Genomic DNA, 55,093 nt, shown 5'->3' with positions numbered 1-55,093 from the left:
CACACCCTGCAGGCGCAGCGTGCCGTGGATGGTGGCGTCGGTGAGCTGGAAGTTGCCCGCGATCTTCGAGCGGCGGGCCGAAAACACGTCGCGGCCGGGGTGGCGGAACATCGAGTTCCAGGCCAGGAAGTTGCCGCCGACGGTGACGTCGGCCAGGCGCAGCTGCCCCGCCGGGACGCGCAGGCTCGTCGCCTCGATGTCGCCGCCGATCTCGGTGCCGTCGAGGTGCAGGGCACGGTCGTAGTACGGCACCGTCTTGCCGCGCTCGACCCGGATCTCGGCGCCGGCCAGCCGCAGCGAGCCGCCGATCCGGGCGTTCACCATGCGCAGCGTGCCCAGCGCCTGCAGGCCGTCCGACAGCTCCACGTTGCCGTCGACGCGCATCCGGTCGGCGACCAGCGCCGGCCGGGGGTCGATGTACGGGTCGTTGGACTTCCACGCGTCGACGGCGATCGGGCCGTGCTGGGACACCGTCAGCTTGGCCTCGCGCAGCGAGATGTCGCTGTCCACGGTGGCGCTCGGCAGGTACATGATCCCGGTGGCGGAGAACCGCTTGCGCTGGCTGGCCGGCCCGTAGTTGTCGACTTCGCACAGCAGGCTGCCGCCGATGTGCAGGCCGTTGCCGTTGAGCGCGAAGCCGTCCGGGTTGTTCAGCGTGGCGCCCGAGAAGTTCACGTTACCGCCGGTCCGCACGCCGGGGAGCCGGACTTCGCCGTTCGCGACCATCCGGTAGGCCAGCAGCGCGCCGGTCAGCACGAGCCGGTCGGCCTGGATGGCCTTGCCGTGCGGGTGGGAGATGACGGTGCGGGTGAGCACCATCGAGCCCTCGATCACCGCGTCGGTCAGGTTGACCGCGGCGTTCGGCATGCCGCGTTCGCGGTCGTCGCCGCGCTGCACGGTCGTCTCTTCGATCTCCCGCCGGTCGCCGTCGACCTGCACGACGCTGCGGATCAGCCGGACGTCGTTGCGGCTGCGCATGTTGCGGGCCTTGAGCCCGGGCAGCCAGCACTTGCGGAACACGAGCCCGAGCAGGTTCGCCTCGCGCACGTCCGGCGGCTGCTCGAACCGGCAGCGCTCGAACCGGAACAGGTACTTCAGGTCCGCGGCGCGCAGGTCCAGCGTCCCGGTGATGTAGGCGTCCTCGACGTAGACGATCGGGGCGTTCGTGGCCTGACGCCGCCAGCGCATCAGGCCCGCGTTGCCGGGTTTCAGCAGTTCGGAGGCCTTGACCTCGTAGCGGCGGTCCGGGATGCCCGCGAAGGGGTCGAGCGGCGGCAGCGCACTTTCGGTCGACATGCGGGCTCCCCCTCCCTCACCCCGCCATCAAGGTAGCGAAGAAACGGCGGAAACGGTGCCGGAACACCGTTTCCGCCGCCCAGATCTATCAGGCGTTGGGGTTCAGCACCCGGGCGAGGAACGACTTGGTCCGCTCCTCGCGCGGGCTCCCGATGACCTGCTCGGGCGGTCCCGCCTCGACGACGACCCCGCCGTCCATGAACAGGACCTTGTCGGCCACCTCGCGCGCGAACTGCATCTCGTGCGTGACGACGACCATGGTCATGCCGTCCTTGGCGAGCTGCTTCATCACGCCCAGGACGTCGCCGACGAGCTCCGGGTCCAGCGCGGACGTCGGCTCGTCGAACAGCATCAGCTTCGGCTGCATCGCCAGCGCCCGGGCGATCGCGACGCGCTGCTGCTGCCCGCCGGACAGCTGCGCGGGGTAGTTCTTCGCCTTGTCGGCGAGGCCAACGCGGTCCAGCAGCTCCAGCGCGCGCTCCCGCACCTGGGCCTTCGGCTCGCGCCGGACCTGGATCGGCGCCTCCATGATGTTTTCGAGCGCCGTCATGTGCGGGAACAGGTTGAAGCGCTGGAACACCATGCCGATGTCCTTGCGCTGGAACGCGACCTCGTTCTCGCGCAGCTCGTGCAGCTTGTCGCCGCGCTGCTTGTAGCCGACGAGCACGCCGTCGACGTAGAGCCGGCCGGCGTCGATCTTTTCGAGGTGGTTGATGCAGCGCAGCAGCGTCGACTTGCCCGAGCCGGACGGCCCGATCAGGCAGAGCACTTCCCGCTCGTGCACCTCGAGGTCGATGCCCTTGAGGACGTCGACGCTGCCGAAGCTCTTGTGGATCTTCTGCGCGGAAACCACGGGGGTCATGTGACGTTCCCTCCACCCCGGCCGAACAACCGGGCGCCCAGTCCGGTCCGCGGGGTGACGGCCCGCGAGGTACCCCGGGCGAAGTACTTCTCGATCTGGATCTGGATGGCGGTCAGGATCGACGTCATGAACAGGTACCAGATCACCGCGGTGAGCAGCAGCGGGATCGTCTTGAAGTTCTGCGCGTAGATGGTCTGGACCGCGACCATCAGCTCGTAGTAGCCGATCGCGACCACCAGTGACGTGGTCTTCAGCATCGCGATCGTCTCGTTCCCGGTTGGCGGCACGATCACCCGCATCGCCTGCGGCAGCACGATGCGCCGCAACGTGGTCGTCCGCTTCATACCCAGCGCGGACGCCGCCTCCAGCTGACCGCTGTCGATCGACTGGATCCCGCCGCGCACGATCTCCGCCATGTACGCGGCCTCGTTGAGCCCGAGGCCGAGCAGCGACGCCGTGAACTGGTTGATCAGCGTGTTCGTGTCCCACGAAACGAACTCGGGCCCGAAGGGGATCCCGAGACCGAGCCGCGGGTAGGCGAACGCGAGGAAGTTCCAGAACACCAGCTGCGTGATCAGCGGGGTGCCGCGGAACAGCCAGATGTAGATGCCGGCGGCGCCCTTGGTCAGCGGGTTCGGCGACAGCCGCATGACCGCCAGCAGGACCCCGCCCACGATGCCGATGAGCATCGAGATCACCGTCAGGATCAGGGTGTTCTGCAGACCGCGCAGCACGCGGTCGTTGAACATGTAGTCCCAGACGGTGGGCCAGCCGAAGTTGTCGTTCGTGACGATGCTGCGAACGACGATGAAGGCGACGAAGAGGACGACCACCCCGGCCACCCAGCGCCCGTAGTGGCGCACCGGGACGGCCTTGATGGGCTTGGTGTCGACGGCCTCCCGCTCATCGGGAGGCGCGTCGGAAGAACTGGACACTCGCTGAGCCCTCTCTGCCCGGCTCAGGAAGCCGCCGGGTTGAGTTCCGACTTGGTGACCGCGCCGGCCCCGGACAGACCCCACTTGTCGAGGATCTTCTTGTAGGTGCCGTCGTCGATCAGGGCCTGGACCGCGGCCTGGACCGCCTTGCCGTAGTCGCCGCTGTCCTTCTTCAGGATGATGCCGTAGGGCGCCGTGTCGTACGGCTCACCGACGACCTCCAGCTGCCCGTTCGTCTGCTTGACCGCGTAGTCGACGACCGGGGAGTCGGCCAGCTCGCCCTGCACGCGCTTCGCGGTGAGCGCGAGGTTCACGTCAGTCTGGGCCTGCAGCTGGGTGACGTCGATCGCCGGCTTGCCGGCCGAAGTGCACTTCTGCGACCGGGTCTGCAGGTCGTCGACCTGCGTGGTGCCCTTCTGCACGCCCATCTTCTTGCCGCACAGGTCGTCGACGTTCAGCTTGTCGGGGTTGCCCTTCAGCACGCCGAGCGACGTCCCCGCCTTGTAGTAGCTGACCATGTCGACGATCTGGAGCCGTTCGGCGTTGACGCTGAACGACGACATCGCGAGCTCGTACTTGCCGGCCTGGATGCCCGGGATGATCCCGTCGAAGGCGGCGTTCTGGAACTCCATCTTCAGGCCGAGCTTCTGGCCGATCGCGGTGCCGAGGTCCACGTCGAAGCCGGTGACCTTGCCGCTCTCGTCCTGGAATTCGTTCGGCGGGTAACTCTGGTCCTGGCCGACCAGGATCTTGCCGTCCGTCTTGACCGCATCCGGGACCATGGCCGCCAGCTTGTCGTCCTTGGCGACCGCGCCCAAGTCACCGCCGGCGCCCGGGGCGGCGGCTGAGCTGCTGGGCTTGACGTCGCCCGCGCCACTCCCTCCCGCTCCGCACGCCACGGTCAAGCCGACCAGGGCGAACGCAGGCAGCAGGGCGATCGCCTTGAGCTGGGTTCCTCGGGCCACGTCGTCACTCCTCGTAGTTCTCAGTTCGTGAGAGCACGCATATTGCCACTCATCCATACCAAAGCACAGCACTGTGAAGTTACGGCGATGTTTACGACGGCGCGCGTCGCACCGCGGGTATCGCGCCCACCCCGTGGCGTGAGTAAGGATGTCGACCATGAACGCCACCCCGCCGCGGCTGCCCCCCTCCGGTCGACGCGCGAGGACGGCGGCGACCAGCCGGATCACCCGTCCGGGAGACCGGTTCGAGGGATACCTCTCGCCGGCGCGGCCGCACGCCGGCGCGTACGACGAGATGTTCGCCGCCGACGGCACGGTCCGCGGCCCGTACCGGGCGCTGTACGAGTCGATCGCGGCTCTCGACGCGCACGACCTCAACTCGCGGTCGCTCGCGCTGGACCGGGCGATGGTCGACCAGGGCATCACGTTCTCGCTGTCCGGGCAGGAGCGGCCGTTCCCGCTGGACCTGGTGCCGCGGGTGATCCAGGCGGCGGAGTGGACGAAGCTCGAGCGCGGCGTCGCCCAGCGCGTCCGCGCGCTCGAGGCGTTCCTCGCCGACATCTACGGCGACCGCCTGATCCTGCGCGAGGGCGTGCTGCCGCGGAGGCTGATCACCTCGTGCGAACACTTCCAGCGGGAGGCGTTCGGCATCACCCCGCCCAACGGCGTGCGCATCCACGTGTCCGGTGTGGACCTCGTGCGTGACGAAGAGGGCACGTTCCGCGTGCTGGAGGACAACCTCCGCAACCCGTCCGGGGTGTCGTACGTGATGGAAAACCGGCGCACGATGGCGCGGGTGTTCCCCGACCTGTTCGCCCAGCACCGCGTGCGACCGGTCGGCGACTACGCGTCGCACCTGCTCCGGGCCCTGCGCGCGGCGGCCGCGGCGAACGTGGCCGACCCGACGGTCGTCGTGCTCACCCCCGGCATCCACAACTCGGCGTACTTCGAGCACTCGCTGCTGGCCCGGCTGATGGGCGTCGAGCTCGTCGAGGGCCGGGACATGTTCTGCCGCGACAACGTCGTCTACCTGCGGACCACCGAGGGGGAGCGCCAGGTCGACGTCGTCTACCGGCGGATCGACGACGAGTTCCTCGATCCGGTGCACTACCGGCCGGACTCCGTGCTCGGCGTCGCCGGCATCCAGAACGCGGCCCGCGCGGGCAACGTCGTCGTGGCGAACGCGATCGGCAACGGCGTCGGCGACGACAAGCTCGTCTACACCTACGTGCCGGAGATGGTGAAGTACTACCTGAACGAGAAGCCGCTGCTGCCCAATGTGGACACCTTCCGCTGCTGGCTGCCGGACGAGTTCGACCACGTCATGGCCCACATGGACGAGCTGGTCGTGAAGCCGGTCGAGGGCTCCGGCGGCTACGGGATCGTGTTCGGCCCGGAGGCGACCAAGAAGGAGCTGGACACGCTGCGGCGCAAGGTGCGCGCGCACCGGCGCGGCTGGATCGCGCAGCCGGTGGTCCAGCTCTCGACCGTGCCGGCCAAGGTGGCCGACCGGCTCGCGCCACGGCACGTCGACCTGCGGCCGTTCGCCGTCAACGACGGCAAGGACATCTTCGTGCTCCCCGGCGGCCTGACCCGGGTGGCACTGCCGGAGGGCAGCCTGGTCGTCAACTCTTCGCAGGGCGGTGGCTCGAAGGACACCTGGGTGTTGGCGTCCCGCGCGTCCACGGCCGAACGCGAGCTGGAGCAGCCCGCACTCGGGGCGATGTCCACTGTGGATGGACTGGTCACCGAGCAGGGGCCGGAGCTCACGACGTCCCAGCAGCAACAGCAGCAACAGCAGAGCTAGGGAGGTTCGAAGTGCTGGCACGCAACGCGGAGTCGCTGTACTGGATCGGCCGGTACGTCGAACGCGCCGACGACACCTCCCGGATCCTCAACGTCTCGGTCCACCAGCTGCTGGAAGACGCGACCGTCGACCCGGACCACGCGAGCCGCCAGCTCCTGGCCGTGCTGGGCATTGACCCGGCGAGCACGGAGTCCCTGGACGTGTGGAAGCTGACCGAGCTGGTGGCGTACGGGAAGGACAACCCCGCGTCGATCGTCGGCTCGATCAATTCGGCGCGCGAGAACACCCGCGGCGCCCGTGAAGTCGTCTCGACCGAGCTGTGGGAATGTCTGAACGCGACCTGGAACGCGGTGCCCGACCGGCAGCGCTACGCCCGGCGCGCCGGGCCGCACGCGTTCCTGTCCTTCGTCGAGGAGCGTGCGGCGATGTTCGCCGGGCTGGCCGACTCGACGATGAGCCGGGACGACGGCTGGCTGTTCATGGTGCTCGGCCGCTCGATCGAACGCGCCGACATGGTGGTGCGGCTGCTGCTGTCCCGGGTCGCGGACCGCGCGTCCTCGCCGGGCTGGATCACCGTGCTGCGCTCGGCCGGCGCGCAGGACACCTACCTGCGCACCTACCGGGGCGCGCTGGACGCCGGCCGCGTCGTGCAGTTCCTGTTGCGAGACACGCTGTTCCCGCGCTCGGTGTTCCACGCGCTGCGGCAGGCCGAGGAGTGCCTGCAGCGGCTCGACCCGGGCGGCGGCGCGCGCACCAACGAGAAGTCCGAGGCCCTGCGCGAGCTCGGCCGGGCCCGCAGCGAGCTGGAGTTCCTCCGCCCGTCGGAGCTGCTCACCGACCTGCCCCGGCGGCTCGGTGCGTTGCAGACGTCCATCAAGGAGATCGGCGAAGCGGTGTCGATGCAGTACTTCAGCACGTCGCCGTGGGTGGCGTGGAGCGGCGCGGAGGTTTCGCTGTGACGTGGCAGCTGCGGGTGGCGCACCGGACCGGGTACCGGTACGCGACACCGGCGACGCAGTCGTACAACGAGGCCCGGCTGACCCCGCGCTCGGACCGCCGCCAGACGACGGTGGCGACCCGGATCGAGACGGCCCCGGCCACCCGCGCCTACCGGTACACGGACTACTGGGGCACGGTCGTGACGTCGTTCGACCTGCACGCGCCGCACACGGAGTTCACGGTGCTGGCGACCTCGGTGGTCGAGACGGCGGACGAAGCGGAACCGATCCGGACGGCGGCGTGGAAGGACTTGCGCTCGGAGACCGTCATCGACCACCGCACCGAGTACCTGACCCCGACCGACTACACCCCGCGCGACCTCGCCCTAGCGCGCGAAGCCCGCGCGCTGCGCCGCGGCCTAGACCCGGCAGACGCGGTGCTGGCGGTGTGCGAGTGGGTGAACAAGCAGCTCAAGTACCAGCCGGGCACCACGGGCGTCCACTCGACCGCGACGGACGCCTGGCAGGCCCGCGAAGGCGTGTGCCAGGACTTCGCGCACGTGACGCTGGTGATGCTGCGGGCGATCGGCGTCCCCGCCCGGTACGTGTCGGGCTACCTGCACACGAAACCGGACGCGAAGCTCGGCGAGGTGGTCGAAGGCGAGTCCCACGCGTGGGTCGACGTCTGGACCGGCGGGTGGTGGGCGTACGACCCGACGAACGCGATCCCGGTCGGGCCGCGGCACGTGTGGGTGGCCATGGGCCGGGACTACGCCGATGTGGCGCCGTTGAAGGGCATCTTCACCGGCGGTGGTCAATCCACTTTGGACGTCTCGGTCCAGCTGACCCGGCTCGCCTAGAGCAGGAGGGTCCCGCCCGCCGCTTCGGCGACGTCCGCGCCGAGGGCCGACGCCGGGGTGTGCGCGCCGGGTTTGCCCTCGCCGCGGGCCAGGCGGGCTGCCGTCTCGGCCACGACCGCCGCCGTGAAGTCCATGGCTTCGTCCGCGCGGAGCCAGCCCTCGCGGGTGGTTCCGCCGGGCCAGGTGACGACCGCGTGCCCCCACGTGTGCGTGCGGGGGCGGGGTGCCGGCTTCGTGCGGGCGGCCGCGAGGCGCCGGACCGCGAAGCGGCGCACGGCCGGGATCGACACCACCCGTCCGAGCAGCGGGACCAGGGCCCGGACCACCGGGGCGGTCGGGGCGAGCCCGGAGAAGACCGTGACGTCCGGCGTGCCGCTCGCGCGCTGGGCGGCGATCAGCTCGCCCGAGTCGACGCCCGCCACCTTCGCCGACTCGCCGTCCGGCAGGACGAGGGTGCGCGGCTTCGCGCCTCTGGCCGTGACCGCGGTCAGGGCGTCGACGATGCTGGCGGCCAGCGCGACCCCCACGGTCCCGCCCTCCGACGCGACGGAGGCCAGCGCGTCGACCTCCACGCTGCTCGGCGTGTCACGCCCCTCGCACAGCTTCGCGACGACGGCCTCGGTCGCCAGGACACCGAACCCGGCGCCGGTCACGAAGGTGCTGCCGCCGGCCAGGGCCTCTTCGTGCAGGTCGAGCAGCCGCCGGACCGCGATCGGGTCCGCGGCCATGTCGACGTAGTGGCCGCCGGGCAGGCAGGCCCGGGCGATCGTCGCCGCCGTGGTGGCGTACTCGCCGATCGTGTTGATCACGACCGCCGGTCGCTGCCGCCGGATTTCGGCGGCCACGGCGTCGACGCCGTCGGCGACGACGTACTTCGCGCCGGTCGCCGCCAGGCGTTCCTGGTTGCGTCCCACCAGCACGACCGGCACGTCCCGGCGCTCGAGTTCGGCGGTGATGGCCCGGCCGGTGCGGCCCGAAGCGCCGAGTACCCAGATCTCCATGTCGACTCCCGTGATGTCTCAGTGTGTCGTCACTGACCCTAGCACGTGATGACACACTGAGACGTCAGCTAGGCTGAGGCGTGGCCAGATGGGATCCCGGGACCGCGGACCGGCTGCGGAAAGCCGCGCTGGAGCTGTTCGCCGAGCACGGGTACGACGCCGTGACGATCACGCAGATCGCCGAGCGCGCCGGGATCACGCGCCGCTCCTACTTCCGCTACTTCCCCGACAAGCGCGAAGTCCTCTTCGCCGGCGCGGAGCAGCTGCCGCCCGCGGTCGCCGAAGCCGTCCTCGCCGCCGAAGAGGCGGAGTCGCCGCTTCGCACGGCCCTCGCCGCGCTGGCCGAGGTCGGTACGCGGGTCACGCAGTTCGTCGACCCGTCGCCGGAACGCCGGGCCGTGATCGCTTCGAGCGCCGAACTCCGCGAACGCGAGCGGAGCAAGGGCGCGGCGATCACGGCCGCGATCCAGGACGCCCTGGAACGCCGGGGAACACGCTCTGAGCTGGCGAAACCGGCGGCGCAGGTCGCGGCGATCGTCTTCGGCGACGCCTTCGACCGCTGGATCGACGAAGGCGGGCGGCAGGAGTTCCCGGCCTACCTGCGGACGGCCGCCGCGACCTTGCGCGAGGCCTGCGGTTAGCCGCGGGCGTGGGCGTCCAGGATGTGCGCGACGGCCTCGGTGACCTGCTGCGCGTAATCCAGGTGCAGCCATTCGTCCGGCACGTGGATGTTCGAGTCGGCTCCGCACGCGCCGGTGACCAGGAACTGCGCGTCCGGGTACTTCCGCGAGAGCAGGCCCATGAACGGGATCGAGCCGCCCATGCCGGTCGCGCGGTGGGGACGGCCGAAGACCTCGTCGCTGACCGTGCGCAGGGCCGTCGTCAGCCACGGCGACTCGGTCGGCGCGTTCCAGCCGCTCTCCGCCTGCGTAGAGCCGAGCGTGACCTTCGCGCCGTACGGGACGTCCGTGGTCAGGACGCGCTTCACGGCTTCGAGCGCCTTCTCGGCGTCGGCCGTCGGCGGCAGGCGGAAGCTCAGCGTCAGCGTGGTGCTCTCGCGCAGGACGTTCCCGGCGTCGGCGGGCTTCGGGAAGCCGTCGGCGCCGATCACCGACAGCGTCGGGCGCCACGCGTTGTTGAGCATCAGCTCCAGCGCGTCCTCGGTGATCACGCGCCCGCCTTCGACCAGCGGGAACGCCTTCGTCAGCGCCTCCGGGAAGTCCTGCGAGACGGCCTTGAGCTCCGCGAGCCGGTTCGCCGGGACGTCGACCTTGAGCTCGTCCAGCAGCAGCTCGCCGGTCGCGCTGTCCTCGAGGCGTTCGATCAGGTGCCGCAGGATCCGGAACGAGCTCGCGACGACACCGCTCGCGATGCCGGAGTGCTGCGCCGCACCCAGCAGCTGCACCGTGACGTCGAGGTGCACCATCCCGCGCAGGCTCGTGACCAGCCACAACCGCTCGTAGTCGCTGCCGCCGGCGTCGAGGCAGACCACCAGCGAGACGGTGCCGATGCGGTCGGCCAGGTGCTCGACGTAGGCGGGCAGGTCCGGGCTGCCGGACTCCTCGCCGGTCTCCAGGAGCAGCACGACGCGGGCGTGTTCGCCGCCGGCCGCGTGCACCGCCTCGATCGCCGTCGTCGCCGAGTAGCCGGAATAGCCGTCGTCGACGGACCCGCGGCCGTACAGCCGGCCGTCGCGGATCACCGGGGTCCACGGGTCGAGGCCCTCGGACCAGCCGCCCACCGGGGGCTGCTTGTCGAGGTGGCCGTACATCAGGACGGTGCCCTTGTCCGCCGCGCCCGGGGTCGCCGGGACGTCGACGAGCAACAGCGGGGTCCGGTCTTCGAGCTGGACGACCTCCAGCGTCGCGCCGGGCAGATCGCGCGCGGCGATCCACTCGCGGACGTGCTCGACGGCGGCGGCGAGGTGGCCGCTCTTCGCCCATTCGGCGTCGAAGGCCGGGGACAAGGCGGGGATCGCCACCAGCCCGGACAGACTCGGGATGACGTCGTTGGTCCACGACGTCACGACGGATTCACGCACGGATTTCTGCTCCACGTGGCCCATCGTGCCACGGGGGCGAGAGCGTGCGGCACATCACAACGTCGTCCCCGGCTCGGGTGATCACGCGATCACCCGAGCACGCCACGCCTGGTGAGCACGGCGACCGGCACCCGACTCTCGTAGGTCCGATGCTCGGGCTTCCTAGCGTTTCCCCTGTTCAGGGGCCCTTTCTCAGCAACAAATCAGTATCCGTGACTCACCAAAGCGTGGACCTTCGTGCCAGGATGTCGGCGAGAACCGTCAACGCCGACGGTGACCGAGCGCTTCGGACCCGATGCGCTGGTCCCCGCCGGTGCAGTCGCTGTGGTCGCCACAAGCGGCCGCCAGAGGCACCGACACCGAGGAGTACAGCGCATGCCGTCCGAACAGTGGACGCACCCGGAGCCTGGAGACGGCCCCGCCGCGGTCGCGGCCCAGCCCTCCCCCGAACAGGTGATCGCCGGGTTGCGAGCGACCAGCGAAGGTGGCGCTGAGCTGACTCAGCTGCTCACCCCCGAAGGCGAACGGGTTCCCTCGCCCCAGTTCGACAAGTACGTCGAGGACGTCGACGCCGAAGCACTCCGCGGCCTGTACCGCGACATGGTGCTGGTGCGGCGGGCCGACCGCGAGGCGAACGCGATGCAGCGCCAGGGCCAGCTCGGCATCTGGGTCCCGCTGCTCGGCCAGGAGGCCGCGCAGATCGGCTCCGGCCGCGCCCTCAAGGCGAACGACATGGCGTTCCCCAGCTACCGCGAACACGGCGTCGCGTACGCGCGCGGGGTCGACATGAAGGACCTGCTGGGCATCTTCCGGTGCACCGACCACAGCGGCTGGGACTACCAGGGCCACGGGTTCCACCCGTACACCATCGTGATCGGCAACCAGGTGCTCAACGCCGCCGGTTACGCGATGGGCCAGAAGTTCGAAGGCAAGGTCGGCGACGACGACGGCGAAGCGACGATCTGCTACTTCGGCGACGGTGCCACTTCGCAGGGTGACGTCCACGAAGGATTCGTCTGGGCCGCGGTCTACGACGCGCCGCTGGTGTTCTTCTGCCAGAACAACCAGTGGGCGATCTCCGAGCCGACCGAGCGCCAGTCGCGCCTGCCGCTGTACCAGCGCGCCCGCGGCTACGGCTTCCCCGGCATCCGCGTCGACGGCAACGACGTCCTGGCCTGCCTGGCGGTGTCCCGCTGGGCGCTCGACGAGTGCCGGCACGGCAACGGCCCGGTGCTGATCGAGGCGTTCACCTACCGGATGGACGCGCACACGACGACCGACGACCCCAGCCGCTACCGGCTCTCCGACGAGCTGGAGGAGTGGAAGCTCAAGGACCCGATCGAGCGCGTCCGCGCGTACCTGGCGCGCAACGGCTACGCCGACCACGACTACTTCGACAGCGTCCAGGCCGACGCCGACGCGTTCGCCGCCGACCTGCGCGAGTACACGTTCAACATGCCGGAGCCACCGCCGGAGCGGATCTTCAGCAACGTCTACGCCGAGGGCAACCCGGTGCTGGACGCGCAGCGCGAAGAGTTCCTGGCCTACCTCGACGGCTTCGTATCGGCGGGTGAGCACTGATGTCCGACCTCCAGAAACTCACCATCGGCAAGGCGCTCAACCTCGGCCTGCGCCGCGCGATGGAAGAAGACCCGAAGGTCCTGATCATGGGCGAGGACGTCGGCAAGCTCGGCGGCGTCTTCCGGATCACCGACGGCCTGCAGAAGGACTTCGGCGAGCAGCGCGTGCTGGACACGCCGCTGGCGGAGTCGGGCATCATCGGCACCGCGGTCGGCCTGGCCGTGCGCGGCTTCCGCCCGGTGTGCGAGATCCAGTTCGAGGGCTTCATCTTCCCCGGCTTCGACCAGATCTCCTCGCAGCTGGCGAAGCTGCACTACCGCACCCAGGGCAAGATCAAGATGCCGGTCGTGATCCGGGTGCCGTTCGGCGGCGGGATCGGCGCGGTCGAGCACCACTCGGAGTCGCCGGAGTCGCTGTTCGCGCACATCCCCGGCCTCAAGGTCGTGTCCATCTCCAACGCCGTCGACGCCTACTGGGGCATCCAGCAGGCGATCAAGTCCGACGACCCGGTGCTGTTCTTCGAGCCGAAGCGGCTGTACCACTCGGGTGCGCTGCGGGCCGAAATCGACGTCACCGGCACGCCGGTCCCGTGCTTCTCGTCGCAGGTCGTGCGCGAAGGCACGACGGCGACGGTCGTCGCGTACGGCCCGTCGGTGAAGGTCGCCCTCGACGCGGCCGCCGCGGCCGAGGACGAAGGCAAGTCCCTCGAGGTCATCGACCTGCGCACGCTCTCGCCGCTGGACCTCGGCCCGGTGTTCGAGTCGGTGCGCAAGACCGGACGGCTGATCGCGCTCTCGGAGGCGCCGTCGGAGTCGTCGCTGACGTCGGAGATCGCCGCACGCGTCCAGCAGGAGTGCTTCTACTCGCTGGAGGCGCCCGTCCTCCGGGTGACCGGGTTCGACACGCCGTACCCGCCGGCCAAGCTCGAGGAGCACTACCTCCCCGACCTGGACCGGGTGCTGCACGCCGTCGACCGCTCGCTCGCCTGGTAAGGGGGACATCCGCGCCATGCCCACGTACAAACAATTCCCCTTGGCCGACACGGCGGAGGGGCTGACCGAAGCCGACATCCTGTCCTGGCACGTGAAGCCGGGCGACACCGTGACGGTGAACCAGATCGTGGTCGAGATCGAGACCGCGAAGGCCGCCGTCGAGCTGCCGATCCCGTGGGCCGGGGTCGTCACGGAGCTGCACGTCGAGCCGGGGCAGACGGTGGAGGTCGGCACGCCGATCCTCACCATCGACGTCGACCCGGGTGGCGCCGCCGCGCCCGTCGCGGCGCCGGCTCCCGCTGCCGCTCCGGCCGAAGAAGAAGAGATGAAGCCGCTGGTCGGCTACGGCTCCAAGGCCGTGGTCACGCAGCGGCGGGCCCGGAAGGGTGCGGAGCCCGCTCCTGTCGCTGCTGTCGTTGCCGCGCCTCCGGCGCCTGCTCCGGTTGCTCCGGTTACTCCGCGCGGCGGGTACGTCCCGCTGGCGAAGCCGCCGGTGCGGAAGCTGGCCAAGGATCTCGGTGTCGACCTGCACGCGCTGACCGGTAGCGCCGACGGTGGCGTGATCACCCGCGAGGACGTCGAGCGGGCGGCCAACGGCTCGGCTCCGGCGGCCGCTGTGTCCACTGTGGAGTCCGGCTACGACCCCACCACCCGCGAGCGGCGCGTGCCGATCAAGGGTGTCCGGAAGATGACCGCGGCGGCGATGGTGCAGAGCGCGTACACCGCTCCGCACGTCACGGAGTTCCTGACCATCGACGTCACGCCGATGATGGAGTTCCGCGAGAAGCTGAAGAAGTCGCGGGAGTTCGCCGGGGTCAAGGTCACGCCGCTGACGTTCGCCGCGAAGGCCGTGTGCCTGGCGGCGAAGCGCACTCCGGACATCAATGCGGTCTGGGACGAGCAGGCGCAGGAGATCGTCTACAAGGACTACGTGCACCTCGGGATCGCCGCGGCGACGCCGCGTGGCCTGATCGTGCCGAAGGTCCGCGACGCCGACTCGATGTCGCTGAAGGAGCTGGCGCAGGCGCTGACGGTCTTGACGGAGGTCGCCCGCGAGGGCAAGACGTCCCCGGCGGACATGGCGAACGGCACGATCACGATCACGAACGTGGGCGTGTTCGGCGTCGACACCGGCACGCCGATCATCAACCCGGGCGAGTCCGCGATCCTGTGCCTCGGCGCGATCAAGGACCAGCCGTGGGTGGTGGACGGCGAGATCAAGGTCCGCAAGGTCCTCCAGCTGTCGCTGAGCTTCGACCACCGCGTGGTCGACGGCCAGCAGGGCTCGGAGTTCCTCGCCGACGTCGGCGCGCTCTTGGCTGACCCCGCGATGGCGATGACGTACTGAGTTTTCGCCGGTGAGGGCCGCCTTCGGGCGGCCCTCACTCTTTTCGGGTCCGCCGCAGGCCCTGCACGGCGTCGCGCAGGAACCGCAGCCGCCCCGAAGCCGGCTCGGGATCGGACGTGGTCGCCGTGATCGACGGTGGCTCGCCCTGCCGGGCGGCGATCTCCCGCAGCAGCCTGGCCACTTCGCGCTCGTAGTCGGCGAGCAGGGCCTGGACCAGCTGCGAACGCACGTCGGGGTCGAACCCGGCGTACTGCGCGAACGCCGCTTCCTTGTACCGCTGGGCCGAAGTGCGGAAGATTTCGCCGTCCGCCTTGGTGATCAGCCCCGCGGCCTGCATCTCGAGGATCCGCCGCGCGGCCGGCTCCTCGATCTGCGTCCGCACCAGCGCTTCGAGGTCGTGCGGGTGGTCGGTCACCAGTGCCCCCGGTCCCGTCGGTCCTGCACCATCTCGGCTTCGGCCCGCAGTTCGGCGATGGACAGGGCGACCCGCGCCCCCTGCTTCGCGGTGGCTACCTTCTGCTCAGCGTCGGCGACGAGCTCGGCCGCTTTCGCCGCAAGGCTTTTGCCGGTCCGGGCCGGGGAGCTCCCGGTCCTTCGGATGAGTTCGGACATGGTCTCCGTCCCGGTCAGCTTCGGCCCAGCTTGACGATTTCCTTGCGCAGTTCTTCCCGCAGCGCCTGGTCCAGCAGCTGCTTCACCTCCGGGTCCCAGTGCGGATCCGCCGCGAGCTGCAGCAGGTGCTGGTTGAACCGCTGGGCGGTCACCCTGAGCAGCCTGATGCGGGTGTCCGCCCGCGCTCCCTGCATTTCGATCCGGATCTCGGAGTAGGCCCGGTTGACCGTCAGGACGACCGCACGCGCCAGGGCGATCGTGGGCTGCCCGAGCGCCTGGATCAGGGCACCGACGACCACGTCACCCAGGTCGCCGCCACTGTTCGCGGGCAGGGCGCCGCTGATGTCGCGCACTTCGAACGACAATCGCCCGCCACTTTGTTCGACTTCGAAACCCACCACGCACTCACCTGTTCAGTCGTTCCACCACAACCCGATCGCCGCCAGGACGCCGACGACGAAAACCGTCAAGATCGTCGTCCCGAGTCCCTGCACCAGCGAACTGACCACGACGCTCAGCAGCACTTCCACGACGAAGATGTCGAATTGGCTGTCCGGGTCACCACGCCGAGCCTTCCGCTGCCTGCTCAGCAAGGCGGCCACCGGAAACCCGAGGCCTTGCCTGATTGTTTTCTGGTATCCGGATGCACCCTCCAGCGCGGAAAAAGCCGACAGCAGGACCCACTTCACCAGCGGCAGCAGCAGGAATTTGGCGATACCGAAAGAAAATAACAGCCACCAGAACGCCAACAGGCAGGCTCCCAGGAAAGACCACACGGTGCACCCCTCTCGCGTCCCGGATCCAGCTTAACCGCGCACGAAAGAGAAATCCGTCCAATATGGTCTGAAAAAGAACCGGCCGGACGGTCATACTTGGTATCAGTCACCCCGGCGGGCGGACGCTGCCGAGATAGGCGGAAATTTCCGCGCTCGCCGCCGAACGCTGCCGCACGCCGTACTTGCGCAGGATCTTGCCGACGTGGGACTTCACCGTCGGCAGTTCGATGTGCAGCCGTTCCCGGATCTCGTCGTTCGTGAGGCCCTCGGCCACCAGGCACGCGACCTCCCGCTCACGGCCGCTCAACGACTCGAACCTCTCGGCGGCTTGCCGGTAGGAGTCGAACTCCAGTTCCGCCGTGTCGACCTGGAGCCGTTCGCACTCCCGCACCAGTTCGCGCGCGGCTTCCCGCAGCGGGTGCGCGTCCGCCTCGAGCGCGTCCCGCAGTTCGGCGGCCGCCGACCGCACGACGGAGACCCGTTCGACCACGAGGTCGGCCATCGACCGCGTGAGCACCCGCGTCACCGCCGGCCGTTCGCCGTCGTCGAGCGTCTGCAGGAACCGGCGGTTCTCCTCCTCGGTGGACAACATCCGGGCCAGCACTTCGGCGAGCCATTCCAGTGCAGCCAGTTCGGCGTCCCCGTAACTGTCCGACGTGTAGGCCTGGGCGGAGACAACGCCGATGACTTCGTCGGTCCCCGTCCGGCGCATCGGCACGACGAGCGCGTCCGCCGACCGCCGGCCCCGGTCGCCCCACGGGATGCCCCGGTTCAGCACCGCGCCGCCGTCGTCGCGGTAGCGGTAGGACCGGCGGTGCCGGAACACCCAGCCCGTCGGCCCGTCCGGGTTCAGTTCACGCAGGCCCGGCAGGGCGTAGACCGAACCGTCGTACTGGTAGGCGTAGAGGACGTGCCCGGGATCGCGGAACAACGCGACGTAGAAGGCGTCGACCTTCATCGCCGAGGCCACCACCTCGCGGAGGTGGTCGTAGAGGGCGTGGTGCCCCCGGACGGCGAGCGCGGAGAGCGACTTCTGCCCGTCTCGCAGGAGCTGGACCAGGTGTTCGTCGAATGGGTACCCGCGCGTCACCGACACTCTCCTCGGGTTGGTTGCGTCTCTAAGTCGAGGGGACGAGCAGGCGCGTTACGAATGCTCACCGATGGTGACCAGCACGTCCCGGCGGTTACTCGCTTGACGGAGTGAGCACTCACTCCGCACACTGGAGGCATGACACCAGCACCCGAAACCCGGCGGAGAGCGCCGGGCATGAGCGTCGAAGCCCGGCGCGCCATGATCGTGCACGCGGTGCTGCCGCTCCTGATGGAGCACGGCACCGGAGTGACCACCAGCCAGATCGCCCGCGCGGCCGGCATCGGCGAGGGCACGATCTTCCGCGCGTTCAAGGACAAGGACGAGCTCTTCGACGCCTGCACCGAGGAGGCGCTGAAGCCCGACCACGTGCTCGACGCGATCGCCGACATCCCCATCGACCAGCCGCTCGAAGACCGGCTCGTCGAGGCCGCCGACGCGCTCGGCGCGCACCTCGAGCGGATGGGCGCGCTGATGGGCGCCCTGCACGCGTCCGGCCGGCACAAGCAGCGCGACCCCGAGCAGCGCCTCAAGGACCGGCGCGGCACGTGGAAGGGCGGCCGCGCCGAGTCGATGGCCGCCATGCGCGGCGCGATCACCGAGCTGTTCGAGCCTGAGAAGGACCGGCTGCGGCTGACCCCCGAGCAGCTGGCCGCGCTGTTCCTCACCCTGTTGTTCGGCGGCCGGCGGATGGCGCCGGCCGAAGACCCCGCCACCACGCGCCAGGTGGTCGACGTCTTCCTGCACGGCGCCGTGGAGGCTCAATGATTCCGGGCGGTGGGGGCGGCATGGAGTTCATGCTGGCGCGGCGAGGAAGACGGCGGCACGCGACGACCGTCCCGGAAAGCGGGCTGACCGGACCGGTCGAGATCCCCGAACCCGAACCGGAAGACCAGCCGAAGGACCTTCGCTCGCGGCTCAAGCGCGCGAAGACGTCCGTCGCGGGCACGGTTCGCGGCCTGCCGAAGGTCGTGAAGCTGACGTGGCAGGCGAGTCCCGTCCTGACGATCCTCCTGGCGCTGATCACGCTGCTGTCCGGGCTCCTGCCGACCGTGACCGCGTACATCGCGAAGCTGCTGCTCGACGCCGTCGTCGCGGCGATCCAGGGCAAGGGGACCACGGCCGACATCGTGAACGTCGCGCTGTTCCAGTTCGGTGTGCTCGCCGCGACCGCGATCAGCAGCGCGCTGACGTCGATCGCGCAGTCGCTGCTGCAGGAACGCATGACGCTGACCATCCGCCACCAGGTGATGGCGCACGCGAGCGAACTGCACCTCGCGTACTTCGAGGGGTCCACGTCGTACGACATGCTGCGCCAGGCCGCGCAGGAGGCCCCGACGCGGCCGCTGTCGATGATGAACTCCGCACTGGGCCTCGTGCGGACGCTGATCACGTTCGGCAGCATGATCGCACTGCTCGTTTCGATCAGCCCGCTGCTGGCCCTGGTGGCGCTGGTGGCGCCGATCCCGGCGTTCATCTCGCAGTCCAAGTACGGCTCGCGCGCGTTCTGGTTGACGTTCCTGATGTCGCCGATCAAGCGGCGGATGGACTACCTGTCGTCGCTGGTCACCACGGACACCTACGCCAAGGAGACGAAGCTGTTCGGGCTCGGCCCGTACTTCGTCGACCGGTTCCGCCGGCTCGGCGTCGTCTCGTACGAGCGGCAGCGGAAGCTGACGATCAACCGCAACCTCAGTTCGACGTCCTGGGGACTGCTGAGCACGTTCGCGGGCTCGGCGATCGCGCTGTACATCGCCCTGGAGGCGGTCGGCGGCCGGCTGACGCTGGGCGACCTGGCGCTGTACACGGCGGCGGCGACGTCCGTGCAGACGTCGGTGTCCGGGCTGTTCACGGCCTTTTCGGGGATGTACGAGAACAATCTGTACCTGGACACGCTCTACCGGTTCCTGGACACGAAACCGGAGATCACGGCGCCCTCTACGCCGCGCCCCTTCCCGTCCGAAGTGGACGGACACATCGAGTTCGACTCGGTCACCTTCGCCTACCCCGGTTCGGACGAGCCGGCGCTGGAGGACGTGAGCTTCGAGATCCGCCCGGGCGAGACGGTGGCGGTGGTGGGCCGCAACGGCGCGGGCAAGTCGACGCTGTTCAAGCTCCTCTGCCGGCTGTACGACCCGACGGACGGCCGCATCCTGCTCGACGGCGTCGACATCCGCGAATACGACCCGGACGAGCTGCGCCAGCGGATCAGCGCGATGTTCCAGGACTACGTGACGTACCAGGGAACGGCGGCGGAGAACATCGGCTTGGGCGACCTTTCGCGGCTGGAAGATCGTCCGCACATCGAGGACTCGGCCCGCCGCGCGGGCGCAGACGAACGCATCGAGCGGCTGCCTTCCGGCTACGACAGCCCGTTGGGGAGGTGGTTCGACCAGGGTGTTTCGTTGTCTGGTGGGGAGTGGCAGAAGATCGCGCTGGCACGGGCGTTCCAGCGCGAGGCGCCGCTGTTGATCCTCGACGAGCCGACGTCGGCGTTGGACGCCCAAGCCGAGCACGACCTGTTCGCACGCCTGCGTGAGCTGTCCGAAGGCCGGACGACGCTCTACATCTCGCACCGGTTCTCGACGGTTCGCCAAGCCGAGCGGATTCTGCTGCTGGACCACGGGAAGGTCGCGGAGTACGGCACGCACGAAGAGCTGATGGCGGCGAAGGCGGGGTACGCGGATTTGTTCACCCTGCAGGCCCAGGCGTACCTCGACGAGGTGCCGAGCTAAGGGACGAGCACGACCTTGCCGGCGCCTTCGCGGCTCTCGACGCGCGCGTGCGCGGCGGCGACGTCGGCGAGGGGGAAGGTGCGGTCGAGCACGGGGGTCAGCGTGCCGTCCGCGACGAGGCCGAGCGCCTCGGCGCGGACGGCCGCGACCCGCTTCCCGTAGGCGTCCGGTCCGCCGAAGCCGATCAGGGTGATCCCGCGCGCGACGAGGCCGGCCACGGGGAACGTCGGGAGTTCGCCGCTGAGCAGGCCGTAGGCGAGGATCCGGCCGTGCGGCGCGAGTTTCGCGAGGAGCTCGGCGGCGCGCGGGCCGCCGATCGACTCGAAGACGACGTCGATGCCGTCGGGCAGCTTCTGCCGCCAGTCCGGGTCGTCGTGGTCGATGTCGGCTTTCCCCTTGCCGGCGGTTTTGACCACGTGGGCACCCTTTTGCCCGGCCAGCTGGGCCAGGTAGCCGCCGATCGCGCCGGACGCGGCCTCGACCAGCACGGTCTCACCTGCTTTGACGTCCGCGGCGTTCATCAAAGCGAGCGTCACGGAGGCCGGAACGGCAGCGGCGACCGCCTGCTCGGGCGTGATGGTGTCGGGCACGAGCGTGTACTGACTCGCGGCGACGACTTCGGCGTACGCACCACCGGTGAAGGACACGGTGACGACCCTCTTGCCGTGCAGGCTCGGATCGTCGGCCTCGACCACGATCCCGGCGGCCTCGTGCCCGAAGACCCCCGGCGCCGGCCCGGCCGGGATCAGCCCGGACCGCAGCTGCGTCTCGTAGAACGGCACCCCGATCGCCTCGGTCCGCACCAGCACTTCGCCGGATTTCCGCGCCGGTTCGGGCCGGTCCTCGACTTTGAGCACGTCCGGGCCACCCGTGCCGTACTGAACCACCGCGCGCATCTGCACCCCTAACTGGACCAACGGTCAACTTACGGTCGCCTACTATATGGACCGACGGTCAACTTGTCGAGGGAGTGGTGATGGAGCGCGCCGACGCGGCCCGCAACCGCCGGGCGATCCTCCGCGCGGCGGAGGAGTTGCTGGCGTCCCACGACCTCGCCGAGGTCTCGATGGACCGCGTCGCCGCGGCGGCCGGCGTCGGCAAGGGAACGGTGTTCCACCGGTTCGGAAACCGCGAAGGCCTGATGCGCGCGCTGGTGGAGTCCCGGGTCCAGGCGCTGTCCGACGCGGTTTCGTCGGGCCCGCCCCCACTGGGCCCGGGCGCCCCCGCGGCGGAGCGCCTGGCGGCGTTCTTCGACGCGGTGGTCGGGCTGGCCACCCGCAACGTGAAGGTGATGGCGGCGTTCGAACAGGCCTCGACGGACCGCCTGAGCAGCCCGATCTACGTGTCGTGGCACGCACACGTGGCAGGCCTGATCGCTTCGGCGGCCCCTTCGCTGGACGCGGACTTGACGGCGCACTTGCTGCTGGGCTCGCTGCACAGCGACCTGATGCTGCGGTTTTTGCGGACGGGCGAGACGGACCGCCTGGCGGAGGGCTTGCGGTCGATGGTCGCGGCGCTGCTGCGCTGATCAGGCGGGGCCGGGAGCAAATCGGACAGGTCGTTCGTTGTACGAGGTATGGCTGTCGCGTTCGTGCTTTACGTCTTCGCTGAGATCGCCGCGATCTGGGCGGTGGGTTCGGCCGTCGGCGTCCTGGGCACGCTGGGCCTCCTGCTGGCCGGCGCGTTCCTGGGCTCCTGGCTGGCCCGCCGCGAGGGCGGTAAGGCGATGAGGGCATTCACGTCGGCGGCCCGCTCGGGGCGCCCGGCGGAGAAGGAACTCACCGACGGGATGCTGGTCGGGCTCGGCGGTGTGCTGATCCTGGTGCCTGGTTTCGTGAGCGACGTGCTGGGGCTGCTGCTGATCCTGCCGCCTTCGCGCGCGGTGGCGCGGCGGCTGTGGTTGAAGCGGATGGAGAAGCGAGCGGTGCGGTTCGCGAACCGCCGGCGGGGGCCGGTGATGGTGGTGGACAGCGAGGTCGTGGCTTCTGAGGAGCCGCGGCGGGAGCAGCCGACGGTCATCGAGGGCCGGATCGTCGAGAACTGATCACGAGTGCGCGTCGCGGTGATACTGGAGGAACTTGCTGTCGAGGTTGTGCGAGTCCTGCACGGTCAACACCCCCGCCGGTTTTCCATGGCGAACGATCGTCAGCTCTGAGTCGATGACGATCGCCCCACGGTCGAACTGCACGTGGCAGTTGGGACAAAGGCAGAGCACGTTGGGCGGCAGGTCCGGGCCGCGGTGAAAGCCGCCAAGCGCCTGGATGTGCGCCCCCTCCGAATAGCCCCTGCCATCACCCACCGACAGGCGGACACCGCAGATCTGACAGGTGTGGTCGTACATCTTCTTCACGTACTCCACAACGTCGGTCGAACGAACAGTTCGCTGCGTAACGACCTGCTTGCGTTCAGGCTGGATGTTGCCCAGCGGGGCTTCACCGTGGTGCAGTTCAGCTGACAACAAGACGTCTTGCCGGCCAAAGATGACGTCCACTCCCACGCTCATCTTCACCATGCGGAACCGACAGATCTGGTGTCCGCCCTGACCTGACACCAGTGCGGCATCGTCCACTCGAAACAGACCGTCGTAGCGGTAGCCCGAATCAGGTGCGTGCGGCGACTTCCGGTCTGGGCCGCGGACCACCCGGACCGGAGCACCGGTCAACCAGCTTGTGCGCAGGGCCGCGTTTCCCGGCGCTTCGAAGGTCTGATCAGCGACCTGTCGACCGCGGCTGTCCCGGCCGCCGTGGCCGGTGTAAAGCAACTCATCTCCGTGATCGTCGTCGTCCTCGTAACCGCCCGATGACACGATGGACTCGGCACCCGTCTTGCCGGTCCCCACGATGCCCGCTTGGAGCGCACGGTGGACACCACTCGCCGCCACCTCAGCTCGGCTGGCGAACACTGCGCCTTCCGGATAACCGGGGATTTCGCCAATGCCCGGCGCAAGACCTGCAGCAGACATGATGTTGAGGTCTCGGAAGTCAAAGCCCAACGCGGTCAGCCGAGCTACGACGGTCTGCAGGCCACCGCTGAACTCTCCAGCCGTAAGCGCCTGACCAGTCGCAAATCCGTGGGCTGCGCCCAGGAGTGCCTTCGAGTCGTACTGCTTGCCGCGATAGAACACAACGTACCGCCGCGACGGGCCGAAGCCGTACTTGTCCAGAAACGCATCACGGCCGAGGTCATCGAACTCGGCGATAGCTTTGAGGACATGCTCCTGGTACACGTCGGCGAGGCTCATGGCACCACCCTAAAGGTGGACACCGACAGTTTGGTGTCCCCAACGTGCGACAGCTAGGAACCGCGCCTTCACTCCTCTGCGAAGGCCAAGGTGTCTCGTCGATAGGGCTGGTGGAGGGTGGCGAGGCGGTGCTCGGACCAGAGGTCGTCCCGCTCGTTCACACTCAACTCGCCAGCGCGGCGCATGAGCCAGATCGTTTCCATGCCGGAGAGCACCGCGTCTCCGGTGACTTTGTCCAGCAGGCCAGTGGTCAGGCGGACCAGGTCGTCCTGTTGTTCGGAAATCCGGTCGTGTTTGTAGATGCTGAAGCCGATGGCCAAAGTCGGGGTGATTCCGAAGTCCGTGACCAGCGGCGACCATGGCGCAGGGCTGCGTTCATAGACTCGGACCCACGTGCGAAGTGGGGTTACCGCGCCGTCGCGGGATATCTGTTCGGGCGTGACTGATTCTTCGAAGAGCTCCAACGGGCGGCCGCCGACGTCGAGCAGTGCGCGTGCGACCTGCTCCAGCGACGATGATGTCGCCATTTCGAGATCGTAAGAGATGGCCATTCGAGCTAGTCCACCGTGGGCTTGGGGATGTCGAAGTAGCTTGAGAAGCGCACCGCCGGGGCGTACTCGCCCTTCACCTTCACCCGGCCTGTCACGAACATCGCCGCCACTGCTGCGTTGCCTGTCGCCATCCTGATGAAGTCGTCCACTGACAAGGTGATCGTGGTGTCCGGGGTGCGGGACAAGTCCGTCGAAGAAACGCACACGCCGTCCTCGATTACTGTCTGGAAACGGTCGTAGCCGTCCTCTCCTGTTCCCTCCGAAAAGCGCCAAGAAACCACGAAGTCCACATGACGCGCTCGGGTCGGCGAGAAATGTTCCGACATGCGGCGGAATATCTCGTCCAAGAACACCGAACGCAGCTCCGGGTGGTCCGCGATCGCCTTCAACTGGTCGCGGGATGCGCGGCGGACCACGTCCACCAGGACGTCCGTCGACAAGGAGCTCAACTCTATGCCCGCCCCTACCGAGCCCAGCATGTGCAGGGTTTCCAGGACCTGGGTGAACTGCTCGGGCGTCAAGCGGCCGAGCACCAGCTTCTCCGCGAACGCGTTCACCACGTGGCCACCGCGAAGGGTGCGGGGGCGGCGCCATTTCGCGTTTCGGGGCACGGGCGGACTATACGGGGTGCGGTAAGTCGAAGAAACCGATCAAGCCGGCCGCGAAGGCCAAGTCGCCTTTGACCTTTATCCGGCCCGTGACGAACAACACCGCCGGGGTCGCCTGGTGGGTGATGAGCCGGAAGAAGTCGGCCGGGGCGATGGTGATCGTGACCCGGGGGGTGGCGCGCATCTCGCGGCTCACCGTGCAGGAGCCGTGCGAAATTGCCGTCTCGTAGCGGTCGAAGCCGCCTTCGCCCGCTCCGCCCGACAGGCGCCAGTGGACCACTGCCTGCAGGTCGCGGGCACGATCGGACCTGATGTGCGCGCCCATGCGGGCGAAGATCTCGTCCAGCACGCGCTCTCGCAGCGGCCGGTCGGCGACGACGCTCTCCAGCTGCGCGCGCGACGCCGAAGCCACCAGGGACGCGAAGCGGGCCGGCTCGACCTTGCTCAGGTCGAACGCCGGGGCGCGCTCGGCCAGCCTCAGCAGGGCGTTCAGGAGCCGGCGGAAGTCGTCCTTGCGGAGGTTGCCGGGGTTGAGGTCGAGCTCGTTGACGTCGAGGGCGTGAGCCTCCGGGCCCAGCGGGTCGAGCCGCTCCAGTGCTTCGAGCAGCGCCGGCCCGCGGAGGTCCGCGATCCGATCAGCGCTGGTCATCCCGGCGTTTTCGGCCATGGTCACCCCTCTCCAGTTACCCAGGAGTAATACTACCCACCAGTAGGTAGGCGGGCAAGCGTGCCGAAATCACCCGCGCGTGGCAACGACCGGTACCGTCTCCGGGCAGCAACGAGGAGGTCCAGCGTGTCAGAGGAAGATCAGCGTCCGCCCGAACGGGCCAGGCGGCTGCCGCGTGCGGTGCGCGAGCGGCAGATCCTGGACGCGGCCGTCCAGGTCTTCTCGCGCCACGGCTACCACGCCGCGTCGATGGACGAGATCTCCGACGTCGCCGGGGTCTCGAAGCCGATGATCTACACCTACCTCGGCTCGAAGGAAGACCTCTTCGGCGCGTGCATCCGCCGCGAGGCGACGCGCCTGCTCGAGGCCATCCAGGCCGGCGTGCAGCCCGACCTCCCGCCGGACATGCAACTCTGGCACGGCCTGCGGTCCTTCTACCGCTTCGTCGCCGAGTACCGCGAGTCGTGGACGGTCCTGCACCGCCAGGCGCTGACCGTCGGCGGCGCGTTCGCCGCCGAGGTCACCGACATGCGGATGCGCGCGATCCAGCTGGTCGCCGCGCTCGTGGTGTCCGCCGGCACCCGCAAGGGCGTCGGCGAGCAGGCCGAGTTCTCCGGCGAAGGGCTGGCCGCGTCGCTGGTCGGCGGGGCCGAGTCGCTGGCCGACTGGGCCCTCGACCACCCCGACATCTCCGACGGCGTGCTGGCGTCCTGGATGATGAACCTCGTCTGGCTCGGCTTCAACGACCTCATCGAGGGCGCGGTCTGGAAGCCGTCAGAGTGAGCTGATCGTGCCTTCCAGGTGCGGCTTCGACCCGCTCCACAGCTCGAACGCCCAGCCCTCCGAAGTGGCCCACGACGTGAAGCCCGCCTTGGCCGGCAGGAGCACCGGCTGCTTGAAGCGGACGTCGACCGTGAACGCCTCCGGCAGCCGGCCTTCGAACGCGGCCAGCGCGTGGGCCTTCGTCCACATCCCGTGCGCGATCGCGCGCGGGAAGCCGAACAGGCGGGCCGTCAGCGGGTGCAGGTGGATCGGGTTGCGGTCGCCCGAGACCTCCGCGTAGCGCCGCCCGATGTCGCCCGGGACGCGCCAGATCGCGTCCGGGGTCGGCGGGGCGAGCTGGTCACGCCGCGAAGAAGACCCGGAACCCGAGCCGCGCCGCAGGTAGGTGCTGACGTCGCGCCAAACCAGGTCCTCGCCGGTCCAGGCTTCGCTGACGACGTCGAACTGGCGGCCCTTCTCGTGCGGACGCAGGTTCTCCGCCCGCACGCGCACGGTCAGCGGCTCGCCCACCCGCAGCGCGCGGTGCTGGGTGATCCGGTTGGCCACGTGCACCATGCCGAGCAGCGGGAACGGGAAGCCCGGCTCGGTCATCAGCGCCATCTGGAGCGGGAACGCCAGCATGTGCGGGTACGTCGCCGGCAGCTCGTCGCTCAGCCGGAAGCCGCACACCGTGTTGTACGCGGCGAGGTGCGCCGGGTCGACGACCACGCCCGTGCGGACCAGCTCGGTGTCCGGCAGCGAATCCCCGGACGGCTTGCGCAGGACACCGCCGAGCAGCGCCTTCGGGTACAGCGTGGCCAGGCTCGGCGTGCTGTCGAGTTCGCGGATCGCCACCTCAGGCCCCCAGCAGGGCCTGGCCGCAGACGCGGACCACGTTGCCGTTCACCGCGGCCGACGCCGGGTTCGCGTACCAGGCGATCGTCTCGGCGACGTCGACCGGCAGGCCGCCCTGGCCGAGGCTGGACAGCCGCCGCCCGGCTTCGCGGATGAACAGCGGCACGGCCGCGGTCATCTTGGTCTCGATGAACCCCGGCGCGACGGCGTTGATCGTGCCGCCGTAGGCCGCCAGCTGCGGCGCGCCGACGTTGACCATGCCGATCACGCCCGCCTTCGACGTGGCGTAGTTCGTCTGGCCGACGTTGCCGGCGATGCCCGCGATCGACGAGACGCCGATGATGCGGCCGTTCTCGTTCAGCACGCGATCGGCGAGGAGCTTGTCGTTCACCGCGAGCTGCGACGCCAAGTTCACCGCGATCACCGAGTCCCACGCGCTCTCGCTCATGTTGCCCAGCGTCTTGTCGCGCGTGATGCCCGCGTTGTGCACGACGATGTCGACGCCGCCGTGCCGCTCCTTCAGGTACTCCGCGAGCTTCGCGGGCGCGCTCGGCGAAGTGATGTCGAGCTGCAGCGACGACCCGCCGACCTTGTTCGCCACCTTCGACAGGTCCGCGCCCTGCGCGGGGATGTCGAGCGCGACGACGTGCGCGCCGTCGCGGGCCAGTACCTCGGCGATCGCCGCGCCGATGCCGCGGGACGCACCGGTGACCAGCGCGACCTTGCCGTCCAGCGGCTTTTCCCAGTTCGCGGGCGGAGCCGCCGTCTTGCCCTCGGCACCGATCCGGATCACCTGCGCGTCGACGAACGCGGACTTCGCCGAGAGCAGGAAGCGCAGCGTCGACTCGGTTGCCTCTTCGGCGCCGTCGGCCACGTACACGAGCTGGGCGGTCGCGCCGCGCTTCAGCTCCTTGCCCACCGAACGGATGAACCCTTCGAGCGCGCGCTGGGCGATCCGCTCGCGGCCCTCGACCTGCTCCGGCGGGGTGCCGAGGACGACGACGCGGCCGGACGGGCCGACGCTGCGGATCACCGGGTGGAAGAAGTCGTAGACCTCGCGCAGGCGCGCGGGGTCGGTGACGCCGGTGGCGTCGAAGACCAGCGCCGCGTGCCGGTCGGCGGCGGTGGTGATCACCTCGATGCCCGCGTCGGCCAGCTGGTCGCGCAGGGTCTTCTCCAGCCGTCCGCCGGGCGCGGCACCCAGAAGTGCGGGACCCTCGAGCGCGGGTTGCCCGGGGCGGTACCGGCGCAGCGTGGCGGGGTTGGGCAGGCCGAGCTTCGGCACCACGAACTTCCCCACCGGGGTTTTCGTGAACTGCTGGTACCTGTCAGCCATCGGTTGCCTCCCGTGCAGTCTGCGTCACGTCGCAGTCTAACCTACTCGCTAGTAGGTTACAGTGTGAGGGACACGACCAGAGAGGTGGAAGTCATGCCGCCGAAGAAAACGCCTGCCGTTCGCAAGGTCGCGATCATCGGGGGCAACCGGATCCCCTTCGCGCGGTCCAACGGGCCGTACGCGAAGGCGTCGAACCAGGACATGTTCACCGCCGCCCTCGACGGTCTGGTGAGCCGCTTCTCGCTGCAGGGCGAGGTGATCGGCGAGGTCGCCGCCGGCGCCGTGCTCAAGCACTCGAAGGACTTCAACCTGGCCCGTGAGAGCGTGCTGGGCAGCAAGCTTTCGCCCGCGACGCCCGCGTCCGACGTCCAGATGGCGTGCGGCACCGGCCTGCAGGCCATCGTCAACGTCGCCAACAAGATCGCGCTCGGCCAGCTCGACTCGGCCATCGCCGGCGGCGTCGACACCACGAGCGACGCCCCGCTCGCCGTCAACGAGGACCTGCGCCAGATCCTCATCCAGCTCAACGCGGCCAAGACGCTCGGCGACCGCCTCAAGCTCGTCGCGAAGATCCGTCCCGGCCACATCGTCCCGGCGATCCCGCGCAACGAGGAGCCGCGCACCGGGCTGTCGATGGGTAAGCACGCCGCGCTGACGGCGAAGGTCTGGGAGATCACCCGCGAGGCCCAGGACGAACTGGCCGCGAGCAGCCACCAGAAGCTCGCCGCCGCCTACGACCGCGGGTTCTTCGACGACCTCGTGACGCCGTTCCTCAAGCTCGCGCGCGACCAGAACCTGCGCCCGGACTCGACCGCGGAGAAGCTCGCCAAGCTCAAGCCGGCCTTCGGCGGCCCGGACGGCACGATGACGGCGGGCAACTCGACGCCGCTGACCGACGGCGCGTCGACGGTCCTGCTCGCCACCGACGAGTGGGCGAAGGCGCACAAGCTGCCGGTGCTGGCCTACCTGACCTTCTCACAGACCGCGGCCGTCGACTACGTCCACGGCGACGAGGGCCTGCTCATGGCGCCCGCCTACGCGGTGCCGCGGATGCTCGCGCGCGCCGGACTTTCGTTGCAGGACTTCGACTTCTACGAGATCCACGAGGCGTTCGCGTCGCAGGTGCTGGCCACGCTCAAGGCGTGGGAGGACCCGGCGTTCGCCAAGGAGAAGCTGGACCTGGACGCGCCGCTCGGCGCGATCGACCGGGCGAAGCTGAACGTCAACGGCTCGTCGCTGGCGGCCGGGCACCCGTTCGCCGCGACCGGCGGCCGGATCGTCGCGACGCTGGCGAAGCTGCTGCACGAGAAGGGGTCCGGCCGCGGCCTGATCTCCATCTGCGCCGCCGGCGGCCAGGGCGTCACCGCGATCCTGGAGAAGTAGCCGCACGAAAAAGGGCCGCCCCTCGCGAGGGGCGGCCCTTTTCGCGTCAGTTGGGGAGCGCCTTCTGCGCCCGCTTCGCGAGCTTGTTCGCGCGCTTCTCGGCCTTGCGGCTCAGCTTCCCGGCCGCGACGCCGACATCCTTCGCGGCGTGGCGCGCCCGCCAAGCCGCCGACGGCTTCCCGTGCGTGTCGCTGACCGCGAGCAGCAGGCCACCGGCCAGGCTCGCGTTCTTGAAGAACTGGATCTGCTGCTGCTGGCGCTCGCCCGGGTCCTTGATGGTCCAGAAGCTGTGCGTCGAGAGCGTCGTCGGCACCAGGCTGCCGAGCAGCAGCCCGGCCGCCAGCCGCGGCGCCTTGCCGGCCGCGAACGCGAGACCGGCGCCGATCTTCACCGCGGCGTCGATCCGGACGAGCGTCACCGGGTCCCGGGGGACCTGCGCCGGGACGACGTCGCCGTACTTTTCGAACGCGCTGTTGAGGAACGGTTCCGCCGCCTTGGCGTGGCCCTCGGCCTGCCTCAGCGCATTGATCCCGCCCGTCACGAAGATCGTGGCGAGCAGGGGACGAGCCACTCGACGGAGTATCACGGTCATAGCCTTCCTCGTACGGGCCGCTGCCTGGTCGAACCTACTCCGTGGATGCCCGCTCGGCCCGTGCTCGAATCCTCATCGGGCTTTCTGCGGTTTTATAGTCCTGACGCTAGAAAGCCTTAGAAGGCTTTAGCGGTTGACTTTGACGTTGCGTCAACTTCTATCGTCGGAGTCATGGAGTGGTCGATCCAGGACATCGCCCGCTCGGCCGGGACCACGAGCCGGACGCTGCGCCACTACGGCGCGGTCGGCCTGCTCGAGCCCAGCCGGATCGGCGGCAACGGCTACCGCTACTACGACGAGCAGGCGCTCGTCCGGCTGCAGCGGATCCTGCTGCTGCGCGAGCTCGGCCTCGGGCTGCCGGCCATCGCCGAGGTGCTCGACGGGCAGCGAGACAGCGCCGCGGCGCTCGAAACCCACCTGGAGCTGCTCGAACAGGAGCAGCGGCGGATCGGACGGCAGATCGATTCGGTCCGCACGACCCTCCGGAAACTGAAGGGAGGTGAACGACTGATGGCAGAAGAAGTCTTCGACGGCTTCGACCACACGAAGTACGAGAAGGAAGTGACTTCGCGCTGGGGCGCTGACGCGTACCGGCGCGGTGACCAGTGGTGGAGTTCGTTGTCGGCCGAGGAGAAGCAGGCCCACCAGCAGGAGCAGCTCGACATCGCGGCGGCGTTCGGCGCGGCGCGGGCTGCGGGTTCGACGCCGGGTTCCGACGAGGTCCAGGCGATCACGCGGCGGCTGCACGAGTGGCTGCGACCGGCGGTCTCGACCGTGTCGAAGGGCTACTTCGCGGGCCTGGGACAGCTGTACGTCGACGACTCGCGCTACGGGCTCGAAGGCGCGACGGCGGAATTCGTCCGGGACGCGATGAAGATCTACGCGGAACGGAACCTCGGTGACTAGTGGCGCGTCGTAAGAGGCGCACTGGGGGTAGGGACGAGCAGGGCTGCAGACCTGTTCGTCTCTATGTACTCGGCCGCAGCAGCGTGCGCCGGGTGGTGTCGAGGTGGCGCACCACCTCGTAGGCGGCCCGGGTGCCCACCTCCGGCGGCTCCTCGTCGTCTTCGAGCACGGACCAGCCGCCCTCGTACCGGACGAGGTACGAGCCGGCGCAGACGTCGCTCACCTCCGCGGTGAGGACCGTGCCCTCCGGGTGGCGCGCCTTGCGCGCTCGCCACTGCTCGTCCGACACGCCGTTGTCGAGGGGCCCCGACCGGAACTCCGGATCCAGCGGCCACAACCGAACCTGCCCCGGCCGGCGGGCCAGCACCTCGAAGGTCGTCGTCGTGCCGACCGCGGGCCACGACTCCGGCCGCCTCGGCAGGGTCAGCACGTCGACGAAGCCTTGCCGCTCGCCGGCGAGGGCCACGAACAGGCCGATGGCGCCGGGCCGCGGAATCGCGGAGACCGTGCCGGTCACCACGGCACCCACCTCGAAGCCGGTCACCTCGCCACCCAAGCACAGCCTGGGCCGACCGGTCGAACCTCGGCGACACGCCTAGCCGTCTATGGCGGAATATCGGGCTCACCCTAGAAACGCCGATAACTTGGCAGAGTGGACCCCATCCGCAACCCCTTCGCGCCGGGCGCCGGGCAGCGGCCGCCCGAGCTGGCCGGGCGCGAGCGTGAGCTCAAAGCCTTCGAAGTGGTGCTGGAGCGGGTGGCGCGGGGGAGACCCGAACGCAGTCTCGTGCTCACCGGGCTGCGCGGGGTCGGCAAGACCGTGCTCCTCGGGGAGCTGCGGGCGATGGCCGTGCGGCACAAGTGGGGCGCGGGCAAGATCGAGGCCCGGCCGGACGCCGAGCTGCGGCGGCCGCTGTCGGCCGCGCTGCACCGGGCCATCCGGGACCTCGCCGTGCGGCACCGGGCGCCGGACCGGGTCGAAGAGGTGCTCGGCGTGCTGAAGGCGTTCGCGCTGCGGGCCAACAAGGCCGACGCCAAGCTGCGCGACCGGTGGCAGCCGGGCATCGACGTGCCCGCCGCGCAGGGGCGGGCCGACTCCGGGGACATCGAGATCGACCTCGTCGAGCTGTTCACCGACGTCGCCGAGCTGGCCGCCGACGTCGGCACCGGCGTCGCGCTGCTCATCGACGAGATCCAGGACCTGCAGCCGGACGACGTCTCGGCGTTGTGCGCGGCCTGCCACGAGCTGTCCCAGTCCGGCGCGCCCCTGGTGGTCGTCGGGGCCGGGTTGCCGCACGTGCCCGCGGTGCTCTCGGCGTCGAAGTCCTACTCCGAGCGGCTCTTCCGGTACGCGCGGATCGACCGGCTCAACCGCGAGGACGCCGACTTCGCCGTGATGGCGCCGATCGAGCGCGAGGACGCCGGCATCGAGCCCGAAGCTCTCGACGCGCTGTTCGACGCGTCCGGCGGCTACCCCTACTTCATCCAGGCCTACGGCAAGGCGGCCTGGGACGCGGCGCCGTCCGACCCGATCACCGTCAAGGACGTCCAGGTCGCGGCGCCCGAGGCGGAGTCGGAGCTGGCGGTCGGCTTCTTCGGGTCGCGCTACGAGCGCGCGACGCCGGCCGAGCGGGAGTACCTGCAGGCGATGGCCTCGCTGACCCAGGGCCGCGACGAGCCCGCCGGCACCGCCGACGTCGCCGTGTTCCTCGGGCGGAAGCCGTCGTCGCTGTCGCCGGCGCGCGACAGCCTGATGAAGAAGGGCCTCGTGTACTCCGCCGAGCGGGGCCAGATCGCCTTCACCGTCCCGCACTTCGGCCACTACCTGCTCGGCCGCGACTGACCTGGGCTTTTCCGGCTCTCTTCCGGTCTATGCGCGTCGCTACGCTTATCTAGCTCATTCGCTAGATAGCCCTAGAGAGCTGTAGCGGGTTGCTTCGACGTGACCGCGGCCACCCCCAATCTCTCCGGCGCATACCCAAGTTTGCCGATGATTCATCGGCGAGTGCGCCACATCACCGGATATTCGTTGGATTCCTTGTGAAAAAAGGTGCATACTAGAGGCACAACCACCAAGACCCTCGAAGGGGATGCAGAAACCGATGAACAACATCGCCGCCAAGCTCCGTGCCCGTCGCGCCGAGGTTCGCACTCGCCGGGCGCTGAACCGGGCGATCGACACCGCCGCCACCGCGACGGTCCGTCAGGAACTCATCGCGATCGCGCAGGCTCGCTCGGGCTACATGCGCTGATCTCTTCACCCCGTGGCGGTCGCCCATTCGAGTGACCTAGGCCACATCGTGCTCACGGTGTAACGCCACCCGAAGAGGTGTCGATACCCAGTACGACCCCGTGATGCTGGCGGACCCCCGACCTGGCAGCATCGCGGGGTTTCCCATTTCCCCGAAAACCCCTTGCCGTCGGAGCTTTCCGCAGTAATCTTTGACTTCGTCAACGAACTTGTTGAGGTGGTCAATGAACGACGCACAGCTGGCCGAGCGGGTAGCCGCGGTCCGGGCCTTCAACCGGCTCTACACCGGTGTCATCGGCGTGCTCGACGAAGGGCCGGCGGACGCCGAGTACTCGCTGCCGGAAGCCCGCGTGCTCTTCGAGCTCGCCCACCAGGACCCGCTGCCGGTCACTGACCTGCGGAAACGTCTCGACCTCGACGCCGGCTACGCCAGCAGGCTGCTCGCGCGGCTCGAGTCCCGTGGGCTGATCGTGCGCGAACGGTCCGAGGAGGACGCCCGCCGCCAGCTCGTGCGGCCCACCGCCGCGGGCCGGGACGCCTTCGCGGTGCTGAACCGCCGCTCCACCGACCAGATCGGCGGCCTGCTACGCCGCTTCGCCGACGAAGACCAGCAGCGCCTGCTGGCCGCGATGCACACGATCGGCGACCTGGTCGGCGACCGTCGCCGCGATCCGGCCCTCGTCCTCCGCCCGCCACGACCGGGTGACCTCGGTTGGGTGGTGGAACGGCACGGCGCCCTCTACGCCCGCGAGTACGGCTTCGACGCCCGGTTCGAGGCGCTCGTCGCCCGGATCGTCGCGGACTTCGCCGAAACCCACGACGATCAGCGGCAGGCCTTCTGGATCGCGGAGCTGGACGGCGAGCGAGCCGGCAGCATCGGGTGCACCCGCGGGCCGGGAGCGGACACCGCGAAACTCCGGTTGCTGCTGCTCGAGCCGTCGGCTCGAGGGCACGGTGTGGGCAAGCGGCTGGTCGCCGAGTGCGTGGAGTTCGCCAGAGCGCACGGCTACCGGGCGATGGAGCTGTCGACGGTGTCCGTCCTCGACGCCGCGCGTTCGCTCTACCGCGCGGCCGGGTTCGAGCTGGTGCGGGAGACGGACTTCGCCGATTGGGGCCCGAAGCTGACCGAGGAGACCTGGCGCCTGGAGTTCTAGCGCGGCACCCGGCCGAGCAGGAAGAACTCCGGGTTCGGGCGGAGCGCGGTGAGGTGGGCGAGGCGGTTCGACATCGCGAACAACGCCGTGATCGCGCCGACGTCCCAGATCTCGTCGTCGGTCAGGCCGGCGTTGCGCGCGGCTTCGAGGTCGCCTTCGCCGAACAGGGCGGAGTCCTGGGCGAGCGCCAGTGCCAGGTCGACGATCGCGCGGCCGCGTTCGTCGAGTTCCACCTGCCACGGGTTGCTCGACACGCGATCGGCCAGCTCGGGGTCCTTCGCGCGGATGCGCAGGATGGCACCGTGGGCGACCACGCAGTAGGTGCAGTGGTTCGCGCCCGAGGTGGCGACGACGACCAGCTCGCGCTCGGCCTTCGTGAGGCCGTCGGTGCGTTCCATCAGCGCGTCGTGGTAGTCGAGGAACGCCCGCAGCTCGGCGGGGCGGTGGCCGAGGGCGCGGAAGATGTTGGGCACGAAGCCCGACTTCTCCGCGATCGCACCGACGCGTTCACGCAGGTCGTCGGGCAGGTCTTCGAGGTCCACCACCGGAAACCGGCTCACGTCGCTCATGGCTTCACGCTAGCCGTGTCGATTCCGTGGCGCCTTGTTCGTCTAGGGGCCATTGTCAGCGGAGACGAAGGAGCCGACATGCCGACATTCGCCGCGTTCATGGTGTTCCCGGCCGAGCCGGACCCGGACCTGGTCGCGAACGGGATCGACCGGTACCTGGCCTGGCAGGAGGAGCTGCGGGCCGCCGGGCGGCTGGTGACCGCGGCCGGGCTGGCGCCGGATTCGAAGGTGGTGCACGCCGGCAACGTCATGAACGGGCCGTTCACGGAGTCGAGTGAGGTGATCGCCGGCTACATCGTCGTCCGAGCCGGCAGCCTCGATGAAGCGGCGAAGCTGTTTCTCAAGCACCCGATCGCCGAGGACGGGATCGGCTGGTTCGTGCTGCACGAGATCGCGCTGACCGATCAGGACGCCCGCGAAACCCACCTGCGATGACGACGGCCGGGGTGGTCGAGCGGCTGTTCCGGCACAGCACGGGACCGATCCTCGCCACCCTGACCCGGGCGCTCGGACCGGACCGGCTGGACCTGGCGGAAGACTGCCTGGCCGACGCGCTGGAACTCGCTTTGCGCAGCTGGCCGGTCTCCGGCGTACCGGCCAACCCACGCGGCTGGCTCTTCCGGGTCGCCCGCAACCGGGCGCTCGACGTCGTGCGCCGCGAGAAGACTTTGCGCGCGAAGCTTCCCCTGCTGACCGGGGACGTGCCGGAGACGGACGACGGCGAACTGGCGTTGATGTTCCGGTGCTGCCACCCCGCGCTGCCCCGCGCCTCCCAAGCCGCGTTGACGCTGAAGATCGTGGGCGGACTGGGCGTCCGGGAAATCGCGACAGCGTTGCTGGCAACGGAATCCGCGGTCGCGCAACGACTCGTCCGCGCGAAGAAGTGGTTCCGCGAGTCCGGCGAAGCGGTCGAACTGCCGGAGCCGCTGGAGGCCCGCTTGGACGGCGTGCTCGACGTGCTCTACCTGCTGTTCAACGAGGGCTACCAGGCCACGACCGGCGAGCTGGTGGTGCGCCGCGAGCTGTGCGCCGAGGCGATCCGGCTGACCTGGCTGCTGACCGCCGACGCGCGGACCGACCTGCCGCGCGTCGGCGCGTTGCTCGCGCTGCAGCTGCTGCAGGCCAGCCGGCTGCCGGCGCGCGACGAGCTGCTGCCGATCGGCGAACAGGACCGGAGCCGGTGGGATGCCGAACTCGTGCGGGAAGGCGCGCAGGCCTTCGAGCGGTCCTGCGTCGGGCCCGAACTGTCGGCGTTCCACGTCGAAGCGGCCATCGCGCTGTGCCACACCACGACCGAACCCGACCACCGGCGAATCCTGGGGCTGTACGACGACCTGCTGCTCGTCCGGCCGACGGCGGTCGTGCGGCTCAACCGGGCGATCGCGCTCGCCGAGGTCGACGGGCCCCGGGCCGGCATCGCCGAGGTGGAAGCGCTGCGGACCGAACTCGCCGGGCACCTGCCGTGGTCCGCCGCGCTGGGGGCGTTGTACCTGCGGGCCGGGGACTCCGGCAAGGCGGCGCGGCACTACCGGCGAGCGCTGACCCTGCCGTGTTCGGAGCCGCAGCGGTCTTTCCTGGAGCAGCGCCTGGCCGCGTGCCGGTGATCCCTGGTTGGCTGGTCGCGTGACCGACTACGTCGACGGGTACTGCGAACGCGTCGGGCCCGGGCTCTGGGGTGAGCCGCTCAACAGTCTCAGCAATCTCGCCTTCCTCGTCGCCGCCGTGCTCGTGTGGCGGCTGGCCAACGGGGATCGGACCGGCCGGGTGCTCGCCGGGCTGTTCGGGCTCGTCTTCGTCGCGAGCACCGTCTTCCACCTGCTCGCGACGCGCTGGGCGGCGGTCGGGGACTCGGGCGCTCTACTGCTCTTCGCGGCCGTGTACGCCGTGCTGTTCACCCGCGACAGCTGGAGCCCGCGCTGGGCGTGGGCCGCCGCACCGGTGTTCCTCGCGCTGACCGTAGGCACGGCGTTGCTGGGCGGCGGGCTCTACCTCGGCGCTCTCATCGGCCTCGGCGTCTTCGCCGCGATACTCGCCTTCAAGCGCGACGCCCACTGGACGCACTTCGCCGTGGCAGGTGCCATCTTCGCGCTCTCATTGAGCTTGCGCGGGCTCGACCGGGACGTGTGTGACTACGTCCCGGCCGGCACGCACTTCCTCTGGCACCTGCTCACCGGCGTGGTGCTCTACCTCGTGTCACGGACGCTCATCCGCCGCGAGAGTCCTTAGTGGACACCGATCGGGCGCAGGTCCTTGTCGTTCTCGTCGGCGTGGTAGTCCTCGGCGTTGGTGTCGTCGGTGCCGTTGAAGACCTTCAGCTGCCGGGCGATCACCGTCACGATCACCGTGACCACCAGGTTGCCGATCAACGCCACGAAACCGACGTAGATCTGGACCGCCGAACCCGCGAACGGGTGCCAGCCGAACAGCGACAGGTTGCCCAGTGACAGCGCCGAACCGCCGAAGTGCTGCTTGCCGTTGGCCGGGTTGGGGATGCCGTACAGCATGATCAGGCCCCAGCCGATGCCGACGACCCAGCCCGCGATCAGGCCCCAGCGGTGGAACCAGCGCGTGTACAACGCGAGCGCCACGGCCGGCAGCGTCTGCAGGATCAGCACGCCGCCGATGAGCTGGAGGTCGATCGAGAACTGCGGGTCGATCAGGATGATCACGGCGACCGCGCCGAGCTTCACGACCAGCGAAGCGAGCTTCGCCTGCTTCGCTTCTTCCTGCGGTGTCGCGTTCTTGCGGATGTACTCCTTGTAGATGTTGCGCGTCCACAGGTTGGCCGCGGCGATCGACATGATCGCGGCCGGCACCAGGGCGCCGATCCCGATCGCGGCGAAGGCGATGCCGGCGAACCAGGACGAGAACTGGCTGTCGAACAGGACCGGGACGATCGTGTTGCCGTCCGCCTTGCCGGTGGCCGCGTTCGTCAGCGGCTTGACACCGGCGGTGATCGCCACGTAGCCGAGCAGGGCCAGCAGGCCGAGGACCAGCGAGTACGCCGGGAGCGCGACCATGTTCCGCTTGATGACGTTGCGGCCGCGCGAGGCCAGCACGCTGGTCAGCGAGTGCGGGTACAGGAACAGCGCGAGCGCCGAGCCCAGGGCCAGCGTCGCGTACTGCAGCTGGTTGTTGGCCGTCAGCAGGATCGACCCGGCCGGCTTGCCCGTGGCCGGGCTCGGCGTGCCGAGCTTCTTCGCCGCGGCGTCGAAGATGTGCGACCAGCCGCCCAGCTTCGAGGGCAGGTAGATGATCGCCACCAGGATCACGATGTAGATCAGGATGTCCTTGACGAACGCGATCAGCGCGGGCGCCCGCAGGCCGGACTGGTAGGTGTAGAAGGCCAGGATGACGAAGGCGACCAGCAGCGGCAGGTGCCCGACGATGCCGGAGCCGTTGATGCCCATCGTCCGCAGCACGGCTTCGAGGCCGACCAGCTGCAGCGCGATGTACGGCATGGTCGCGACGATGCCGGTGATCGCGACCAGCAGCGCGAGGATCGGCGAGCCGAAGCGGCCGCGCACGAAGTCGGCCGGGGTGACGTAGCCGCGCACCCGCGAAACCGACCACATCCGCAGCGCCGGGAGCAGGACGATCGGGTAGACGACGATCGTGTACGGCAGCGCGTAGAGGCCCAGCGCACCGGCGCTGAACACCAGCGCGGGCACCGCGACGAACGTGTACGCCGTGTAGAGGTCACCGCCGAGCAGGAACCAGGTGATCCACGAGCCGAACTTGCGGCCGCCGAGACCCCATTCGTCCAGGTGGTCCAGCGTGCTGCCGCGCTGCCAGCGCGACGCCATGAAGCCGAGCACGGTGACCAGGGCGAACAGGATCGTGAAGATGATCAGCTCGGGCCACTGCAGGTTGCTCATCGAGCGTCCCCCTCGTCCAGGTCTTCGACGCTCAGCTTGTCCGGGGCGTCAACGGTCCGCTTGTCCCGCGTCATCATGTAGACGATCCAGGTGCTGAGCACCCCGATCGCGACGAAGAGGAATTGGAACCAGTAGAAGAACGGCATCCCGAACAACCGTGGACCGTCCAGGTTGAACAGCGGTGTGACCAGGACCAGCAGCGGGACGATCAGGAGCAGGTTCCACGGGCTGTACTGGAACCCGCGCACCTTTCCGTCGTGCTTCACAGTCGACATCGGACCTCACCTAACACTCCCGTAACCGACTGCCTGACCTTAAGACCTCAGTGACAGCGAGTCACGCTTGTCCGATATCGATTTGATCGCCCCGGTCGCCGATGCCGACCAACGTCGGTTGCCCCACCCCCGCGGGCCCTATATCAATAGCCCGACTCCGCACGCGCAAACCCAAAAGGGGCAACCGTATGACACGACTCCGCTACGCGGTGGTGATCCCGGCGATCGCCGGCACCCTGCTGGCCGGGTTCACGCCTGCGTTCGCAGGTCAGGAGGTCGCGGCCGGTAAGCAGCCGCTGAACTCCACGAACATCCCGGCGCAGTACGCGAACCAGAAGCTGGACTGGCACAAGTGTGCTGTCCCCTCCGAGCTGCCGACGGCCCCGCCCGCGGGTGCCGAGGACATGGAGTGCGCGACCTACAAGACCCCGCGCAACTGGTACCAGGCCAACGCCCAGATCGACCTGACCATCGCGGTCAGCCGGCTGAAGGCGACCAAGGACGCGACCGCCAGCGTCGTCACCAACCCCGGCGGCCCGGGCGCGCCCGGCCGCAACTTCCCGGCCCGCCTGCGCAACCAGCCGAAGCTGCGCGAGCACCAGGAAATCGTCGGCTTCGACCCGCGCGGCACCGGCAAGAGCACCAACATCACCTGCGGCGGCGCCATCGGCACCGGGTCGGACCTGGACCCGCGTGACCGCGACCGCGGCAACCTGAACCTGATCCTGCAGGCGACGAAGTACGCGGCGCTGTCCTGCCAGCAGAAGTCCGGCGAGCTGGGCCCGCTGATCAACACCGACCAGACGGTCAAGGACATCGACCTGCTGCGCGTGCTGCTCGGCCGCGACAAGATCAACTGGGTCGGCTACTCCGCGGGCACCTGGATGGGCGCGCACTACGCGCAGGCCTACCCGGCCCGCACCGGCCGGTTCGTCCTCGACTCCTCGACGGAGTTCACCACGACCTGGCAGAAGTCGTTCGACTGGCAGCCGCTCGGCTTCGAGCGCCGCTTCCGGCAGGACTTCCTCCCGTGGGTGGCGAAGTACGACAAGCTCTACCACTTCGGCACCACCGGCGAAGCGGCCCGCCAGACCTACGAGCAGGTCCGCTACGCCCTGACCCAGGGCGCGGTCACCCTGCCCGACGGTTCGACCGTCTCGGCCAACGGCCTCGACTCGTTCATCGCGTCGCAGATCTACTCCAAGCGCGCCTTCCCCGGCCTGGCCGACTACCTGGTCAGCGTCCGCACGCTGACCCAGGGCACCGCTTCGGCGCAGGCCAAGGCGTCGGCGGCACAGAAGGTCAAGGCCGGCGACAAGAGCACGGTCACCTACGGCCCGCAGCCGCTGATGGTGCCGGCCGACGGCGACTCCTACGACGCCAGCTTCTGGACCATCCCGTGCAACGAGGGTCCGTGGACCGGCTCGCCCAACAGCGCCATCAAGGACTCGCAGAAGCTGATCGACCAGCAGCTGCCGCTCCTGGGTGCCGGCTGGTTCATCCAGCCGTGCCTGTTCTGGAAGAAGCCGCCGGCCCCGCTCCCGGTGCTGGACGGCAAGGGTGTCCCGCCGGTGCTGATCGTCGAGTCGGAGCACGACCCGGCGACGCCGATCGAGGGCGCGCGGCGCGCGCACAAGGCGTTCGCGGGTTCGCGGATGCTGACGATCACCGGTGAGGGTGACCACGGCATCTACGCCGGCGGCAACGCGGGTGTGGACAAGGTCGTGGAGGCCTACCTCGTCGACGGCGTGGTGCCGAACGACCAGAGCCTGCCCGGCATGCCACTTCCGGTGCCCGCGGGCGCCTGACACCACAAGGGCTAGTGGCGGCCCCGCCGAACGGACGTTCGGCGGGGCCTTTCCACACCTGTGCACAGAGTTGTCCACAGGCGGTGGACAACTCCGGTGGTATTCCATCCATGCCCCCGCCACCACCCTCAACGGAGGCGCTTCGCGCCGCGGTGGTATTAAAATGCCGCCTATGGTGCGGGTACCGCTTACGGATGAAGAGCGCGAACGGGGCGAACGCCTCGGCCAGGCACTGCGCGCGGCGCGGGCCGGCCGGAGCATGGTCGACGTCGCCGCGGAGGCGGGGATCTCGGTCGAAACGCTCCGGAAGATCGAGACCGGCCGCATCCCGACACCGGCCTTCTTCACGGTCGCCGCGATCGCCGATGCCGTCGGCCTGCCGCTGCAGGAGCTGCGCGCGGCCGTCACGCCCGCCGCGTCACCCACGCTTTCGCAGGCGAGCTGACCTGCGGAAATGCCCTGGCACCTCACCGAGGACATCGACGACTTCCTCGCCCGGACCGGCGGCTTCCTGCGCTCGCGGCCCGCGCTGCACACCTCGCAGCTGACCCGGCTCGAGAAGCTGCGGACGCAGGAGGAAAAGGGCACGCTCTTCGGCCGGCTGGAGCAGGACGGCGAGGTCCGCGCGATCTGCTACTGCCGCCCGGCGCAACGCCTGATCCTCACCGCGGTCGCAGCCGACGAGGCCGACGCCCTCGCCGCGGAACTGGCCGGCCGGCCGTTGTCCGGCGTGACCGCGGAGGACGACACCGCCGGCGCGTTCGCCGAGGCGTGGCAACGGCACACCGACGCGGTGCCGGTGCCCGGGGTGCGGGTCCGGCTCTACCGGCTCGGCACTCTCACCCCGCCGGAGCCGATGCCCGAAGGCCGCGCCCTGGCCGCGCGGGACCGTGCGGAGGTCATCCGCTGGTGCGGCGAGTTCGCCACCGCGGTCGGGCAGGCGCCCATCGCCGACGAGCGGTCCTGGGCCGCGTCGAACTTCGCCGGCAAGCAGTTCACGTTCTGGGAGACCGATTCGCCCGTCGCCATGGCGGGATGGACCCCGGTGCTGGCGGGCATGGTCCGGGTCGACCCCGTCTACACCCCGGCCCGGTTCCGCGGCCGGGGTTACGCCGGCGCCGTGACGGTCGCCGTGAGCCAGGCCGCGCTGGCCGCCGGCGCGACGGACGTCGTCCTCTACACCGATCCCGCCAACGTCACCAGCAACGCCCTGTACCGCCGCCTCGGCTACGCCCCGATCGCGGCTTTCCAGGGGTACGACTTCCGCTAGGCCGGCCGCAGCTGCTTGAGGATGTGCTCGCGGTCGTTGAGGAACACGCACCCGGGCACCGGCAGGTCGTAGCTGTTGAGCAGCTTCTCGAAGTCCGAAAACTCGTCGGCGGAAAAGCCGAAGCCGACCCGGTACGCGTGCGCGGCCAGCACGTCGGCCAGTTCCTCCCACTCACCGGCCCACAGCAGCGTCCGGTAATGGGTGTAATCCTCCGGGGAGAGCCGGTTGCCGATCGTGGTCAGGACGCTGTCGGCGAAGAAGCTGATCCGGTTGCCCTTGAGGTCGGCGACCGTCGGGTTCGCCGGGTCGCGCGCGGTGTCGGGGTTGCGGACCACGCCGGGCCCGGCCACCGGGTAGGCGGTGTGCACGTGCCCGTTGTCCTCGACCAGCACGATCAGGTGGACGTTGAACCGCTCGCCGGCACAGCGCCAGCGGCCGTTGCGCTGCTGCCGCCGGGCCTCGCTGGGGTCGTTCGCGACGTCCTTGACCACGGAGATGATCTGCTCGTCGGTCCAGCCGGCCGGGAACTCGCTGGTCGCCCTGCGCCCGACGCCCGGTGCGTGCCCGCCGCCCACTCGCTGCTCCCTTCGTCGCACCGAGGGTAGGTCAAACGGCGGCGGCGAGCAGCACGATGCCGACCACCTGGAGGTCGAGACCGCGGAAGAGCTGGCGGACGAGGTTGGCCGGCATCGGGCCCATCGGGGTGTCGACGAACCCGGGATTCGCGTAGTCAACGGCGGTCCGGGTGACCGTGCGCAGGATCGAAAGCACCGACAGCGGCACGGCGAGCCACGCCGTCGCGGCGAACGACGTCCCACCCGCGAGGGTGACCACGACGAGCGCTGTCACCCAGAGCAGACCCACCCCGGCGAGCACCAGGCCGTGGGCCAGCACGAGGTCGCGGTCCGCCGAGCCCACCCACCGCCGCCGGCCCGGATTGCGCCACAGCTCGCCGAGCCCGCCGCCGAACGGCGTCAGCGCGACGTACCCGCCGATGCCGATCAGGACCGCGCCCGGCACCGTCGGCACCGCGATGTGCGCGACGACAACCGCCAGGCCGACCAGCAGCGCCGCGCCCGCGTACCGCGCCCGACCGAGGGTGCCCGCCCAGGCCAGCCGCAGCGGCGTCGGGCGACGCAGCGAAAGCCCGCCGGTCGGCGCGGACGGCGGGAGCAGCATCATCGGGTCGAGGAAGGTGACGGCGACCGAGCGCAGCACCCGGCCGTCCCACCCGGCGAGCAGCGCCGCCCGGCCCGCGCGCGACACCGGTTCGCCGCCGAAGGCCAGCGGCAGCGCGGCGGCCAGCACCCCGGCCGCGACGAACTGGACGGTGGCCGCGCCGAGGCCCAGCGCGGCGATCACCAGGCCGAGAACCGCGAGCGCCAGCGGACCCAGCGCGTCGAGACGCAGCGACGTCCGCCGAGCCGAAGCGAAGGCCGCCACCCCGGTCGCGACGACGATCGCGATCGCCGCCCGCCACTGCTCCAGCCCGGCGCCGCCGACGGCGAGCAGCAGCGCGGCCAGGTAGCCGGTCACCACGACCACCCCGGTCCACGCGCCGAGCAGCCGCAGCGTGACGACGCGGGCGCGATCCACCGGGGCGAAGTCGAGCCAGGTCAGCTCGGCCGGCTCGACCCACGCGAAGCCGCGCCGCAGCAGGCCGCGCCAGCCCACCGCGCAGCAGAGCGTCAGCAGGCCGAGCACGGCCGGGAAGTCCACAGTGGACGATCCGTAGAGCGCGGGGCGCCAGCCGTCGACGTGGAAGAACGCGGTGAACAGGAAGCCGAAGCCGAACAGGAGGACGAAGGTCGCGGTGTCCCCGCTGAAGATCCCGCCGAACCGCTTGCGCCCCGGGATCCGCATCCGCCTCGGCGTCAAGGTCACCACAGTTCGAGCACGCTGTCCGCGGCTTCCAGCAGCGGCGGGTGGTGGGTGGCCACCACGACCGCCGCGCCGGCCGCCGTCGACCGGGCGATCACCTCGACCAGCCACTCCTTGCCCGCCGTGTCCAGCGCGCGTTCCGGCTCGTCCAGCAGCAGCACCCGGTGCGGCCGGGCGGTGACGCCGAGCAGCAGCAGGCGGCGGCGCTGCCCCGCGGAGAAGTGCCCGGATGTCACGCGCATGCGTTCGCCGAGGCCCGCGTCGCGCAGGAGTTCCTCGTGGTCGCCGAGGTCGGCGCCGAACGAGCCGGACAGCAGCTCGAGGTGCTGCAACGGCGTCAGCTCGGCGAAGAAGTCGGAGTCGTCGAACAGCACCGACACCTTGCGCCGGAACTCGACGTCCCGCTCGTCCGGCAGCTTGCCGTCGACCAGCACGCGGCCCCGCTGCGGCTTCTGCATGCCGTAGAAGCAGCGCATCAAGGTCGACTTGCCGACGCCGTTGGGCCCGACGATCGCGGCGCACTCCCCGGGGTCGACGGAGAAGTCGAGGTCGTCGAACAGCCACAGTTCACCGGCCCGGACGCCGAGCGCCTTCGCGTCGATCATCGGAGGGCTTCGAGTACCGGGGCGAACTGGTCCATGTTGTGCTCCAGGACGGTGTAGTAGGTCAGGCCGAACCGTTCGCGGTGCGCGTGGAGCTGCTCGGCCACCTCGGCCGGGGTGCCGGCCAGCACGGTCGGCAGCTCGGCGAGCTGGGCGGCCGTCAGCAAGCCCTGGAAGGTGTCTTCGAACTGGCTGAGCGCGGCCTTGCGGTCATCGGCGATGTGCACGAAGTGGACGAGCAGGTTGAACTCGGCGGTGCGGTCGCCCAGCTTCGACCGGACGAACCGGACGCGCTCCTCGATGTCCTCCGCCGTCGCCGGGACCAGCGCGGCGCCGTCCGGCGTCTTCGCCGTACCGGTGAAGCCGATGATGTCGGCGTGCTCGGCGGCGAGCGTCAGGATCCGGTCGCCGCGGCCGGCGAGCAGCAGCGGCGGTCCGCCGGGACGCACGGGCGCGGGCTTGTGCTCCGGGTCCGCGTAGAGCCGCTTGAGCTCGGCGATCGTCCGCTCGAGGTGGTCGACGCGCTCGCGGCCGGACGGGAACGGCATCCCGGCGGCCTCGAACTCCTCCTTGACGTACCCGGCGCCGAGCCCCAGCTCCAGCCGTCCGCCGGTGAACTGGTCGGTGCCGGTGACGTCCCGGGCCAGCAGCACCGGGTTGTAGAACGGCGTGTTGAGCACGAAGGTGTTCAGCTTGACGCGCGAAGTGACCTCGCCGGCGAGCACCAGCGCCGGGAACGGCGGCGCCATGCCCAGGTGGTCGGCCGCGGACAGGACGTCGTAGCCGAGATCCTCGACCCTGCGGCACTTCTCGACCCAGGCGGCGCGGGTGTCCGGCACGACCATGTTGACGCCGAAGCGGAAATCCCCAGTCATGCTGCCAAGGTACTCAGTGGAGTTTTTCGAGCACCGGGGCGAGCCTGGTCAGGTCGTCTTCGAGCACCGTGAAGTAGCTGGCGCCGAGGTTCTCGCGGGTGCGCAGCAGCTGCTCGGCCACCGCGTCCGCCGAGCCGACGAGGACCGTGGCCAGCTCGCCGAGCTCCTCGACGTCGAGGTGCGGCACGAGCCGGTGGGCCGTCTCCAGGGCCGTCCGCCGGTCATCGGTGATCCGGACGAAGTGGACCATCAGGTTCAGCTCGGCGTCCCGGCCGTCGAGCACCCGCTTCACGAAGCCGGCGCGCTCGGCCAGCGCGGTGGAATCGGCCAGGGCCAGCCGCCCCTCGGCCGCGCCGGGCGCGGTGCCGGTGAGGGCGATGGTGTCGGCGTGCTCGGCGGCGAAGGTCAGCATCCGGTCGCCGCGGCCGCCGAGCAGCAGCGGCGGCCGCGGGCGGCCGGTGAACGCGCGCTCGATCTCGGTGACCACGTCGGCGAGCCGGCGGAACCGGAGGCCGGGCGTGCCCCAGTCGATCCCGGCGGCTTCGAACTCCGCGCGGACGTACCCGGCACCGACCCCGATCTCCACCCGGCCGCCGGTGAACTCGTCGAGCGCGGCGAGGTCGCGGCTCAGGAGCACCGGGTTGTGGAAGCTCGCGTTGAGGACGTAGGTGTTCAGCCGGATCCGCTCGGTCGCCTCGGCGGCGAGCAGCAAGGCGGGCACCGGCGCGACCCGGCCGAGGTGATCGACCACGCCGACGACGTCGTAGCCGAGGTCCTCGGCCTGGCGGCACTTCGCCACCCACTCTTCCCGGGAGCCGGGCACGTACAACGCGACCCCGAAGCGAAACGGTCTCATGGCGCGAAACTACCCAGAAATGCAAAAGGGGACGCCTCCCGGATGCGGCCGGAAGGCGTCCCCTGCTCAAGAAGCTCAGCTCAGGCGCTGGGCCAGCGCGTCGAGCTCGTCACGCAGCGACGTCGGCACCCGGTCGCCGATCTTCTCGAACCACTCCTCGATCAGCGGCAGCTCCTCGCGCCACTCCTCGGGCTTGACGTCCAGGGCGGCCTGGATGTCCTCGAGCGGCTCGGTCAGGCCCTCCGTGTCGAGGTCCTCGGCGCGCGGCACGAAGCCGACCGGCGTCTCGACGGCGTTGCCCTTGCCCTCGACGCGCTCGACGACCCACTTGAGGATCCGCGAGTTCTCGCCGAAGCCCGGCCACAGGAAGCGGCCGTCGTCGCCGCGGCGGAACCAGTTGACGTAGAAGATCTTCGGCAGCTTGTTCGCGTCGGCGTTCTTGCCCAGCGTCAGCCAGTGCTTGAAGTAGTCACCGGCGTGGTAGCCGAGGAACGGCAGCATCGCCATCGGGTCGCGGCGGACGTTGCCGACCGCGCCGGCCGCCGCGGCGGTGGTTTCCGACGACATGGTGGCGCCCATGAACACGCCGTGCTGCCAGTCGCGGGCCTCGTTCACCAGCGGCACCGTCGTCTTGCGGCGGCCGCCGAACAGGATCGCCGAGATCGGCACGCCCTTCGGGTCGTCCCACTCCGGCGCGAGGATCGGGCACTGCGACATCGGCGTGCAGTAGCGCGAGTTCGGGTGGGCGGCCTTCTCGTCCGAGTCCGGCGTCCAGTCCTGGCCCTTCCACGACGTCGCGTGCTCGGGCTTGTTCTCCATGCCCTCCCACCAGATGTCGCCGTCGTCGGTCAGGGCGACGTTCGTGAAGACCGTGTTGCCCTTCTCGATCGTGCGCATGGCGTTGGGGTTGGTGTGCCAGTCGGTGCCCGGCGCGACGCCGAAGAAGCCGAACTCGGGGTTGACCGCGTACAGGCGGCCGTCCTCGCCGAAGCGCATCCAGGCGATGTCGTCGCCCAGGGTTTCGGCGCGCCAGCCCGGGATGGTCGGCTGCAGCATGGCGAGGTTGGTCTTGCCGCAGGCGCTCGGGAACGCGGCCGCGACGTAGTGGACCTTGTCCTCGGGCGAGATCAGCTTGAGGATCAGCATGTGCTCGGCGAGCCAGCCCTCGTCACGGGCCATCACCGAAGCGATGCGCAGCGAGTAGCACTTCTTGCCCAGCAGGGAGTTGCCGCCGTAACCCGAGCCGTAGCTCCAGATCGCGCGCTCCTCGGGGAAGTGCGAAATGTACTTCGTTTCGTTGCAGGGCCAGGAAACGTCCTTCTCGCCCGGTTCGAGCGGGTGGCCGACGGAGTGCAGCGCGGGCACGAATTCACGCTCGCTGCCGTCCGGCGCGACGAACTTCTCGAGCGCCGCCTTGCCGGCGCGGGTCATCACGCGCATCGAAGCGACGACGTAGGCGAAATCCGTGATTTCGATACCCAGCTTGGGATTGTCGTCACCGAGCGGACCCATGCAGAACGGGATGACGTACATCGTGCGGCCGCGCATCGAGCCGCGGAACAGCTCGGTCATGGTGGCCTTCATCTCGGCCGGGTCCATCCAGTTGTTGGTCGGACCGGCGTCCTCGGGACGCTCCGAGCAGATGAAGGTCCGGTCTTCGACGCGGGCGACGTCGTTCGGGTCGGAAGTGGCCCAGAAGGAGTTCGGCTTGGACTTGAGCTGCACGAACGTGCCGGCCTCGACCAGCTCCTGGTTGATCCGGGCGGCTTCTTCGTCAGACCCGTCGACCCACACCACGCGGTCCGGGGTGGTCAGTTCGGCGACCTCCCGGACGAAGGACAGCACGCCGGTGTGCGTCGTCGGCGCGGTGTCCAGTCCGGGGATGGCGACTGCGGTCATCTCTACTCCTGACTTCCGACGACAAATGCGCCCGCACCGGAACGACGTTGTCCCGGTGCGGGCGTCATTGCCGGCGACCGAATGGCTTCGCACACCGGCTGGCGAACCGGTGTCTGCGATTTGGGATTCCCCGAGAGTAGCCGCATGACCGGCAAGTAACCGAGAGCTGACGTGTAGGTTCTCTCACAAGAACGATAAGGGAATCGATTCAGATGTCACTTGATCGGTGTATTCGCTGAAAATCTTCCGGTGGCCCGGGACACAGCTGTGACCTGGTCGTTTTCATTGACGACATGAAGAAAGCCCGGGGCCGCGGCCCCGGGCTTTCAAACTATGACCTGGATCACTCAGTTCGGCGAAATCCACTGCCCCGTGCCGGAGTCGATGCGCGCGACGCCTTCCAGCGTCTGCGTGCCGGCTTCGCCCCAGGCGGCGTCGGCGGCCGGGTCGCTTTCGGCGTTCATCAGTCCACTGGAGACTTCGGTCCACTGGCCGGGGCCGGCGTGCTCGAACGTCGTGGTGGTGCCGTCGGACTCGGTCTGCACCGCGATGTCCGCTTCGCCGTCGCCATCCTTGTCCGTGAAGGCGATGGTGCCGCCGCTCTTCGTCTCGACGATGGCGGTGTCGTTGTGCCCGTCGTGGTCGGTGTCGATGGTCGCGACCCCGGCGTCCACCTCACCGTCCGGCAGGTCGGCATGGATGTGGCCGCCGGAGCTGTCGTCGCGGCCGGTGCCGGAGTCGTCGTGGCCACTGCCGGCACCGTCGTGCACCCACTGGCCGCTGGCCTCGTCGTAGACCGCCTGCTCGACGACCTTCCCGTTCTCGTCCAGCACGGCGTAGTGGTCGGCCTCGCCGTCGTGGTTCGTGTCGATGAAGGCCTGGGCCGAGCCGTCGTCGTGCTCGATGATCGCGGTGTCGTTCACCCCGTCTTCGTTCACGTCGTAGTTGACCTCGGCCTGGTACTCCTGGCCGTCGACGTGGACGTGCATCGCGTCCGGGCTGCTCGCGTCGGTGTCGCTGCCGCCGCTCTCGTCGACCCACATGGGACTTCCCCCTTCGAACCGGGTAACACGCTCCGACCTGCTGTCTGAGGGTATGACTCACCGTAGGCCCGTTCGGTTCCGCTCCACAACCGGACCGCCGTCAGGCCGTTTTGTCCCGGAGGGCCCGGATCCGCGTCAGAAAGGCTTCGGCGCGGTCGCGGCCGTCGCTGACCTCCTTGAGCCGCTTCGACACGACGGCGATCTTCTTGGCCCGCTCCTGCGCACCCATCTTGATCGTCTTGTCGACTTCCTTCAGCTCGGCCTCGATCGCGTCGATGCGCCGGCCCAGCGCCTCGTCGAGCGCCATCGAGAGCTGCTGCTCGGCCTCGATGAGCTGCTCGGCGACGAGCTGGTCGAGCGTCGAACGGGCGTCCGCGATGGCCTCGACCAGCCACTGCTTCATGTGCTGCTTGTCGGCCGCGTGCTTGCGCGTGCGGGCCATCCACCAGCCGGCCCCGAGGCCGATGATGATCGTCGCGGGCAGCACCACCGGGTTGAGGATCGCGACGCCGGCCAGCGGGAGCGCGGCGACCTTGCCGGCCCCGACGCCGCCGGAGATGCCCATGAAGACGAGCAGCTTGTCCTCGGCCGTCGGCGGCTTCTTGTCCGGCGGGCGCAGGACCACCGGCGGGCCGCCCGCCCGGGCGAACTGCGCGCGGATGACGTCGAGCTCTTCGGGCGAGAACAGCTCCGACAGCGAGACGTTCGTGACCTGGTTCAGGCGCTGCGAGAGCAGCATCGAAATCCGCTGCGACGTCGTCTGCAGCGCGAGGTCGACCTGCTGGGGCAGCGCGGCCAGCTCGTCGCGCTTGGCCGCGTCGATCAGCTGGCGGAAGTGGGTCTGCGCGTCCCGCATCTGCCGGGCGCTCTCGTGCCCGATCTCGACGCGGGTGCGCTGCACCTCGCCGCGCAGCTTCAGCTGCCAGCCGCGGGTCGACGTCCGCCGCTCGGCCTGCAGCCGGTCACGGCGCTCGCGCAGCTGCTCGGCCTCGGCCTCACCCGCGGACAGCGCCCGGCTCTCGGCCTGCAGCTTCGCCTTGAGCTCGCCGAGCGCACTGGACAGCGCACGCAGCGTGTTCGCCTCGCCGAGCATCGCCGAACGGCCGACGAGCAGCTCCTGCAACGCCGTCTGGATGGCGGCGACCCCGGACTTCTCGCGCAGCATCGCGGCCATCTGCTCGTTGGGCGCCTTCGCCGCGGTCTCGAACATCCGCGCCGACACCGCGTGGAACACCGCGTCGGCGAAGCGGGGGGCGTATTCGCGCAGCAGCTGCCGGTCGGCCTCCATGACCTCGCGCCAGCCGCGGAACATGTCCACCTTGGTCAGCGCGAACACGACGGTCTCCACGCGCTCGCCGACGTCACGCAGGAACTGCAGCTCGGTCGAGGTGAACGGCGCCGACGCGTCGACGACGAACAGCAGCGCGGTGGCGCCCGCGGCGGCTTCCTTGGCGAGCTCGCCGTGCATCGAGTCGAGCCCGCCGACGCCCGGCGTGTCGACCAGCGAAAGCCGTTCCAGCAGCGGCACCGGCCCGGTGACCTCGACGTACCGCGGCGGGATCTGGCCCGGCGGCAGCTCGTGCGCGGCGGAGACCCAGTTGATGAGCTGGCCGAGCCCGATCGGCACCGGGGCGAGCTGGCCGGGGTAGCAGGCGTGCGCGGCCCAGGCGTCCGCGTGGTCGAACACCAGGTAGGTCGCGGTGGCGACGTCGGCGTCCACGGGGGACAGTCCCGGCATCGCGAGCAGCGCGTTGACCAGCGAGCTCTTCCCGCGGTTCGTCTCGCCGACGACCACGACGGCCGGCTTCTTCGGCCGGGCCCGCCGGATGCCCTCGACCCACTTGGCGACGTCCGGATCGGCGTCGCGGACGACGGTCAGCAGCTGGTCTCGGGTCGCGGCGACCTGCGTGGGCAGGCTCGGCGCGGTCGGTGCGCTCACGGGTTCTTCTTCGCGTAGACGGTGACGATCGGGGCGCGCAGCAGGCGGTCGTGGTCGGCGAAACCGGCGACCTCGGTTTCCGCGACGATGCCGTCGAGCGCGGGGTCTTCGGTCGGGACCGCCCCGCCCGCTTCGTGGTGCGCCGGGTCGAACCGCTCACCGTCGGGCCGCAGGGCCTGGACGCCGATCGCGGCGAGCCCCTCTTCCAGCCGTTCGACGACGCCGCCGCTGCGGGCGCGGTCCAGGGCGTAGAGGCACATCTGGATCAGTGCCTGGCGATCGGCGAGGGCACGGTCGAGATCCGTGCCCTGCTGCTGCAAGGGGTGCACATCGGTGTCCGACGCGGCGGCACCGCGGTCGGTTCCGTCCTTGCGAAACCACGCCATGACGTTCAGTGAACCTTATTCAGCCGCCGGCCGGGGGCGGAACCGGGCGAAGGAACCGGATCAGGATCGTCCGGAGGATCGCCTGCTCGGCGGGCAGATCGAGGTCGTGCTCGAGACTGGCCCGCGAAATCATCGCGTCGATCAGCCCGGCGACCCAGCCGGCGGCCGCGCCCGGGGGGACGCCGGGGTCGATCAGCCCGGCGTCGGCGGCGCGGGTGACCAGCACGGCCAAGCCGTCCCGCAGCGCGCGGTCGTTGCGGCGGATCAGCTCGGCGAAGTCGTCGTCGCGGGCGGCCTGGGCGGCGGCTTCCAGCACGAGCCGGGCGACGGCGGGGTGCGCGAGCTGGCCGGCCAGCTCGGTGACGACGTCGAGCAGCGCCGCCAGCGGGTCGGCCGTCTTCGCCGCGGCTTCGAGGCGGCCGGCCGTCTCGGCGGCGTCGTCGGTGAAGATCGCCGTGAACACCGCGCGCTTGCTGGGGAAGTAGTGGAAGAGGCTGCCGGAGCTGATGCCCGCGGCCCGGCAGAGGTCCGCCGTCGTCGTCCGCTCAAAGCCCTTCTCGGCGAAGCAGCCGGCCGCGGCGTCGACGATCGCGCGGCGCTTGGCCGCGTGCTTGGCGGGGTCGACCGTCCTCATCGCTCGACCGGCGGCTCGTCCCGCCAGGGGTAGCCGTGCTGGGCGAAGGCCGGCGCCAGTTCGTGGTTGCGCAGGTCCGTCTTTTCGCGCGCGATCTCGCGGCCGTCGGTGGTGCGCAGGACGAGCTCCTTGCCGTCGAGGTAGACGGCTTCGAGGTCGGCCTCGATCCGCCGGGTCTTGTCGCCGCGGACCAGCGTGACCCGGGTCGGCGACACCGTGACGACGAGCCGCTCGTGCGCCCAGATCGCGGCGAACGCCAGGCCGAGCACGAGCCCGCCGGCGACCGCGGCCAGCGTCGCCCACGGCTGCGGCAGCTTCGTGAGCACCTTGAACACGCCCTGGAAGGGGAAGGCGGGCAGGTCGCTCACCCAGGCGGCGATGGCCCAGACGCCCACGCCGAGCGCGCCCCCGACGAGCGGGCAGCCGACCCAGGACCCGGTGCGCAGCCACGACGGCTCGTCGACGGTCGTCTCCATGCCACCATTATTAGACCGCGCGCTCGGTTTATGGTGTTCGGGGGCGGATCTCGCGTGATTGGGCGCACATCACGCGTGATTGGCGGGGCATCACGCGTGATTGGGGGGTCGACACGCGTGATTGGGGGGTCGACACGGGGTCAGACGAGGTCGTCGATGACCTGGCGGAGGACCGCTTCCAGGCCGGGGCCGTTTTCGGCCAGGCGGGAGGAGACCAGCAGCTGGTCTTCGGCCGTGCGCAGCCAGATCGAACCGGCGACCGAGATCTCGATGACGTTCAGGCGGAACGGGTAGGCGCGGCGGCCCTGCTTCACCTCGGCCTCGCGCACCAGCTGGCCGAGCCGCTCGCCGGCCACGATCTGGCGGCGGTAGAAGCCGGGTGCCCACGGGGTGGTGCCCGACGGCTCGTTCGTCCCGCGCAGGGCGGGGCCGCGGGCGTTGGCGAAGTGGCGGGCCGCGGCCGGGCCGTAGAACTCGAGCGCCTGCCGCATCGCCGACCCCTGCGCGAGCGCCGGCCGGCCGTAGCGGGAGCGCGGGCTGCGCGGATCCGGGTCTTCGCGGTTGCGCAGGAAGGCCAGCAGGTCGACCCACCAGTCGGCCCACTGCGCCTGGACGGCCGCGCGGTCGAGCCCGGCCGGGATGTGCACCGGGACCTGGGGCTCCACCGGCGGCAGCACCTGTCCTTCGGAAACGGACAGCGCCAGGGCGTCACGGATGTAGAGCGCGGCGTCGACCTCGGTCTCGCTGCTCCAGCCGGCCCGCCAGGATGTCGTGTTTTCTAGGCGCACGCCTCAACAGTACGCGGAAAGGCGGGCTCACCAGCGGAATTCGGCAAGGCGGAAACAAGCTCAGGCGTCCCGGACCTGTTGCCAGATCAAGAAGTACGCCCGGTGGACGACGTGGGCGACGCGGCTCTGCGCCGGCGTCGCACCGAAGGACGCGAAGGACCGCCACCAGCCGGCGCGCTCGAGCGCGTGCGCGGCGAGCTCCGGCCGCGGGGCCCCCGGCTTGCCGAGCTGGGCGCCGATGTCGGCGTTGCTGCCGACCCGCAGCACCTCTTCGGACAGGTCCTCCGGCATGTCGACCGCGCCGGAGGCGACCAGCGTCAGCGCTTCGAGCAGCCGCAGCTGGTGGGCCTCGGGCTTGGCGAGCAGCACCTCGATGGCGTCGTGGACGCGCTGGCGCTCGGCCGGATCGGCCGAGGCGTGCGCGAGCGCGGTCACCGAGGCCAGCGCCGCGGCCGCCTTGATGCCGTCGGCGCGGGCGGCGAACACCACCGCCAGCCGCTGCCGGACCGCCTCCAGGCCGGACGCGTCGAGCAGCGCCCGCCGCAACGCGCCCGCCGTGATCTCCGGCTCCTTGCGGACGGCCTCGACGCCGTGCGAGACGCCGAACAGGTCGAGCTTCTCCAGCAGCCGCAGCCGGGTGCCCGCCGGGACGTCGCACTCCCAGCTCGTGAAGATGTCGGCCGAGATCAGCATGGTCTGCAGGACGTCGTCGTCGAGCTCGGCGAGCTGCCGCAGCGCGTCGGCGTCGGCGGAGGTGAAGCCGCCGGACTCGGCGGACTCGGCGATCAGCCCGATCACCGGCAGCACGTCGGCGACCCGCGGCTTCAAGGTCGACGCCTGCTTCTCGGCGAGCAGCGTCGCGGCCTTCCAGACGTCGCCGCCGGACCCCTCGACGGACTCGGGCGCGATGGTGTCCGCCTTGTTGAGGACGGCGATCGCGTTGACCGGGCCCGCCTCGCGGCTCGCCGTGGCCGCGGTGAAGGCGGCGAGGGCCTGCTGGTCGTCCGCGCGAACGCCCTGGGTGACGACGTACAGGACGGCTTCCGCGCCCGCGACGGCGTTGCGCGAGGTGTCGTCGAGCTCGTCCGAGCCCTCGTCGTCCTTTTCTTTGCGGTGCTTCGCCGCGCCCAGCAGCTGCTCGGTGCGGGACACCGACGCGGCGTCGAGCGAGCCGAGGCCCGGGGTGTCGATCACCGTCATGCCCTGGAGGACGGCGTTGGTCAGGTACGCCTCGATGTGCGACACCTGCTCGATGTCGACGCCCAGCTCGGCGGGGATCATGCCGTCGGAGGCGAACGGGAGCACCTGCTTGCGGCCGTCGGTGAAGACGATCTCGACGCGGTCCACCGTGCCGTACTGGAAGCGGGTCACCAGCCGCGTGCACTCACCGATGTCGGTCGGCGCGACCCGGCGCCCGATCAGGGCGTTGACCAGCGTCGACTTGCCCGACTTGATCCGGCCGGCCACGGCCACCTGCAGGGGTGCCCCGAGCCGGCGCAGCACTTCGGCGAACCCCGCGGCGGTGCGCGCGGAGACCTGCGGCTGCAGGCGGTGGCACAGGTTGGCCACCGACATCGACAGCGGGCCGGCGAGCCGGCCCTGCTCCGGTGACGTCACGGCCCCCAGCCCTCCCCGTCGTAGGCGACCACCCCCGGTGAATCGTGCCATGTGCCTCATCCCCAGGTCGCACCGAAGGTGCTACCGGCGACCGACGCGCGAACTCCGCCGGGCGACCTAGTGTTGTGTGGTGCGACGGCTGAGCCTCTGGA

The 55,093-nt window shown here is 69.9% G+C and carries 59 protein-coding genes (1 of these 59 cut by a window edge); 23 read left to right on the top strand and 36 right to left on the bottom strand.

Features of this window, described 5'->3' with window-relative positions; all coding sequences use genetic code 11:
• The 4 genes from AB0M30_RS42915 to AB0M30_RS42900 all read right to left on the bottom strand — a co-directional run.
• Positions 1-1,296, bottom strand: partial view of an oxidoreductase gene (locus AB0M30_RS42915; protein ID WP_364596988.1) — the 5' portion only. 1,008 nt of this gene lie to the left of the window's left edge; the window shows 1,296 of its 2,304 coding nt (coding positions 1-1,296); it begins with the start codon at positions 1,294-1,296; its stop codon lies off the left edge, out of view.
• Positions 1,297-1,384: 88 nt separating this feature from the next.
• Positions 1,385-2,158, bottom strand: a complete 774-nt coding sequence (locus AB0M30_RS42910) for an amino acid ABC transporter ATP-binding protein (protein ID WP_103338054.1) — start codon at positions 2,156-2,158, stop codon at positions 1,385-1,387.
• Entirely contained in the window at positions 2,155-3,093 is a 939-nt protein-coding gene (locus AB0M30_RS42905; RefSeq protein ID WP_364596985.1) for an amino acid ABC transporter permease, read from the bottom strand. Before AB0M30_RS42905 ends, AB0M30_RS42910 begins: the two co-directional genes overlap by 4 nt.
• 23 nt (positions 3,094-3,116) lie before the next feature.
• Positions 3,117-4,058 (bottom strand): ABC transporter substrate-binding protein, encoded by a 942-nt coding sequence (locus AB0M30_RS42900; protein WP_364596983.1) that lies wholly within the window; start codon positions 4,056-4,058, stop codon positions 3,117-3,119.
• A gap of 148 nt (positions 4,059-4,206) precedes the next feature.
• Between AB0M30_RS42900 and AB0M30_RS42895 the strand changes: the two genes are divergently transcribed.
• The 3 genes from AB0M30_RS42895 to AB0M30_RS42885 are packed head-to-tail and all read left to right on the top strand — an operon-like array spanning position 4,207 to position 7,663.
• A complete protein-coding gene (locus AB0M30_RS42895; RefSeq protein WP_364596981.1) occupies positions 4,207-5,865 on the top strand; it encodes a circularly permuted type 2 ATP-grasp protein in 1,659 nt (552 codons plus the stop codon).
• Positions 5,866-5,876: 11 nt separating this feature from the next.
• Positions 5,877-6,824 (top strand): alpha-E domain-containing protein, encoded by a 948-nt coding sequence (locus tag AB0M30_RS42890; protein ID WP_103338057.1) that lies wholly within the window; start codon positions 5,877-5,879, stop codon positions 6,822-6,824.
• Positions 6,821-7,663 (top strand): transglutaminase family protein, encoded by an 843-nt coding sequence (locus AB0M30_RS42885; RefSeq protein ID WP_103338058.1) that lies wholly within the window; start codon positions 6,821-6,823, stop codon positions 7,661-7,663. Before AB0M30_RS42890 ends, AB0M30_RS42885 begins: the two co-directional genes overlap by 4 nt.
• On the opposite strand, the gene AB0M30_RS42880 is transcribed toward AB0M30_RS42885, so the two are convergent.
• Positions 7,660-8,664: an NAD(P)H-binding protein gene (locus AB0M30_RS42880; RefSeq protein ID WP_364596978.1), complete on the bottom strand. Its 1,005-nt coding sequence runs from the start codon at positions 8,662-8,664 to the stop codon at positions 7,660-7,662. The genes AB0M30_RS42885 and AB0M30_RS42880 overlap by 4 nt on opposite strands.
• An 80-nt stretch (positions 8,665-8,744) precedes the next feature.
• On the opposite strand from AB0M30_RS42880, the gene AB0M30_RS42875 reads away from it, so the two are divergent.
• Positions 8,745-9,305, top strand: a complete 561-nt coding sequence (locus AB0M30_RS42875) for a helix-turn-helix domain-containing protein (RefSeq protein ID WP_364596975.1) — start codon at positions 8,745-8,747, stop codon at positions 9,303-9,305.
• Here the strand turns inward: AB0M30_RS42875 and AB0M30_RS42870 are convergent.
• Positions 9,302-10,720, bottom strand: coding sequence for a M20/M25/M40 family metallo-hydrolase (locus AB0M30_RS42870; RefSeq protein ID WP_364596972.1), 1,419 nt, complete (start codon positions 10,718-10,720; stop codon positions 9,302-9,304). The genes AB0M30_RS42875 and AB0M30_RS42870 overlap by 4 nt on opposite strands.
• 360 nt (positions 10,721-11,080) lie before the next feature.
• Here AB0M30_RS42870 and pdhA point away from each other — a divergent pair, with 360 nt between their 5' ends.
• From pdhA to AB0M30_RS42855, 3 genes are read left to right on the top strand one after another with little or no spacing between them, the layout of a single operon-like run.
• Positions 11,081-12,286, top strand: coding sequence for a pyruvate dehydrogenase (acetyl-transferring) E1 component subunit alpha (gene pdhA, locus AB0M30_RS42865; RefSeq protein WP_364596969.1), 1,206 nt, complete (start codon positions 11,081-11,083; stop codon positions 12,284-12,286).
• Positions 12,286-13,278 carry an alpha-ketoacid dehydrogenase subunit beta gene (locus AB0M30_RS42860; protein ID WP_364596966.1) on the top strand — a complete coding sequence of 331 codons (993 nt, stop codon included), beginning with the start codon at positions 12,286-12,288 and terminating at the stop codon, positions 13,276-13,278. The genes pdhA and AB0M30_RS42860 overlap by 1 nt, the downstream gene beginning before the upstream one ends.
• 16 nt (positions 13,279-13,294) lie before the next feature.
• On the top strand, positions 13,295-14,626 hold the full coding sequence (locus tag AB0M30_RS42855) for a dihydrolipoamide acetyltransferase family protein (RefSeq protein WP_364596963.1): 1,332 nt from the start codon (positions 13,295-13,297) through the stop codon (positions 14,624-14,626).
• Positions 14,627-14,660: 34 nt separating this feature from the next.
• Here the strand turns inward: AB0M30_RS42855 and AB0M30_RS42850 are convergent, their stop codons facing one another.
• The 5 genes from AB0M30_RS42850 to AB0M30_RS42830 all read right to left on the bottom strand — a co-directional run bounded on the left by AB0M30_RS42850 (position 14,661) and on the right by AB0M30_RS42830 (position 17,104).
• Entirely contained in the window at positions 14,661-15,041 is a 381-nt protein-coding gene (locus AB0M30_RS42850) for a hypothetical protein (protein ID WP_364596960.1), read from the bottom strand.
• Positions 15,038-15,238 carry a hypothetical protein gene (locus AB0M30_RS42845; protein ID WP_364596957.1) on the bottom strand — a complete coding sequence of 67 codons (201 nt, stop codon included), beginning with the start codon at positions 15,236-15,238 and terminating at the stop codon, positions 15,038-15,040. Before AB0M30_RS42845 ends, AB0M30_RS42850 begins: the two co-directional genes overlap by 4 nt.
• A 14-nt stretch (positions 15,239-15,252) precedes the next feature.
• Positions 15,253-15,639, bottom strand: a complete 387-nt coding sequence (locus AB0M30_RS42840) for a hypothetical protein (RefSeq protein ID WP_364596954.1) — start codon at positions 15,637-15,639, stop codon at positions 15,253-15,255.
• Positions 15,640-15,651: 12 nt separating this feature from the next.
• The gene (locus AB0M30_RS42835) at positions 15,652-16,014 is read right to left on the bottom strand and encodes a hypothetical protein (RefSeq protein WP_364596951.1); all 363 of its coding nucleotides are present in this window, start codon (positions 16,012-16,014) and stop codon (positions 15,652-15,654) included.
• Positions 16,015-16,120: 106 nt separating this feature from the next.
• Complete coding sequence (locus AB0M30_RS42830) at positions 16,121-17,104, bottom strand: LuxR C-terminal-related transcriptional regulator (RefSeq protein WP_364596948.1); 984 nt, start codon at positions 17,102-17,104, stop codon at positions 16,121-16,123.
• Positions 17,105-17,281: 177 nt separating this feature from the next.
• Between AB0M30_RS42830 and AB0M30_RS42825 the strand changes: the two genes are divergently transcribed.
• A complete protein-coding gene (locus tag AB0M30_RS42825; RefSeq protein WP_364596997.1) occupies positions 17,282-17,872 on the top strand; it encodes a TetR family transcriptional regulator in 591 nt (196 codons plus the stop codon).
• Positions 17,873-17,892: 20 nt separating this feature from the next.
• A complete protein-coding gene (locus tag AB0M30_RS42820; RefSeq protein ID WP_364596945.1) occupies positions 17,893-19,839 on the top strand; it encodes an ABC transporter ATP-binding protein in 1,947 nt (648 codons plus the stop codon).
• Here the strand turns inward: AB0M30_RS42820 and AB0M30_RS42815 are convergent.
• On the bottom strand, positions 19,836-20,735 hold the full coding sequence (locus AB0M30_RS42815; protein ID WP_364596943.1) for a zinc-binding dehydrogenase: 900 nt from the start codon (positions 20,733-20,735) through the stop codon (positions 19,836-19,838). The two genes, AB0M30_RS42820 and AB0M30_RS42815, sit on opposite strands and share 4 nt — an antisense overlap.
• Positions 20,736-20,815: 80 nt before the next feature.
• Between AB0M30_RS42815 and AB0M30_RS42810 the strand changes: the two genes are divergently transcribed.
• Together AB0M30_RS42810 and AB0M30_RS42805 are read left to right on the top strand one after the other, a co-directional pair.
• Positions 20,816-21,367 (top strand): helix-turn-helix domain-containing protein, encoded by a 552-nt coding sequence (locus tag AB0M30_RS42810; protein WP_364596940.1) that lies wholly within the window; start codon positions 20,816-20,818, stop codon positions 21,365-21,367.
• Between the two features lie 48 nt (positions 21,368-21,415).
• Positions 21,416-21,883 (top strand): FxsA family protein, encoded by a 468-nt coding sequence (locus AB0M30_RS42805; protein ID WP_364596937.1) that lies wholly within the window; start codon positions 21,416-21,418, stop codon positions 21,881-21,883.
• On the opposite strand, the gene AB0M30_RS42800 is transcribed toward AB0M30_RS42805, so the two are convergent.
• The 4 genes from AB0M30_RS42800 to AB0M30_RS42785 all read right to left on the bottom strand — a co-directional run bounded on the left by AB0M30_RS42800 (position 21,884) and on the right by AB0M30_RS42785 (position 24,906).
• Complete coding sequence (locus tag AB0M30_RS42800; protein WP_364596934.1) at positions 21,884-23,080, bottom strand: YDG/SRA domain-containing protein; 1,197 nt, start codon at positions 23,078-23,080, stop codon at positions 21,884-21,886.
• 68 nt (positions 23,081-23,148) lie between these two features.
• Entirely contained in the window at positions 23,149-23,631 is a 483-nt protein-coding gene (locus AB0M30_RS42795; protein WP_364596931.1) for a SitI3 family protein, read from the bottom strand.
• A 5-nt stretch (positions 23,632-23,636) separates the two neighbouring features.
• The gene (locus AB0M30_RS42790) at positions 23,637-24,188 is read right to left on the bottom strand and encodes an SCP2 sterol-binding domain-containing protein (RefSeq protein ID WP_364596994.1); all 552 of its coding nucleotides are present in this window, start codon (positions 24,186-24,188) and stop codon (positions 23,637-23,639) included.
• 61 nt (positions 24,189-24,249) lie between these two features.
• The gene (locus AB0M30_RS42785) at positions 24,250-24,906 is read right to left on the bottom strand and encodes an SCP2 sterol-binding domain-containing protein (RefSeq protein ID WP_364596929.1); all 657 of its coding nucleotides are present in this window, start codon (positions 24,904-24,906) and stop codon (positions 24,250-24,252) included.
• Positions 24,907-25,032: 126 nt separating this feature from the next.
• On the opposite strand from AB0M30_RS42785, the gene AB0M30_RS42780 reads away from it, so the two are divergent.
• Positions 25,033-25,689, top strand: a complete 657-nt coding sequence (locus tag AB0M30_RS42780) for a TetR/AcrR family transcriptional regulator (protein WP_364596926.1) — start codon at positions 25,033-25,035, stop codon at positions 25,687-25,689.
• Here the strand turns inward: AB0M30_RS42780 and AB0M30_RS42775 are convergent.
• The gene (locus AB0M30_RS42775) at positions 25,681-26,523 is read right to left on the bottom strand and encodes a MaoC/PaaZ C-terminal domain-containing protein (RefSeq protein WP_364596923.1); all 843 of its coding nucleotides are present in this window, start codon (positions 26,521-26,523) and stop codon (positions 25,681-25,683) included. The two genes, AB0M30_RS42780 and AB0M30_RS42775, sit on opposite strands and share 9 nt — an antisense overlap.
• A 1-nt stretch (position 26,524) precedes the next feature.
• Positions 26,525-27,859, bottom strand: coding sequence for a 3-oxoacyl-ACP reductase (locus AB0M30_RS42770; RefSeq protein WP_364596920.1), 1,335 nt, complete (start codon positions 27,857-27,859; stop codon positions 26,525-26,527).
• Between the two features lie 93 nt (positions 27,860-27,952).
• Between AB0M30_RS42770 and AB0M30_RS42765 the strand changes: the two genes are divergently transcribed.
• Positions 27,953-29,242, top strand: a complete 1,290-nt coding sequence (locus tag AB0M30_RS42765; RefSeq protein ID WP_364596918.1) for an acetyl-CoA C-acetyltransferase — start codon at positions 27,953-27,955, stop codon at positions 29,240-29,242.
• 46 nt (positions 29,243-29,288) lie between these two features.
• Here the strand turns inward: AB0M30_RS42765 and AB0M30_RS42760 are convergent, their stop codons facing one another.
• Positions 29,289-29,834 carry a DoxX family protein gene (locus AB0M30_RS42760; RefSeq protein WP_364596915.1) on the bottom strand — a complete coding sequence of 182 codons (546 nt, stop codon included), beginning with the start codon at positions 29,832-29,834 and terminating at the stop codon, positions 29,289-29,291.
• A gap of 171 nt (positions 29,835-30,005) precedes the next feature.
• Here AB0M30_RS42760 and AB0M30_RS42755 point away from each other — a divergent pair, with 171 nt between their 5' ends.
• A complete protein-coding gene (locus tag AB0M30_RS42755) occupies positions 30,006-30,740 on the top strand; it encodes a MerR family transcriptional regulator (RefSeq protein ID WP_364596912.1) in 735 nt (244 codons plus the stop codon).
• Positions 30,741-30,801: 61 nt separating this feature from the next.
• Here AB0M30_RS42755 and AB0M30_RS42750 read toward each other — a convergent pair whose 3' ends face one another.
• Positions 30,802-31,284: a hypothetical protein gene (locus AB0M30_RS42750; RefSeq protein ID WP_364596909.1), complete on the bottom strand. Its 483-nt coding sequence runs from the start codon at positions 31,282-31,284 to the stop codon at positions 30,802-30,804.
• Positions 31,285-31,392: 108 nt separating this feature from the next.
• Here AB0M30_RS42750 and AB0M30_RS42745 point away from each other — a divergent pair, with 108 nt between their 5' ends.
• From AB0M30_RS42745 to AB0M30_RS42735, 3 genes are all read left to right on the top strand, one after another.
• On the top strand, positions 31,393-32,583 hold the full coding sequence (locus AB0M30_RS42745) for an ATP-binding protein (RefSeq protein WP_103340889.1): 1,191 nt from the start codon (positions 31,393-31,395) through the stop codon (positions 32,581-32,583).
• Positions 32,584-32,842: 259 nt separating this feature from the next.
• A complete protein-coding gene (locus AB0M30_RS42740; RefSeq protein ID WP_167379635.1) occupies positions 32,843-32,992 on the top strand; it encodes a hypothetical protein in 150 nt (49 codons plus the stop codon).
• Between the two features lie 223 nt (positions 32,993-33,215).
• On the top strand, positions 33,216-34,145 hold the full coding sequence (locus AB0M30_RS42735) for a helix-turn-helix domain-containing GNAT family N-acetyltransferase (protein WP_364596906.1): 930 nt from the start codon (positions 33,216-33,218) through the stop codon (positions 34,143-34,145).
• Here the strand turns inward: AB0M30_RS42735 and AB0M30_RS42730 are convergent.
• A complete protein-coding gene (locus AB0M30_RS42730; RefSeq protein ID WP_364596903.1) occupies positions 34,142-34,714 on the bottom strand; it encodes a peroxidase-related enzyme in 573 nt (190 codons plus the stop codon). The genes AB0M30_RS42735 and AB0M30_RS42730 overlap by 4 nt on opposite strands.
• Before the next feature lie 78 nt (positions 34,715-34,792).
• Here AB0M30_RS42730 and AB0M30_RS42725 point away from each other — a divergent pair, with 78 nt between their 5' ends.
• Genes AB0M30_RS42725 through AB0M30_RS42715 form a run of 3 tightly spaced genes read left to right on the top strand, consistent with a single transcriptional unit; the run spans position 34,793 to position 36,940 of the window.
• Positions 34,793-35,149 carry a YciI family protein gene (locus AB0M30_RS42725; RefSeq protein WP_364596900.1) on the top strand — a complete coding sequence of 119 codons (357 nt, stop codon included), beginning with the start codon at positions 34,793-34,795 and terminating at the stop codon, positions 35,147-35,149.
• A complete protein-coding gene (locus AB0M30_RS42720; protein ID WP_364596897.1) occupies positions 35,146-36,318 on the top strand; it encodes a DUF6596 domain-containing protein in 1,173 nt (390 codons plus the stop codon). The genes AB0M30_RS42725 and AB0M30_RS42720 overlap by 4 nt, the downstream gene beginning before the upstream one ends.
• A 19-nt stretch (positions 36,319-36,337) precedes the next feature.
• Positions 36,338-36,940: a hypothetical protein gene (locus AB0M30_RS42715; RefSeq protein ID WP_364596895.1), complete on the top strand. Its 603-nt coding sequence runs from the start codon at positions 36,338-36,340 to the stop codon at positions 36,938-36,940.
• Here the strand turns inward: AB0M30_RS42715 and mctP are convergent.
• Together mctP and AB0M30_RS42705 are read right to left on the bottom strand one after the other, a co-directional pair.
• Positions 36,937-38,592 (bottom strand): monocarboxylate uptake permease MctP, encoded by a 1,656-nt coding sequence (gene mctP / locus AB0M30_RS42710; protein WP_364596892.1) that lies wholly within the window; start codon positions 38,590-38,592, stop codon positions 36,937-36,939. The genes AB0M30_RS42715 and mctP overlap by 4 nt on opposite strands.
• Positions 38,589-38,867, bottom strand: coding sequence for a DUF3311 domain-containing protein (locus AB0M30_RS42705; protein WP_364596889.1), 279 nt, complete (start codon positions 38,865-38,867; stop codon positions 38,589-38,591). Before AB0M30_RS42705 ends, mctP begins: the two co-directional genes overlap by 4 nt.
• A 188-nt stretch (positions 38,868-39,055) precedes the next feature.
• On the opposite strand from AB0M30_RS42705, the gene AB0M30_RS42700 reads away from it, so the two are divergent.
• The 3 genes from AB0M30_RS42700 (at position 39,056) to AB0M30_RS42690 (ending at position 41,945) form a co-directional block, all read left to right on the top strand.
• Entirely contained in the window at positions 39,056-40,675 is a 1,620-nt protein-coding gene (locus tag AB0M30_RS42700; protein ID WP_364596886.1) for an alpha/beta hydrolase, read from the top strand.
• Positions 40,676-40,847: 172 nt separating this feature from the next.
• On the top strand, positions 40,848-41,120 hold the full coding sequence (locus tag AB0M30_RS42695) for a helix-turn-helix transcriptional regulator (RefSeq protein ID WP_364596883.1): 273 nt from the start codon (positions 40,848-40,850) through the stop codon (positions 41,118-41,120).
• 9 nt (positions 41,121-41,129) lie between these two features.
• Positions 41,130-41,945 (top strand): GNAT family N-acetyltransferase, encoded by an 816-nt coding sequence (locus AB0M30_RS42690; RefSeq protein WP_364596880.1) that lies wholly within the window; start codon positions 41,130-41,132, stop codon positions 41,943-41,945.
• Here the strand turns inward: AB0M30_RS42690 and AB0M30_RS42685 are convergent.
• The 13 genes from AB0M30_RS42685 to AB0M30_RS42625 form a co-directional block, all read right to left on the bottom strand.
• Complete coding sequence (locus AB0M30_RS42685) at positions 41,942-42,520, bottom strand: EndoU domain-containing protein (protein WP_103340370.1); 579 nt, start codon at positions 42,518-42,520, stop codon at positions 41,942-41,944. The genes AB0M30_RS42690 and AB0M30_RS42685 overlap by 4 nt on opposite strands.
• A 31-nt stretch (positions 42,521-42,551) precedes the next feature.
• Complete coding sequence (locus AB0M30_RS42680) at positions 42,552-43,832, bottom strand: hypothetical protein (RefSeq protein WP_364596878.1); 1,281 nt, start codon at positions 43,830-43,832, stop codon at positions 42,552-42,554.
• Positions 43,826-44,431, bottom strand: coding sequence for an ABC transporter ATP-binding protein (locus AB0M30_RS42675; RefSeq protein ID WP_103340368.1), 606 nt, complete (start codon positions 44,429-44,431; stop codon positions 43,826-43,828). Before AB0M30_RS42675 ends, AB0M30_RS42680 begins: the two co-directional genes overlap by 7 nt.
• Positions 44,428-45,303, bottom strand: a complete 876-nt coding sequence (locus AB0M30_RS42670) for an LLM class F420-dependent oxidoreductase (RefSeq protein ID WP_364596875.1) — start codon at positions 45,301-45,303, stop codon at positions 44,428-44,430. Before AB0M30_RS42670 ends, AB0M30_RS42675 begins: the two co-directional genes overlap by 4 nt.
• Before the next feature lie 13 nt (positions 45,304-45,316).
• Positions 45,317-46,159, bottom strand: coding sequence for a TIGR03621 family F420-dependent LLM class oxidoreductase (locus tag AB0M30_RS42665; RefSeq protein ID WP_364596872.1), 843 nt, complete (start codon positions 46,157-46,159; stop codon positions 45,317-45,319).
• A gap of 75 nt (positions 46,160-46,234) precedes the next feature.
• Positions 46,235-48,058, bottom strand: a complete 1,824-nt coding sequence (locus AB0M30_RS42660; protein WP_364596869.1) for a phosphoenolpyruvate carboxykinase (GTP) — start codon at positions 48,056-48,058, stop codon at positions 46,235-46,237.
• 347 nt (positions 48,059-48,405) lie between these two features.
• Positions 48,406-49,101, bottom strand: coding sequence for a hypothetical protein (locus tag AB0M30_RS42655; protein WP_364596866.1), 696 nt, complete (start codon positions 49,099-49,101; stop codon positions 48,406-48,408).
• 100 nt (positions 49,102-49,201) lie between these two features.
• On the bottom strand, positions 49,202-51,040 hold the full coding sequence (locus AB0M30_RS42650; protein ID WP_364596863.1) for a dynamin family protein: 1,839 nt from the start codon (positions 51,038-51,040) through the stop codon (positions 49,202-49,204).
• Positions 51,037-51,426, bottom strand: a complete 390-nt coding sequence (gene grpE / locus AB0M30_RS42645) for a nucleotide exchange factor GrpE (protein WP_364596860.1) — start codon at positions 51,424-51,426, stop codon at positions 51,037-51,039. The genes AB0M30_RS42650 and grpE overlap by 4 nt, the downstream gene beginning before the upstream one ends.
• A gap of 19 nt (positions 51,427-51,445) precedes the next feature.
• The gene (locus AB0M30_RS42640; protein WP_364596857.1) at positions 51,446-52,060 is read right to left on the bottom strand and encodes a TetR/AcrR family transcriptional regulator; all 615 of its coding nucleotides are present in this window, start codon (positions 52,058-52,060) and stop codon (positions 51,446-51,448) included.
• Positions 52,057-52,536 (bottom strand): hypothetical protein, encoded by a 480-nt coding sequence (locus tag AB0M30_RS42635; protein WP_364596854.1) that lies wholly within the window; start codon positions 52,534-52,536, stop codon positions 52,057-52,059. Before AB0M30_RS42635 ends, AB0M30_RS42640 begins: the two co-directional genes overlap by 4 nt.
• 140 nt (positions 52,537-52,676) lie before the next feature.
• On the bottom strand, positions 52,677-53,324 hold the full coding sequence (locus tag AB0M30_RS42630) for a hypothetical protein (RefSeq protein ID WP_360165314.1): 648 nt from the start codon (positions 53,322-53,324) through the stop codon (positions 52,677-52,679).
• 60 nt (positions 53,325-53,384) lie between these two features.
• Complete coding sequence (locus AB0M30_RS42625; RefSeq protein ID WP_364596991.1) at positions 53,385-54,899, bottom strand: dynamin family protein; 1,515 nt, start codon at positions 54,897-54,899, stop codon at positions 53,385-53,387.
• Between the last annotated feature and the right edge of the window lie 194 nt (positions 54,900-55,093).

Source organism: Amycolatopsis sp. NPDC051716, assembly GCF_040681595.1.
Lineage (GTDB): Bacteria > Actinomycetota > Actinomycetes > Mycobacteriales > Pseudonocardiaceae > Amycolatopsis.
This window is presented reverse-complemented; position numbering and strand designations above follow the sequence as displayed.

Excerpts from the sequence above, each read along its gene's own strand:
- AB0M30_RS42690 (WP_364596880.1), top strand. The coding sequence starts at position 41,130 with ATGCCCTGGCACCTCACCGAGGACATCGACGACTTCCTCGCCCGGACC.
- AB0M30_RS42820 (WP_364596945.1), top strand. The coding sequence starts at position 17,893 with ATGGAGTTCATGCTGGCGCGGCGAGGAAGACGGCGGCACGCGACGACC.
- AB0M30_RS42640 (WP_364596857.1), bottom strand. The coding sequence starts at position 52,060 with ATGAGGACGGTCGACCCCGCCAAGCACGCGGCCAAGCGCCGCGCGATC.
- AB0M30_RS42855 (WP_364596963.1), top strand. The coding sequence starts at position 13,295 with ATGCCCACGTACAAACAATTCCCCTTGGCCGACACGGCGGAGGGGCTG.
- AB0M30_RS42735 (WP_364596906.1), top strand. The coding sequence starts at position 33,216 with ATGAACGACGCACAGCTGGCCGAGCGGGTAGCCGCGGTCCGGGCCTTC.
- AB0M30_RS42730 (WP_364596903.1), bottom strand. The coding sequence starts at position 34,714 with ATGAGCGACGTGAGCCGGTTTCCGGTGGTGGACCTCGAAGACCTGCCC.
- pdhA (WP_364596969.1), top strand. The coding sequence starts at position 11,081 with ATGCCGTCCGAACAGTGGACGCACCCGGAGCCTGGAGACGGCCCCGCC.
- AB0M30_RS42845 (WP_364596957.1), bottom strand. The coding sequence starts at position 15,238 with ATGTCCGAACTCATCCGAAGGACCGGGAGCTCCCCGGCCCGGACCGGC.
- AB0M30_RS42810 (WP_364596940.1), top strand. The coding sequence starts at position 20,816 with ATGGAGCGCGCCGACGCGGCCCGCAACCGCCGGGCGATCCTCCGCGCG.
- grpE (WP_364596860.1), bottom strand. The coding sequence starts at position 51,426 with ATGGCGTGGTTTCGCAAGGACGGAACCGACCGCGGTGCCGCCGCGTCG.
- AB0M30_RS42660 (WP_364596869.1), bottom strand. The coding sequence starts at position 48,058 with ATGACCGCAGTCGCCATCCCCGGACTGGACACCGCGCCGACGACGCAC.
- AB0M30_RS42860 (WP_364596966.1), top strand. The coding sequence starts at position 12,286 with ATGTCCGACCTCCAGAAACTCACCATCGGCAAGGCGCTCAACCTCGGC.
- AB0M30_RS42795 (WP_364596931.1), bottom strand. The coding sequence starts at position 23,631 with ATGGCCATCTCTTACGATCTCGAAATGGCGACATCATCGTCGCTGGAG.
- AB0M30_RS42895 (WP_364596981.1), top strand. The coding sequence starts at position 4,207 with ATGTCGACCATGAACGCCACCCCGCCGCGGCTGCCCCCCTCCGGTCGA.
- AB0M30_RS42635 (WP_364596854.1), bottom strand. The coding sequence starts at position 52,536 with ATGGAGACGACCGTCGACGAGCCGTCGTGGCTGCGCACCGGGTCCTGG.
- AB0M30_RS42705 (WP_364596889.1), bottom strand. The coding sequence starts at position 38,867 with ATGTCGACTGTGAAGCACGACGGAAAGGTGCGCGGGTTCCAGTACAGC.
- AB0M30_RS42910 (WP_103338054.1), bottom strand. The coding sequence starts at position 2,158 with ATGACCCCCGTGGTTTCCGCGCAGAAGATCCACAAGAGCTTCGGCAGC.
- AB0M30_RS42825 (WP_364596997.1), top strand. The coding sequence starts at position 17,282 with ATGAGCGTCGAAGCCCGGCGCGCCATGATCGTGCACGCGGTGCTGCCG.
- AB0M30_RS42880 (WP_364596978.1), bottom strand. The coding sequence starts at position 8,664 with ATGGAGATCTGGGTACTCGGCGCTTCGGGCCGCACCGGCCGGGCCATC.
- AB0M30_RS42760 (WP_364596915.1), bottom strand. The coding sequence starts at position 29,834 with ATGACCGTGATACTCCGTCGAGTGGCTCGTCCCCTGCTCGCCACGATC.
- AB0M30_RS42725 (WP_364596900.1), top strand. The coding sequence starts at position 34,793 with ATGCCGACATTCGCCGCGTTCATGGTGTTCCCGGCCGAGCCGGACCCG.
- AB0M30_RS42655 (WP_364596866.1), bottom strand. The coding sequence starts at position 49,101 with ATGTGGGTCGACGAGAGCGGCGGCAGCGACACCGACGCGAGCAGCCCG.
- AB0M30_RS42625 (WP_364596991.1), bottom strand. The coding sequence starts at position 54,899 with ATGTCGGTGGCCAACCTGTGCCACCGCCTGCAGCCGCAGGTCTCCGCG.
- AB0M30_RS42755 (WP_364596912.1), top strand. The coding sequence starts at position 30,006 with ATGGAGTGGTCGATCCAGGACATCGCCCGCTCGGCCGGGACCACGAGC.
- AB0M30_RS42800 (WP_364596934.1), bottom strand. The coding sequence starts at position 23,080 with ATGAGCCTCGCCGACGTGTACCAGGAGCATGTCCTCAAAGCTATCGCC.
- AB0M30_RS42695 (WP_364596883.1), top strand. The coding sequence starts at position 40,848 with ATGGTGCGGGTACCGCTTACGGATGAAGAGCGCGAACGGGGCGAACGC.
- AB0M30_RS42675 (WP_103340368.1), bottom strand. The coding sequence starts at position 44,431 with ATGATCGACGCGAAGGCGCTCGGCGTCCGGGCCGGTGAACTGTGGCTG.
- AB0M30_RS42665 (WP_364596872.1), bottom strand. The coding sequence starts at position 46,159 with ATGAGACCGTTTCGCTTCGGGGTCGCGTTGTACGTGCCCGGCTCCCGG.
- AB0M30_RS42815 (WP_364596943.1), bottom strand. The coding sequence starts at position 20,735 with ATGCGCGCGGTGGTTCAGTACGGCACGGGTGGCCCGGACGTGCTCAAA.
- AB0M30_RS42805 (WP_364596937.1), top strand. The coding sequence starts at position 21,416 with ATGGCTGTCGCGTTCGTGCTTTACGTCTTCGCTGAGATCGCCGCGATC.
- AB0M30_RS42700 (WP_364596886.1), top strand. The coding sequence starts at position 39,056 with ATGACACGACTCCGCTACGCGGTGGTGATCCCGGCGATCGCCGGCACC.
- AB0M30_RS42785 (WP_364596929.1), bottom strand. The coding sequence starts at position 24,906 with ATGGCCGAAAACGCCGGGATGACCAGCGCTGATCGGATCGCGGACCTC.
- AB0M30_RS42720 (WP_364596897.1), top strand. The coding sequence starts at position 35,146 with ATGACGACGGCCGGGGTGGTCGAGCGGCTGTTCCGGCACAGCACGGGA.
- AB0M30_RS42765 (WP_364596918.1), top strand. The coding sequence starts at position 27,953 with ATGCCGCCGAAGAAAACGCCTGCCGTTCGCAAGGTCGCGATCATCGGG.
- mctP (WP_364596892.1), bottom strand. The coding sequence starts at position 38,592 with ATGAGCAACCTGCAGTGGCCCGAGCTGATCATCTTCACGATCCTGTTC.
- AB0M30_RS42740 (WP_167379635.1), top strand. The coding sequence starts at position 32,843 with ATGAACAACATCGCCGCCAAGCTCCGTGCCCGTCGCGCCGAGGTTCGC.
- AB0M30_RS42670 (WP_364596875.1), bottom strand. The coding sequence starts at position 45,303 with ATGACTGGGGATTTCCGCTTCGGCGTCAACATGGTCGTGCCGGACACC.
- AB0M30_RS42770 (WP_364596920.1), bottom strand. The coding sequence starts at position 27,859 with ATGGCTGACAGGTACCAGCAGTTCACGAAAACCCCGGTGGGGAAGTTC.